This is a genomic window from Allobosea sp. P4_E12, from assembly GCF_056401655.1.
In genome coordinates, this window is sequence record NZ_JBFUIY010000012.1 from 166863 (window position 1) to 209261 (window position 42399).

At 63.9% G+C, this 42399-nt stretch carries 35 protein-coding genes and 1 tRNA gene; 20 read left to right on the forward strand and 16 right to left on the reverse strand.

Annotated elements, in window-relative coordinates:
• Positions 1-116 precede the first annotated feature (116 nt).
• Complete coding sequence (locus AC1DW9_RS17480) at positions 117-512, forward strand: HesB/IscA family protein (protein WP_441491781.1); 396 nt, start codon at positions 117-119, stop codon at positions 510-512.
• A gap of 17 nt (positions 513-529) precedes the next feature.
• Here AC1DW9_RS17480 and AC1DW9_RS17485 read toward each other — a convergent pair whose 3' ends face one another.
• The gene (locus AC1DW9_RS17485; protein ID WP_441491780.1) at positions 530-1588 is read right to left on the reverse strand and encodes a GGDEF domain-containing protein; all 1059 of its coding nucleotides are present in this window, start codon (positions 1586-1588) and stop codon (positions 530-532) included.
• Between the two features lie 186 nt (positions 1589-1774).
• Positions 1775-3247 carry a DEAD/DEAH box helicase gene (locus AC1DW9_RS17490; RefSeq protein WP_441491779.1) on the reverse strand — a complete coding sequence of 491 codons (1473 nt, stop codon included), beginning with the start codon at positions 3245-3247 and terminating at the stop codon, positions 1775-1777.
• Between the two features lie 162 nt (positions 3248-3409).
• Between AC1DW9_RS17490 and AC1DW9_RS17495 the strand changes: the two genes are divergently transcribed.
• Positions 3410-4105: an alpha/beta fold hydrolase gene (locus AC1DW9_RS17495; RefSeq protein ID WP_441505572.1), complete on the forward strand. Its 696-nt coding sequence runs from the start codon at positions 3410-3412 to the stop codon at positions 4103-4105.
• A gap of 3 nt (positions 4106-4108) precedes the next feature.
• Here the strand turns inward: AC1DW9_RS17495 and AC1DW9_RS17500 are convergent, their stop codons facing one another.
• From AC1DW9_RS17500 to parE, 3 genes are all read right to left on the reverse strand, one after another.
• Positions 4109-4372 (reverse strand): hypothetical protein, encoded by a 264-nt coding sequence (locus AC1DW9_RS17500; RefSeq protein WP_441491777.1) that lies wholly within the window; start codon positions 4370-4372, stop codon positions 4109-4111.
• Between the two features lie 74 nt (positions 4373-4446).
• Positions 4447-5373: a LysR family transcriptional regulator gene (locus AC1DW9_RS17505; protein ID WP_441491776.1), complete on the reverse strand. Its 927-nt coding sequence runs from the start codon at positions 5371-5373 to the stop codon at positions 4447-4449.
• A 204-nt stretch (positions 5374-5577) separates the two neighbouring features.
• Positions 5578-7671: a DNA topoisomerase IV subunit B gene (gene parE / locus AC1DW9_RS17510; RefSeq protein WP_476775394.1), complete on the reverse strand. Its 2094-nt coding sequence runs from the start codon at positions 7669-7671 to the stop codon at positions 5578-5580.
• A 335-nt stretch (positions 7672-8006) separates the two neighbouring features.
• Between parE and AC1DW9_RS17515 the strand changes: the two genes are divergently transcribed.
• Positions 8007-8207 (forward strand): hypothetical protein, encoded by a 201-nt coding sequence (locus tag AC1DW9_RS17515; protein ID WP_162768477.1) that lies wholly within the window; start codon positions 8007-8009, stop codon positions 8205-8207.
• Between the two features lie 55 nt (positions 8208-8262).
• Here AC1DW9_RS17515 and AC1DW9_RS17520 read toward each other — a convergent pair whose 3' ends face one another.
• Together AC1DW9_RS17520 and AC1DW9_RS17525 are read right to left on the reverse strand one after the other, a co-directional pair.
• The gene (locus AC1DW9_RS17520) at positions 8263-9411 is read right to left on the reverse strand and encodes a glycosyltransferase (RefSeq protein ID WP_476775393.1); all 1149 of its coding nucleotides are present in this window, start codon (positions 9409-9411) and stop codon (positions 8263-8265) included.
• Between the two features lie 69 nt (positions 9412-9480).
• On the reverse strand, positions 9481-10347 hold the full coding sequence (locus AC1DW9_RS17525) for an FkbM family methyltransferase (protein WP_441505575.1): 867 nt from the start codon (positions 10345-10347) through the stop codon (positions 9481-9483).
• A 192-nt stretch (positions 10348-10539) separates the two neighbouring features.
• Here AC1DW9_RS17525 and AC1DW9_RS17530 point away from each other — a divergent pair, with 192 nt between their 5' ends.
• Positions 10540-11907 carry a TIGR03808 family TAT-translocated repetitive protein gene (locus AC1DW9_RS17530; RefSeq protein ID WP_476855137.1) on the forward strand — a complete coding sequence of 456 codons (1368 nt, stop codon included), beginning with the start codon at positions 10540-10542 and terminating at the stop codon, positions 11905-11907.
• Positions 11908-12021: 114 nt separating this feature from the next.
• Here the strand turns inward: AC1DW9_RS17530 and glnA are convergent, their stop codons facing one another.
• Both glnA and AC1DW9_RS17540 read right to left on the reverse strand, forming a co-directional pair.
• A complete protein-coding gene (glnA, locus tag AC1DW9_RS17535) occupies positions 12022-13431 on the reverse strand; it encodes a type I glutamate--ammonia ligase (protein ID WP_476855138.1) in 1410 nt (469 codons plus the stop codon).
• A gap of 95 nt (positions 13432-13526) precedes the next feature.
• Entirely contained in the window at positions 13527-13865 is a 339-nt protein-coding gene (locus tag AC1DW9_RS17540) for a P-II family nitrogen regulator (RefSeq protein ID WP_113518708.1), read from the reverse strand.
• A 327-nt stretch (positions 13866-14192) separates the two neighbouring features.
• On the opposite strand from AC1DW9_RS17540, the gene AC1DW9_RS17545 reads away from it, so the two are divergent.
• On the forward strand, positions 14193-15737 hold the full coding sequence (locus AC1DW9_RS17545) for an NAD(P)H-hydrate dehydratase (protein WP_476775391.1): 1545 nt from the start codon (positions 14193-14195) through the stop codon (positions 15735-15737).
• Between the two features lie 63 nt (positions 15738-15800).
• Here AC1DW9_RS17545 and AC1DW9_RS17550 read toward each other — a convergent pair whose 3' ends face one another.
• The gene (locus AC1DW9_RS17550) at positions 15801-16358 is read right to left on the reverse strand and encodes a PRC-barrel domain-containing protein (protein WP_476775390.1); all 558 of its coding nucleotides are present in this window, start codon (positions 16356-16358) and stop codon (positions 15801-15803) included.
• Positions 16359-16614: 256 nt separating this feature from the next.
• Here AC1DW9_RS17550 and AC1DW9_RS17555 point away from each other — a divergent pair, with 256 nt between their 5' ends.
• Positions 16615-16836, forward strand: coding sequence for a hypothetical protein (locus AC1DW9_RS17555; protein ID WP_113517628.1), 222 nt, complete (start codon positions 16615-16617; stop codon positions 16834-16836).
• Here AC1DW9_RS17555 and AC1DW9_RS17560 read toward each other — a convergent pair.
• Positions 16833-18155: a GGDEF domain-containing protein gene (locus AC1DW9_RS17560; RefSeq protein WP_476775389.1), complete on the reverse strand. Its 1323-nt coding sequence runs from the start codon at positions 18153-18155 to the stop codon at positions 16833-16835. The two genes, AC1DW9_RS17555 and AC1DW9_RS17560, sit on opposite strands and share 4 nt — an antisense overlap.
• A gap of 26 nt (positions 18156-18181) precedes the next feature.
• On the opposite strand from AC1DW9_RS17560, the gene AC1DW9_RS17565 reads away from it, so the two are divergent.
• The 4 genes from AC1DW9_RS17565 (at position 18182) to AC1DW9_RS17580 (ending at position 21537) form a co-directional block, all read left to right on the forward strand.
• A complete protein-coding gene (locus AC1DW9_RS17565) occupies positions 18182-18871 on the forward strand; it encodes a pentapeptide repeat-containing protein (protein ID WP_476775388.1) in 690 nt (229 codons plus the stop codon).
• Between the two features lie 134 nt (positions 18872-19005).
• On the forward strand, positions 19006-19338 hold the full coding sequence (locus tag AC1DW9_RS17570) for an SMR family transporter (protein ID WP_476775387.1): 333 nt from the start codon (positions 19006-19008) through the stop codon (positions 19336-19338).
• Positions 19339-19541: 203 nt separating this feature from the next.
• Entirely contained in the window at positions 19542-20366 is an 825-nt protein-coding gene (locus AC1DW9_RS17575) for an LssY C-terminal domain-containing protein (protein WP_476775386.1), read from the forward strand.
• A 94-nt stretch (positions 20367-20460) separates the two neighbouring features.
• On the forward strand, positions 20461-21537 hold the full coding sequence (locus tag AC1DW9_RS17580; protein WP_476853703.1) for an AI-2E family transporter: 1077 nt from the start codon (positions 20461-20463) through the stop codon (positions 21535-21537).
• Positions 21538-21925: 388 nt separating this feature from the next.
• On the opposite strand, the gene AC1DW9_RS17585 is transcribed toward AC1DW9_RS17580, so the two are convergent.
• Together AC1DW9_RS17585 and AC1DW9_RS17590 are read right to left on the reverse strand one after the other, a co-directional pair.
• Entirely contained in the window at positions 21926-22144 is a 219-nt protein-coding gene (locus AC1DW9_RS17585; protein ID WP_441480139.1) for a hypothetical protein, read from the reverse strand.
• A gap of 186 nt (positions 22145-22330) precedes the next feature.
• Positions 22331-22420: transfer RNA gene (locus AC1DW9_RS17590), tRNA-Ser, on the reverse strand.
• A 622-nt stretch (positions 22421-23042) separates the two neighbouring features.
• On the opposite strand from AC1DW9_RS17590, the gene AC1DW9_RS17595 reads away from it, so the two are divergent.
• Genes AC1DW9_RS17595 through AC1DW9_RS17625 form a run of 7 tightly spaced genes read left to right on the forward strand, consistent with a single transcriptional unit; the run spans position 23043 to position 30290 of the window.
• On the forward strand, positions 23043-24095 hold the full coding sequence (locus AC1DW9_RS17595; RefSeq protein WP_476775384.1) for a septal ring lytic transglycosylase RlpA family protein: 1053 nt from the start codon (positions 23043-23045) through the stop codon (positions 24093-24095).
• 49 nt (positions 24096-24144) lie between these two features.
• Positions 24145-25356, forward strand: a complete 1212-nt coding sequence (locus AC1DW9_RS17600; RefSeq protein WP_476775383.1) for a D-alanyl-D-alanine carboxypeptidase family protein — start codon at positions 24145-24147, stop codon at positions 25354-25356.
• Positions 25357-25368: 12 nt separating this feature from the next.
• Complete coding sequence (gene tmk, locus AC1DW9_RS17605) at positions 25369-26019, forward strand: dTMP kinase (protein WP_441505585.1); 651 nt, start codon at positions 25369-25371, stop codon at positions 26017-26019.
• On the forward strand, positions 26019-27089 hold the full coding sequence (locus tag AC1DW9_RS17610) for a DNA polymerase III subunit delta' (protein ID WP_476768717.1): 1071 nt from the start codon (positions 26019-26021) through the stop codon (positions 27087-27089). Before tmk ends, AC1DW9_RS17610 begins: the two co-directional genes overlap by 1 nt.
• 23 nt (positions 27090-27112) lie before the next feature.
• Positions 27113-28672 (forward strand): methionine--tRNA ligase, encoded by a 1560-nt coding sequence (gene metG, locus AC1DW9_RS17615; protein WP_441505587.1) that lies wholly within the window; start codon positions 27113-27115, stop codon positions 28670-28672.
• A complete protein-coding gene (locus AC1DW9_RS17620) occupies positions 28672-29472 on the forward strand; it encodes a TatD family hydrolase (RefSeq protein ID WP_441505588.1) in 801 nt (266 codons plus the stop codon). The genes metG and AC1DW9_RS17620 overlap by 1 nt, the downstream gene beginning before the upstream one ends.
• A gap of 14 nt (positions 29473-29486) precedes the next feature.
• Positions 29487-30290: an MBL fold metallo-hydrolase gene (locus AC1DW9_RS17625; RefSeq protein WP_476775382.1), complete on the forward strand. Its 804-nt coding sequence runs from the start codon at positions 29487-29489 to the stop codon at positions 30288-30290.
• Between the two features lie 34 nt (positions 30291-30324).
• Here the strand turns inward: AC1DW9_RS17625 and AC1DW9_RS17630 are convergent, their stop codons facing one another.
• A complete protein-coding gene (locus AC1DW9_RS17630) occupies positions 30325-30960 on the reverse strand; it encodes an isochorismatase family protein (protein WP_441505590.1) in 636 nt (211 codons plus the stop codon).
• Positions 30961-31100: 140 nt separating this feature from the next.
• On the opposite strand from AC1DW9_RS17630, the gene AC1DW9_RS17635 reads away from it, so the two are divergent.
• Complete coding sequence (locus AC1DW9_RS17635; protein WP_441505591.1) at positions 31101-31745, forward strand: TetR/AcrR family transcriptional regulator; 645 nt, start codon at positions 31101-31103, stop codon at positions 31743-31745.
• Positions 31746-31773: 28 nt separating this feature from the next.
• Here AC1DW9_RS17635 and AC1DW9_RS17640 read toward each other — a convergent pair whose 3' ends face one another.
• Positions 31774-32421: a response regulator gene (locus AC1DW9_RS17640; RefSeq protein WP_441505592.1), complete on the reverse strand. Its 648-nt coding sequence runs from the start codon at positions 32419-32421 to the stop codon at positions 31774-31776.
• Positions 32414-33892, reverse strand: coding sequence for a sensor histidine kinase (locus tag AC1DW9_RS17645; protein ID WP_441505593.1), 1479 nt, complete (start codon positions 33890-33892; stop codon positions 32414-32416). The genes AC1DW9_RS17640 and AC1DW9_RS17645 overlap by 8 nt, the downstream gene beginning before the upstream one ends.
• Positions 33893-34294: 402 nt before the next feature.
• Here AC1DW9_RS17645 and AC1DW9_RS17650 point away from each other — a divergent pair, with 402 nt between their 5' ends.
• Complete coding sequence (locus AC1DW9_RS17650; protein ID WP_476855139.1) at positions 34295-41200, forward strand: peroxidase family protein; 6906 nt, start codon at positions 34295-34297, stop codon at positions 41198-41200.
• Positions 41201-41302: 102 nt separating this feature from the next.
• Positions 41303-42399, forward strand: a 1097-nt coding sequence (locus AC1DW9_RS17655; RefSeq protein ID WP_476855140.1) for an ABC transporter transmembrane domain-containing protein, incomplete at its 3' end; no start/stop codon positions are given.

The following is a 42399-nucleotide window of genomic DNA, read 5'->3' on the forward strand; positions in this document are numbered from 1 at the left end:
GCGCAATGAAATGGCGCCGTTGCGCCGCAACACCTCGACGTTGCGCTTACCGATCCTTATGTAGGACATGCAATCCTGTTTCATCGGGCCTTGAACCCGATCGAGGAGGGACGAGGATGTTTTCAATTCCGGGCCTGAAGGTGGTGTCGCTGACCGACGCCGCTGCGACGCGTATCCGCGAGATCATGGCGCAATCGGCGCTCGACAATCCGGACGCGCCGGCGCTCGGCCTTCGTGTCGGCGTCAAGAAGGGCGGCTGCGCGGGGATGGAGTACACCTTCGAGGTCGCCCGTGAGGCGCATAAGGGCGACGAGGTCGTCACCGAGAAGGATGCGACCGTGGTCGTCGATGGCAAGGCTGTGCTCTTTCTGCTCGGCACCGAGCTGGATTTCAGGAGCGACCGCTTCTCCTCGACCTTCGTCTTCAACAACCCGAACCAGGTTTCCGCCTGTGGCTGCGGCGAATCGGTCGAGATCAAGCCCCACGCCGAAACGGCGCTTACCGGCTCCTGATCCCCGGATAGCGCGAGTCAGGCCACGCGGCTTGTCGTGTCCAGCGCCTCTTCGGTGATCGTGCGGTTGCGGCCGTCACGCTTGGCCTGCATCAAGGCCTGATCGGCGCGATCGACCAGTGAACCGGCCGTGTCGCCTCGACGATAGACCGAGACTCCCAGCGAGATGGTGATCCGACCGAGGTTTTCGTTGGTCGAGCGCTTGATCAACTCGCGGGTGAGAAGCGCCTGGCGCACCGTCTCGGCACCGAATTTGCCGGCGACGATATCGGCTTCCGGCAGGATGATCGCAAATTCCTCGCCGCCGAAGCGCGAGATCACCGCCTTCTCCTTGAATTTGTCCTTCATGGTGCGGGCGACGAGGCGCAGCACCTGATCGCCGGTCAGATGGCCATGTGCGTCGTTGAAGGTCTTGAAGAAGTCGATATCGGCCATGACCAGCGCAAAGGGCTCGCGCTGCAGCGTCGCCTGGTCGATCGATTTCTGCAGCATCTCCTCGAAGTGGCGGCGATTGGCGAGGCCGGTCAGAGGATCGGTCAGCGCCTCGGCCCGCGTCGTTTCCAGCGCCTCGCGAAGATGGCGGATCTCGTTGGAGCTGTCCTTCAATTGCGACTCGAGCTGGGTCTTGCGCACCACCTCTTCGCGGGTCGACATGACCAGCGCTTCGACCCATTCGCGCAAGCGCTGCCGGTCGGTCATGGGCGGGACTTCGTCCGACATCGCGCTGAGGCGGCCGTGATAGCGCTCGCTCGAATCCAGCGCGCGATCGACCAGCGACATCAGGCTGTCGATCTCGCCGAGAACCTGCAGGCTGGTGCGTTCGGCCTGGCGCGCGAGCCGTTCGGTGCTGATGAAGCGGTCATAGAGGCTGTCGATATCGGCAGCGCCGACCTGACCCTCGCTACCGGTGATGATCGCGTTCATCACCATGCTGAGTGCGGGCATCTCGCCGCTCAGATGTGCGTACCAGACCTCGAAGGCGCGGGGATAGCCGGGAGAGCCATGTTGGCGCATGGCCGCAACGACACGGTCGGGCAGGTCGGACGTGTACTGGGAGGACTGCGTCTGTTCGCTCATCGTCATCGCCCGACCGGAGCCGATCCCGCTGGCCACACCGGCCATCTCGGGCTCGATTGTGAATCGAAGCGGGACATTCTGTCCGTCATGACGGCGGCAATCGCGCCCCGCAGGGTGGCTGCGGGAAGCCCTAGCCACTCACTAAGATTGGAGGAACGGTGTTAAGATACCGTTGATGCTGCGGTGTCAGCCGACCTTGACGGGCCTCAGCAGGAAGGCCGGGACGTGATCGCCCAGGCCCTTGACCTTGGGTTCGCGATCGTCCTCGTCCCGACGCCGATCATGTGGGCGCGAGTGCGCTGGCGCAGGCTGCTCGCTGGCATGGCGAATGCGGGTCTTGGTCGGCCGGTCCTCGCCACGGCGGCGGGTGTCCTGAGGGGCACGATCGGCGACTTCCACGACCGCTGCCTCTTCCGACGGTGCGGCTTCCTCGCGTGGGGTCCGCAGGGGACGCCCGCGACCGCCACGCGGCGAACGCTTGTCGTCGCGGCGGCTGCGACGCTCGTCGCGCGGTTCACCGGGAGGCAGGTCGTTGAGGCCGGGGCCTTCCCAGGCAATCGGCTGGCCGGTGAGCTTCTCGACGGCGGCGACAAGCTTGTCGTCGTGACGGGTGACGATCGTGAAGGCTGCGCCGAGGCGGCCGGCCCGGCCGGTGCGGCCGATGCGGTGGACATAGTCCTCGGCATGGGTCGGAACGTCGAAATTGAAGACGTGGCTGACGGCCGGGATGTCAAGCCCTCGGGCGGCGACGTCGCTCGCCACCAGGATCGGATTCTCGCCGGTACGGAAGGATTCCAGTGCGGCCATGCGGGCATACTGGTCCATGTCGCCATGCAGCGCGACGGCAGGGAAACCATGTTTCAGCAGGGACTTATGGAGCGTCGCGACATCGCGCTTGCGGTTACAGAAGACAATCGCGTTCTGCAGGTCCTTGGCGTCGCGGATCAGCTTGCGCAGCGTGTCGCGCTTCTCATAGTCCTGCGAATTGGAGGCGATCAGGCGCTGCGTGATGGTCGTGGCTGCCGTCGCGGGACGCGAAGCCTCGATGCGCACCGGATTATGCAGGAACTGCTCGCTGATCCGAGTGATTTCCGGCGGCATCGTCGCCGTGAAGAACAGGGTCTGCCTCGTGAAAGGCACAAGCTTGCAGACGCGCTCGATGTCGGGGATGAAGCCCATGTCGAGCATGCGATCCGCTTCGTCGATGACTAGCAATTCGACGCCGGTCAGCAGCAACTTGCCGCGCTCCACGTGATCGAGCAGGCGCCCAGGCGTCGCGATCAGTACGTCAACGCCGCGGGTGATCTTGGCGTCCTGATCGCCGAAGGAGACGCCGCCGATCAGCAGCGCGACCGAGAGCTTCTGGTTGACGCCGTAACGCGAGAAATTCTCCTCGACCTGCGCGGCAAGCTCGCGGGTCGGTTCCAGGATCAGCGTGCGGGGCATCCGCGCCCTGGCCCGGCCATTCTCCAGAATGGTGAGCATCGGCAAGGTGAAGGCGGCGGTCTTGCCCGTGCCCGTCTGCGCAATGCCGAGCACATCGCGGCGCGCGAGCACATGGGGAATGGCCTGAGCCTGGATGGGGGTAGGCGTGGAATAGCCTGCGGATGTGACCGCCGTCAGAACTTTATCGCTGAGGCCGAGTTCGGCAAAAGACATCGAGAGTTGCGCTTCTTCAGGGTCGGTGACACGTGGCGGGACGACCTATCAACCGCGACGGTGGCGCGACTTCTCTTTCCTGCGCGCCTTCGGACCCCTGTCCAATGCAGAAATAACGCGGGAAAGTCAACAAACTAGGCAAGAACGGAAGGTATGATTGCCATGAACGAGCCGCTTGTGCTGATTCCAGGGTTGAGCTGCACCGCGGCGCTCTATGGACCGCAATGGCCGGCGCTTGCCCCAGGGCGGCCGGTCCTCGTCGCCGATCATGCCCGCGACGATAGCCTGGCCGCCATCACAGCTCGGCTGCTGGAGGCGGCCCCGGAGCGGTTTGCGCTCTGCGGTCTGTCGATGGGTGGCTATATCGCCTTGGACATCATGCGCCGGGCGCCGGAGCGCGTGACGCGGCTGGCGCTGCTCGACACCAGCGCGAAGCCGGCGACGCCGGAAACCAACGCGCCGCGTGAGCAGATGATTGCTCTCGCCGAGAAAGGGGCCTTCGACAATGTCACGACTTTGCTCTGGCAAAAGCTCGTGGCGCCGGAACGCCTGACCGACGAGGTACTGCGCCTCGATGTGCGGAAAATGGCAGAAGATATTGGTGCAAAAGGGTTTGTTCGCCAGCAAAGAGCGATCATGGGGCGGCCGGACTCTCGGCCGGGCCTTGCTGCCATCTCGGTGCCGACAATGATTCTGGTTGGCGCGGAGGACCAGATCACGCCTGTCGCGGAAGCCCGGGAGATCGCCGATGGAATCGGGGGCAATGCGCGGCTGCGCACCATTCCCGATTGCGGCCATCTCTCGACACTGGAAGCGCCACAGGCGGTTACAGAAGCGCTGCTGAGCTGGCTGGGCTGACGCTCAGCGCGGAGCGGAGCAGGGGTCGAGCCTGGTTTCGTTTGCGCTCTTGCGGATCGATCCGGTGACGAGCGGATCGATCATCTGGCCCTTGGAGGCTGCGGATGCGACCTGGCTCAGGCGCTCTGTGTCGAGATGGTGCGCCGTCTGGGTGGAAACGAAATTGACGGCGATGACCGAAAGGAAGGCGATCGCCGCGCCAGCCTTGGCAACATCCGCGACCATGCTGCCGCGCTCGTTTTTCAAGAAGAGTTTGATGACCCGCATGGGGCGCTCCGCATCGTTGGGGCGCAATGCCGCCCCTTGATGAGCATTTTGCGCGCGCGCCAGTAAAAGCTTGGTTAGCGAATGCTTGCCGGGGTCGTCAGAATGCCATTCAAGCGTGTCCTGTTTGCTCGAAAGAGTGTCTGCAGCGCCCGCAGCACGGCCATCACGGCCGGACGCTGGCGGGGGACCTCGTGCGAGACGAGAAAGATCTCGTCGGCAGTTTCGTCCGGGGGCGGCGCGAGGCGGATCAGCGCGTCGTCGAAATCGGCCATGAAGCACGGCGCCATCGAAACGGCGCCCGCCGAGCGAATGCTCTCATAGCGCGCGGCTGAATCTCCGACGCGGGCCGCGATCGGGCGCCCATTGGCCCAGTTCAGGATGTGCTCCTCGATACGGGAGGAGACGTCACGGCTGACCGAAATGATGGGCGCCGTCAGAGGATCGACATCGCGGCGCGCATAGAGCGCCTGCACCAGTCGACCGATCTTCTGGCTGAAATAGCCGCTCTCCTGCGGGGGGCGGCGCATCCGGATTGCAATATCGGCATCCCCGCGAGCCAGGTCGAGCCGGTCTCGCGTGCTGATGATGCCGATCTCGACGCCGCCCGCCTGGGCCGAAATCGTCGTCGCATGCATGGTCAGGAACAGGCTGATCGAGGTCGTCGCCGTCACCCGGACAGGCGCATCATCGGCGGAGCGTGCCGCACGCGTCCGGTTGCTGAAGCGCTCCACCGCATTGGCGATGTCACTGGCATCGCCGGCGAGAGTTGCGCCGATCTCGGTGAGAACGAGCCGGTTCGCCATGCGCCTGAACAGCGGCAGGCCGAGCTCTGCCTCGAGACTCTTGAGGCGACGGGCTACCGTTGCCTCGCTCAGCCCGAGCGCGACCGCTGCCACGGCCAGCGTCCCACCGACCGCGACGGAGTGGAAGATCGCGATGTCGTCCCAGTTGGGTGAAACCAGCGCGTGGCGTCGAGGTGGAGAGGAAGCAGGCTGCCCCATGCGATCATCGGCCATGGCTGAGCATGGGGGCCTGTTCTGGCATCGGCATCATCATGCGGCGTGTTCGGGGGCGGGCGATTGCGGTTGGGCATGTCGGCAAGATGCCGTCGGGACACCTGGCTGACAGCCCGCCGACTTTGATGGTCTCACCGACAAAAATGCGAGGGTAGCGCGCGCCCGAATATCCTGGCCGCGCCCCCGGCCTCACAGGTCGATCAGTTCGCCGGCGAAGGCCGCGCGCTCCTGGATGAAGATGAAGCGGGCTTCCGGCTTGTTGCCCATCAGCCGCTCGACGGTATCGGAGGTCTCGTCCCGCGCCTCGTGCTCGACCATCACCTTGAGCAGGATGCGCTTGGCCGGGTCCATCGTGGTTTCCTTGAGCTGCGCCGGCATCATCTCGCCCAGACCCTTGAACCGGCTGATCTCCGGCTTCTTGCCCTTGAACACGGTCGCGATCAGCTCGTCCTTATGGGCGTCGTTGCGGGCATAGACGCTCTTGCCGCCATGCTGGAGCCGATAGAGCGGCGGCACGGCAAGGTAGAGATGTCCCTTCTCGATCAGGCGCGGCGTCTGGCGCCAGAAGAAGGTGACGAGCAGCGAAGCGATATGGGCGCCGTCGACATCGGCGTCCGTCATCACGATGACCTTCTCGTAGCGCAGGTCATCCTCGCGGAACTGGCTGCCGATGCCGCAGCCCAGTGCCAGGATCAGGTCGGCAAGCTGCTGGTTCTGGTTCAGCTTCTCGCGGGTCGCGTTGGCAACGTTGAGGATCTTGCCGCGCAGCGGCAGGATCGCCTGCGTCGCGCGGTTGCGCGCCTGTTTGGCTGACCCGCCGGCGGAATCGCCCTCGACGATGAACAGTTCGGAGCCTGCAGCGCCGGCGCTGCTGCAATCGGCTAGCTTTCCAGGCAGCCGAAGCTTGCGCGTCGCGGTCTTGCGCGAAACTTCCTTCTCGAGCCGGCGGCGCTGGCGTTCCTCGGCCCGGTCGACCGACCAGTCGAGCAGCTTCAGTGCCTGCTGCGGCGCGGCGGCGAGCCAGTGATCGAAAGCATCGCGCACTGCGTTCTCGACGATGCGCGCGGCCTCCAGAGTCGCAAGCTTGTCCTTGGTCTGGCCCTGGAACTCAGGCTCGCGGATGAAGACCGACAGCATCGCGGCACAGGTCGCCATGACGTCGTCGGAGGTCACTTGCGCCATGCGCTTCGACTGACCGATACGCTCGGCATGGTCACGCAGGCCGCGCAGCAGCGCGACGCGCAAGCCCTGCTCATGCGTGCCGCCTTCGGGCGTCGGAATGGTGTTGCAGTAGGACGAGCTGAAGCCGTCTTCGCCGGTCGCCAGCCACGCCACGGCCCATTCCAGCGAGCCGTGGCCGCCATCCCGTGTGATCTTGCCGGAGAAGATCGGCTCGGCGACCAGATCCTTGCCCTCGATCTCGCGGCCGAGATAGTCGCGCAGGCCTCCGGGAAAGCGGAAGACGGCCTCCGCGGCGACGTCACCCTCCGGCTTCAGCAGCGCCGGAGCGCAGCGCCAGCGGATCTCCACGCCACCGAAAAGATAGGCCTTCGAGCGTGCCATCCGGAACAGGCGGGCAGGGGAGAAATGGGCCCCCTCGCCAAAGATCTGCGCGTCGGGATGAAAACGCACCTTCGTGCCGCGCCGGTTGGCGACGCGTCCGACGGTTTCCAACGGCCCCTGCGGGGCCCCGCGCGAAAAGACCTGACGATAAAGCATCTGGCCGCGCGCGACTTCGACCTCGAGCCGGTCGGACAGGGCATTGACGACGGAAACGCCGACGCCATGCAGGCCGCCCGAGGTCTCATAGGCCTTGGAGTCGAATTTTCCGCCGGCATGCAGCGTTGTCATGATGACTTCGAGCGCCGACTTGTCCGGGAATTTCGGATGCGGATCGATCGGGATCCCGCGCCCGTTGTCGGTGACGGCCAGCGAACCGTCCTCGAAGAATTCGACGTCGATGAAGGTTGCGTGGCCGGCGACCGCCTCGTCCATCGCGTTGTCGATCACCTCGGCGAAGAGATGATGCAGCGCGCGTTCGTCGGTGCCGCCGATATACATGCCTGGCCGTCGGCGCACCGGCTCGAGCCCCTCGAGGACTTCGATGGCGGACGCGGTATAGCCGGCCTCGGACAAGGTGCCGTTGCGCGGGACGGAAGGTGAGGCCGATTGCTGCGAAGGCTTGCTCGGGGCGGCCGCATCACGCTTGACCGGCGATGGCTCGGGCGCCCGCTGCGGCTGCTCGCCGCTGCCCTCACCGAAAAGATCGCCATTCTCCGTCATTTCGTTCGCCGATCACCTGATTCGCAGCGCTGATAGAATAGCGCATCCGGGACGTCGCCAGGGCCGGCACTCAAGCCAGCCGCAACGATTGTTCCCCAGACATATAACGAACATCGCTCCGAACAAGCAGGAGAATCGTCGCTCCACCCCTTGCTGTGCACCGAACCCTCAGCCGAGCGAGCGTCGCAGCGGTGTCACGCGAGCATGCCATACGGTGTCGCGGCGGATGGTTCATGTCGCATTAACCCGGCGCGAACGAGAGTGGTGGGGTCGAGATTCGCCAGCTTGCGAATGGCTCTGCAGCTGTCGGAAACTTGGGAAATTGGGAGGCTGTCGTGGTCGCGCGTTCGTCGGTTCCAGGGATGAAGATGGCCGGGCTCGAGCGCACCGCGCGCCTTGCCGGTGAATCCTTTGGTTACGAGGATATGGCGCTGCTGACCGGCTCCCGCTCGATCGATGCCGGCCAGGGCCGCAAATTGTGGTGGCTCGCAGCCTCGGTTGCGCTGATCGGCGTCGTGGCGCTCGCCTTGCGCTGAGGCGGACGCCAACCGACAGGCTTAAACGCGGGCGGAGTGCAGCGTCGGTCGCCTGTCAGTCCCGACGATCGGCGATCAGCCGGTCGTAGAAGGCGAGATGCCTCCGCGCCGCCTCATCCCATGAGGCGGAAAGATTGACACCAATCGCGTCCGCCCTGTGAAGCTGGGCGGCGATGATGGCGTCGGCGAATTCTTCAGGCGCCGCATCGACCCGGCAAAGCACTGTCGCTGGACTATCGATCTTGGTCTTCAGGGAGGGCGACAGGTCGAACTCGTCCCGACGCTCGGCTTCGGTCGAGACCAGCGGGATCGCGAGCTGGCTGACGGCTTGGAAGCTGCCGCGGCGCGTGCTGATGCCGTCGGTGAAAGGCAGCAGGAAGACATCAGCCGCCGAAAGCGTTGCCATCAACTCGCCCTCGTCGTCGATGCGGCCGCGAAAGTCGAGCCAGTCGATGATGCCGAGCTCGCGCGCGAGGGCAAAGAAGGCCTCGCGATCCCTGGGCTTGTCCCAAAGGAAGTCACCACAGACTAGGAGCCGCGCCTTGATGCCACGCTCGTGCAGCGCCTTGACGACGCGCAGCAGCATGTCCGGGCGCTTGCTCGCATAGAGCACGCCGAAATAGCCGATGACGATGTCGGCTCGCATCGTGCCGCTGCCCAGTGCTTTCGTCCGCTCCTCGACGACACGTTCCGGATCGATCTGGGCCGGCATGATGTTCGGGCCGATAGGGATGACCGGGGCAGCGAGCTTCCTCCTTGGCCCGACCAGCGGGGTCTTGAGAAAGCTCTCGCGCTGCTGTTGCGAAACGAAGATGAAGCCGTCGGTCGCGAGGATGTCGGGGATGATCGAGAGGTAGCGCAGCCGGTTGAGCGAGGCCCACTCGTGCAAGGTCGCGACGGTATCCCCCTTGCGCGTCCAGAGCCGCGCCAGCATCAGCGCCGAACCTGGCAGGATCGCGTTCCCCCAGCCTTCGACAGGAAGCTGAAAATGTGCAATCCGGTCCTCGCGCAGAGCCCCGGCGATGGCACGGACGAAGGCTGCGGGCTGGTCGGGCTCTATCGTGTGAAGGGTGGCAAAACCGGGACGCTGCGCGTTGATGGCGTTGGCAAGTCGGCGCGCATAGTCCATCACCGCGCAGGTGACGGGTTTGGCCGAGCCGAAGATGATCACGGAGGGCGTGGGAGAGAGACGGGAGCCAGGCATACGCGTCCTGAATTCGAGCACTTGACCGGCGTTAACTTATCCTGGGCGGCGCGCTGCGTGGGCTGAACCTCAGATCAGTGAACCGAAGCTCGCCACAAGATTGCAGCGTCGTATCGGAACCTTGGCAACTTCCTCGAGCCAGCAGGAATAGCCGAATGTCAGTCGGCTCAGCTCCTGAGCAAGCTTGCCCCGGTGATCTCCAGTTTCGCGCAGAGAGTACAGGGTGTCGTAGCCAGCAGCCTTCAGTTCGGCCCATGCTCCCTCGCCCGCGGTGCTATCGTTGCTCTCGAATGCAACGATCGGGCGATGAGATGAGAAGGTTTGCCGTAGGCCCGCAAATACATCTGCCTCGAACCCCTCGACGTCGCATTTGACAAACCCGACCCGCTTCGCACCCGATGCAATTGCCGGCTCTCGTTGAGCTAGGAATGCGTCGCCCCGGCGGACTGGCAGCACAAGGTCTCCCTGCCCAGACGCGAAGCTGCCGCTCCCATCGTTTCCCTGCTCAAGCAAGGAAAACCTCAACTCGGCATCTGCTTGGCCGAGGCCGACTTCATGAACGCGAATGTTGCCCGTTTGCGAAAGCACGACGTTCGTCTTCAACAGCGAGGCGATAGGAGGATTGGGTTCGAACGATATCACTTCCTCGAACGAATCTGCGAAGTTTATGGAATGATTTCCTATATTCGCGCCGATATCCAGGAAGATGCATGAGCCGAGGTTCCTCTCTTTGAAGAGGGCTTTGAGGAACGCGATCTCGCGACGTTCATACACCCCATTTCCAATGATCGAGATGCCGAGATAGTCCGTTGGGATCACCGCAATCCGAGGATGGGGCGGAAGGTGTTTTCTGCTGCTCGGGACGAGCTTCTTGATCAGAAGGTCATGCGCGCGCTGAACGGCATATGTCAGACGCCCTTCCTTGATCGGCAGCATCGCCGCAATCTCCCCTAACGGCATGGATCGCGACGCATAGCCCCAATCCTCTACCGAACGCTTAATGGGCCCGTGCATCGCTGTCCCCGGCCGCACCTACGCTCGGACATCGTGAGTTATGCACGGTGCATTTGACGTGGATAGGAATACTGACCCATATCGTTCTCGTTATGTTCGATATGGAGATATTCGATGCCATCCTACGCCCTGTTCGACGACGCTGTGGTTGCCCGCACCGCCGCAGCGAGTTCCGGCTGGACTACATTCACCGACCTCCAATCCATATTCGACTACGCCCGCAATCAGGGGAGGCCTCTCTTCTTTCAGCCCGGTGTTTATGACTCGGGCACCGTCACGGTCCTGCCGACGAATGGCGGCGGCAAGCCGTTGCAGGTTCGCGCCATGCCCGGCTCGGTCGTCCTGCGTTTCACAGGAGCGAATACATTCCTTCGGATCGAAGGGCAGAACCAGGTTCGCTTCGAGGGGATTTTCTTCGACGGCCAGAACCGGGCCTTGACAGACTATGTCTCTCAGCGCCCGGCCTTCATCGCAATCGCCGGCAATGCCCAGGACGTCCTGTTCGATAACTGTCAGATCATGAACTCGCCTGGCATTGGAGCCTATATCGCGAGTTCGTCCGGCGCGGTCTTCCGGTCCTGCTATTTCGGCAACCATTCCGTCGGGATCTGGAGCGAGAACGCCCAGATCAAGGCGCTGAACAACACCATTACCGGCATGTTGAACAATGGTATCGCGGTCTGGCGTGACGCGATCACCGGCGACAGCTCGACGATTACGGGCAACTTCATAAACGGCGTCGATACGGTTGGCGGCGGGACTGGGCAAAACGGCAATGGCGTCAGCGTCTTCCGGGCCGTTGGCGTTTCGATCACCGATAACAAGATCTTCAGCGTCAAATTCTCCGCCATCCGCTGCAATGGCGGGGGGCTGCACAACGTCAGCAACAACAATATCTACAACACGCGCGAAGCGGCGATCTTCATCGAGGCGCCGGGTGCCGGAATTGATCTCACGGGTTGCATCGTTTCCAACAACAGCCTCGACACGGTCGGTAGCGGCATTCTCGTCGCCAACTCCGGCCAGTTCTCCGACGGCGTTTCACGCAGCGTCATCGTGGAAGGCAACCGCATCTCCAACGTCACCGACAATCCGATTCCCGATCCCGGCTACTATCCGCCTTCAACGATCGGAAACGGCATCGTCGTCGAGCAGGACTGCGTGGTTTCCGGCAACCTGATTGACGGAGCTGCGCGGGTAGGCATCCAGGCAGGCATCRATACGGCTGCACGCGCGCTGGTGGTTTCCGGGAATTTGGTGCGTAACGCGGCTATCGGTATTGGCGTCTCGAACGAAGCTGTGACGAACAGCGGACGGTCCGTCGTTGTCTCTGGAAACATCGTCAACGGTGCCAGCCTCGGTGGCATCGTGCCGACCGTCTTTACCGGCACCTCCATGAATCGCGTGGGAACGGCCGATTACGGCAATGATCTCGCAACGGCCGTCGGCAGCGTCACCTTCGGGCATAATCGCTACGTCTGAGGGCCCTGTCAGAAAAAAAGCCGGGGCGTTGCCGCCCCGGCGTTTCAGGTGGACCGCGATCTGCCGCGGTCGGGAGGATAGCGGCTGCGCCGGGACGTTCCCGGCGCAGAGCTCTCAGTAGGAGTAGTACATCGCGAACTCGACCGGGTGCGGCGTCATTTCGAAACGCGCCACATCCTGCATCTTGAGCTCGATATAGCTCTCAATGAAGTCGTCGTTGAAGACGCCGCCGGCCTTGAGGAAGGCGTTGTCCTTCTTCAGCGCCTCGAGCGCCTCGCGCAGTGAGCCGCAGACGGTCGGGATCTTCTTCAGCTCGCGCGGCGGCAGGTCGTAGAGATCCTTGTCCATCGCCGGGCCGGGATCGATCTTGTTCACGATGCCGTCGAGGCCGGCCATCAGCAGCGCGGCGAAGGCGAGATAGGGGTTCGCCATCGGATCGGGGAAGCGAACCTCGACGCGCTTGGCCTTCGGCGAAGTCGTCCACGGAATACGGCAGGAGGCCGAACGGTTACGGGCCGAATAGGCCAGCAGCACCGGAGCCTCATAGCCGGGAACGAGACGCTTGTAGGAGTTCGTCGACGGGTTGGTGAAGGCGTTCAGCGCCTTGGCGTGCTTGATGATGCCGCCGATATACCAGAGGCACTCCTGCGACAGGTCGGCATATTTGTTGCCGGCCATGATCGGCTTGCCAGCCTTCCAGATCGACTGGTGSACGTGCATGCCCGAGCCGTTGTCRCCGWAGATCGGCTTCGGCATGAAGGTCGCGGTCTTGCCGTAGCTCTGCGCCACGTTATGGATCGCGTACTTGTAGACCTGCATGGTGTCGGCCATGTGGGTCAGCGTGTCGAACTTCAGGCCGAGCTCATGCTGGGCGGAGGCGACCTCGTGGTGGTGCTTCTCGACCTTGGCGCCCATCGCCGCCATGGCTGCCAGCATCTCGCCGCGCATGTCCTGCGCCGAATCCTGCGGCGGGACGGGGAAGTAGCCACCCTTGGTGGCGATGCGGTGGCCGAGATTGCCGCCTTCGTAATCGGTCATGCCGTTGATCGGCAGCTCGACGTTATCGAGCTTGAATCCGGTGTTGTAGGGGTCGGCCGAGATCTTGACGTCGTCGAAGACGAAGAATTCGGCTTCCGGGCCGACATAGACCGTGTCGCCGATACCGGTCGACTTGAGATAGGCTTCGGCCTTCTTGGCGATGCCGCGCGGATCGCGGTTATAGGGCTCGCCGGTCGCGGGCTCGAGCACGTCGCAGGTGATCACCATCGTCGCTGCCGAGAAGAACGGGTCCATCACCGCCGTCGTCGGATCAGGCATCAGCAGCATGTCGGACTCGTTGATCGCCTTCCAGCCGGCAATCGACGAGCCGTCGAACATCGTGCCCTCGGCGAAGATGTCCTCATCGATCATGGTGATGTCGAAGGTGACGTGCTGCCACTTGCCGCGCGGGTCGGTGAAGCGGAAGTCGACATACTTGACGTCATTGTCCTTGATCGCCTTGAGGACGTCCTTGGCGCTCTTCATCTCAGCATTCCTCTTGAAAGCAGTTTCTCAACATTCATCGATCCGCGGGTATTCGCCCGGCGGACGCCGATTTCGCGGGTTCGGGAATGAAGCCCTCAGATCGCGTCCGCGCCGGTCTCTCCGGTGCGGATGCGGATCGCCCCCTCCACCGACGATACAAAAATCTTGCCATCGCCGATCCGGCCGGTCTGAGCGGCCTTCTTGATGGCTTCGATCGCGCTCTCGACCATCTCGTCGGCCAGCACGATCTCGATCTTTACCTTCGGCAGGAAGTCGACGACGTATTCGGCGCCGCGATAGAGCTCGGTATGGCCCTTCTGGCGGCCGAATCCCTTGGCTTCGAGCACGGTGATGCCCTGCAGCCCGACTTCCTGCAGTGCCTCCTTCACCTCATCCAGCTTGAAGGGCTTGATGATCGCTTCGATCTTCTTCATGCGCCGACCGGCCTCCCTTGCGCGTGGTTGGAAACGGATATTCGTCCGTTCCTCGATACCGCCTGCCGGTCCAATCGTCGATGCACTGAAAATCGGCCTTTCCCGATGGCTCGGAGGCCGGTTCAGCGTTCCGCCGTGGCAGACGAACACTCGCCGTATGTGCTCATAGCATCGGCGCGTGTGCCTCGCCATGAGGGAGCGTGGCAGGTATCGCCTCATGATGAGGCGATATTCCGCCCATAATTTATGCAGATGATCAATCGATAGCCAAACGAGATCCGCGCGCCCGATCTTGCTATGAGCGTCCGGCTTCCGGATGATCGCGCGATGAGCACAGCAGACGAGATCGCCCTTGCCCTGTTGACCCCAACCGAGATGGCGCGCGCCGACAGGGCTGCGATTGCGGCCGGAACGACGGGGCCCGTCCTGATTGAGCGAGCGGGCAGGGCGGTCGCCGATGCCGTCAGCCGGCGGGCCCTACCCGGACAGGCCATTCTGGTTCTCTGCGGTCCTGGCAACAATGGCGGGGACGGGTTCGTCGCAGCCCGTCTCCTTCGCGAGCGCGGTTTCGGGGTGACGCTTGCCCTGTCGGGTGACCGTGAAGCCTTGAAGGGCGATGCCCTTGCGATGGCGCAGGCCTGGACCGGTGAGGTCATGCCGATTTCCTCTGCCGCTCCCGAGCGGGCAGCCATCGTGGTCGACGCCCTTTTCGGTGCTGGCCTCGATCGGCCGCTGGCCGGCGACGTCGCCGCCGTGGTGCAACGTGTCAACGCCTCGGCAGCTGCGGTGATCGCCGTGGATGTCCCCAGCGGCCTTTCGGGGGAGACCGGACGCGCTGATGGAGCGGTCACAAGGGCCGATGAGACGGTCACGTTCTTTCGCCTCAAGCCGGGGCATCTGCTTTATCCCGGGCGTGGATTATGCGGCGTGGTGACGCTTGCCGATATCGGCATCACGGCGGAGGTGGCATTTGGCAAGGGCGCCCTGGAGGCGCGAACTTTTCGCAACGAACCGCCGCTATGGCGCGCCGAGTGGCCGCACCACGCGGTCGATACCCATAAATACAAGCGCGGCGCGGTGCTCGTTCTGGCGGGCGGGCTTGCAGGGGTTGGCGCGCCCAGACTCGGGGCGCGTGCCGCGCTGCGCATTGGCGCCGGCCTGGTGACGATTGCGTGCCGGCCCGAAGCCCTTGCCGCGCATGCCGCCCGCGGCCCGGATGCGCTGATTCAGCGGGCAGCTGCCTCGGCAGCCGATATAGAAACTCTGCTGGCCGAGAAACGGCTCGGCGCAGTCCTCGCCGGCCCGGCACTCGGGCTTGACGAAACGGCTCGGGAAGCCGTCCTTGCCGCGCAGCGCTCGCGTGTTCCAGCGGTATTCGATGCGGACGCGCTCACCCTGCTGGCAGCGGAAACCACGTCCGTCCCGATCGGCTCGAGGATCAGGCCGAGCGGCGCAGCTTGCGTACTTACGCCGCACGAAGGGGAATTCGAGCGCCTCTTTGCCTCGTCTGCGGACGTGATGGCTGCTCCGTCTAGGCTCGAACGGGCGCGCCGCGCTTCGGCGGCCACCGGTGCGGTCGTCGTCCTGAAGGGGCCGGACAGCGTCATTGCCGAGCCCGGTGGAAGGGCCGCGATCAACATGACCGGCAGCCCGGACTTGGCGACGGCTGGGTCCGGTGATGTCCTGGCCGGCCTCATCGCGGGGCTGTTGGCCCAGGGCATGCCAGCCTTCCAGGCCGCCTGCGCCGCCGTCTGGCTCCATGGCAAGGCCGCGGAACGGTTTGGTCGTGGCTTGATCGCGGATGATCTGCCGGAAGCTGTCCTGCCCGTTCTCTCCGAGCTGCCTGCTCGTCGAGATGGTAACGTCCATTAGCTGGCGAACAACTTTGGAGATCGCCGGCCCGCTGCTTTGCAGGCCGGGATGTCTGGTGGCCAATTAGCGGCTGGCATAGGTCACGGCCGGTGCCGCCGTGAGTTGTTCCTTCGTCATGCTGATGACGCCATGGTCCGGGTACATCATCGGACCACGCGGAACAGGCGCAGCCGCTGTCGGAGCCGTGGCCGGACCGCTCGTGCTGCCGCTTCCTCCTGCGGGGGCAGGGGCAGGGGCCGGAGCGGGAACCACCATCGGCTCTTCGCTCCACGTCACCTGTTCGAAGGGGATCGCAACATCCTTCGATCCGATGCCAAGAAAGCCGCCGACGCCGACGGTCACCATCTCGACCTTGCCTGCCTTGTCGAACAGGACTTCCGTCACATCACCGACCTTCTTCTTGTCGGAGCCGTAGATATCGACACCGATCAGCTTGGACGCACGCCACTTCCCCTGGCCTGCGAGGTTGTTCTCTGGCGGCTTGGGGCGCTCCACGGCGGGGGCCGGAGCCGAAGGAGCTGCCGAGGGGGCGTTCGATGAGGGCGCACTGGTCTGCGAGATCGCGGTCGTCGCAAACATGACAGCTCCGACGGCCGTCAGCGCGATTGAATGCTTGAACATCGCTTCCTCCATTCAGGAACCGCAATTGCGGCTTGAGCGGAAAACGTCGGAATCCGGATTTGGTTCGCCAAAACCCTCCCTTTCGACGCGGGACATTGCCATGCGCTTGACGCATGGGCATGCCTGAAGGAGGGCGTCGGGACGGGGCCTGCAGGGCTGTTGCGCCTTGCTGCGCCCCGCGATCCTGTCATGCTTCTATCGTCGGATTGCTGCCGCCGGGCGAGCAGTCCGTCGCGAGAGCGGACGGGAGTATGCCATGCCTGCAGCCGAGCCGAGGACGCCCCTGACCATCCATCTGAGTGCTGCCGAACTGACTGCGCTCGATCGCTATCTGCGGGAAATCCAGTCACGTCGATCGCGTGAAGAGGCTGTCGCCGAGATTGTGGCGCGCTGGGCGACGGGGCAGGGGCTGTTGCCTGATCCGAACGACAAGGACGGGCTTGAGCTGGACGAACTCAACGCCAGCAATGACGCCTAGGATCGCGCCGGCACTAAGGGCGTGGCCGTGCGCGTACGGTTCCGTCCGGCGTTCTTGGCTGCGTACAGAGCCTGATCCGCGCGGCCGATCGCATGTGCGAGCGTCTCGCCACGGCGAAGCTCGGCAATGCCGAAACTGCAGGTCACCGTCCGATCGGGCGGCAGCCTGGGAAACGAGATCCTGGCGATTTCGCCCCGCAGGCGTTCCGCGAAATGGAAGGCTTGTTCTGCGGTCGTATCTTTGAGCAGGATGACGAATTCTTCGCCTCCCACGCGACCGACGGCATCGTTGCTGCGAACGGCGCTCCGGATGGAGGCTGCAATCGCGATCAGCACGGCGTCCCCGGCCGCGTGGCCATAGGCGTCGTTGATGCTCTTGAAATGATCGATATCGCAGGCGACGACGCTGAGCACCAATGGATGACGCGCCGCGCCCAGAGATTGAAACCGGCCTTGCAGGCCGCGCCGGTTCAACGCCCCCGTGAGCGGATCGGTATCGCGCTCCTTGCGCAGCCGGGCCGTCACATCCAGCCCTATGACGAGGAGCAGCCCAAGGCCCATCCCGACCCCGAAGACCGAGGCACTGAATTGCACCCAGGTCCAGAATCCGGACTGCAGGAACCCCGAAGCGGATGTTGCCGCGGCCAATTCGCTCGTCAGCAGCGTACGCAGGAAGAAATGCAGGCCAAACACCAGAACCAGCCAGAAGATTATCCTGTCGGTCGCGCTTCCCCGAGCAAGCGACCGCATGATCCAGGCGGCTGAGACGATGATGCCGCCGAGGCCGAAGCTCACGATATGGATGCGCACGATGAGGTTGCGGTCAATGTAATAGAAATAGCCGAGCGCGCCCATCACTGCGGCAAACCAGATGGTGAGGAACCAGCGAGAAGGGCGCCGGCCGGAGCGCACCATCACGCCAGTCACGAAGCCCAGCGTGCCGGAAACATAGAGCATTCCGTACAGCATCGTGTTCAACCCGAAATCGGCTGGAGTCCGTGTTGTCTGGACGAGCATCCCAAGGCCAAAGGCCAGGAACGCATGCGCAAAATGGAGCAGATACCAGCTTCGGCGCTCGGCCAGCCAGACGGCGCAGAAGGTTGCTGCGAACAGAAACAGAATGGCCGTTGGTACGAGATTCACGATGATCTGACTGCAGAGGCTGTCCGGTTCGAGATGCTGCTGCTCTCTACTGCCCCTGGGTAAACAATTCGCCGTCGCCGGATGTTCTGTCTGGCTCGCGAGCATCACTATCGGGGAGGGCGGCGACCCCAGAAGCAAGGGAGTGCGACGGCCCACGAAGGTGCTGAAATTGATCATCCGCCGGCCAGTTGCTACGGGAGCGCATGCCTGATGATCCCTTTCAGACCGTCGCGGAGCGGACCCTGCAGCGAGCCGATGTGGCAGCTCTCTCTGAGCTGCGCATACCGCACCATGTGATCGCGTGCGATCTTGATGAGGCGGACCTGTCGGGGCTCGATCTGTCGGGTTGGCTCTTCGAACGGTGCAGCCTCAAGCGCGCGAAGCTGAGAGGTACGAAACTCGAGCGGGTGCGATGGCTCGGCTGTCGGGCGGCCTTCGCAGATTTCATGGGGGCCGATCTATCGGACGGCCGGGTTCAGTCGGGAGATTTCAACAACGCCGTTCTGCGCCGGACGACACTGGTCTCGGCGTCCTTCGCGGGCTGCAAATTGACTGGCGCGGATTTGTCCGAAGCAAGGGCATTGGACTGCCGGTTCGAGGAGGTCCTGCTCGTCAGCGCGAAGCTTCCGTCGTTCAGCTTCCGCAAGACCACGCTCAGGAAAATCGATTTTAGCCAGTCGGACCTGAGGAAATGCGATTTCCGGGATGCTGTCTTCGAGGATTGCAGTCTGATGGATGCGGCACTGACCGGCTCGCGCTTCGAGGGGGCTGATCTTCGTGGCGCTGATCTGGGCGGACTGAGGCTGGTTGACGCCACGCTCTTTCGCGGCGCCACGATCTCTCGCCAGCAGGCTGGCCAGCTGCTCGCGGAATTGGGCTTGAAGGTGCGCTAGGGGGGCAGCCTCCGTGGGGCATCTCGGGGAAGTGTCGCCCTAACGTTCCCGGGGACGCCAGCGCCTCGGGCTGCTGCGGGGCTCCCTTCGATCGGGAGCCTTGAGAGCGTCACACAAGGATGTTTAGGCGGGGTATGAACGCCTTTCTTACTCTTGCCGTTGCCATCGTCGCCGAGGTCATCGCCACCTCGGCTCTCAAAGCGTCGGAGGGGTTTTCAAAACTGGGACCCACGGCCGTCGTTGCGATCGGATATGGCGTCGCGTTCTACTTCCTGTCACTCACCTTGAGGAGCATGCCCGTCGGGATCGCCTATGCTGTCTGGTCGGGCGCAGGTATCGTCCTGATCTCGGCGGTGGGGTGGTTTGCGTTCGGCCAGAAGCTCGATCTCTGGGCGGTGGTCGGAATGGGCCTGATCGTGACGGGCGTCCTGGTCGTGAACATCCTCTCCTCCTCTGGCGGGCATTGAGCGCTTTTGCGGCCTGGCTAATTTGGCGCCCTGGCGCGCGGCCATAGCGCCAATACCAAGCATCCACTAGTATAGGGGCAACGGGATCACCGGTTTGCCGCCCGCAAACAGTGCCGTCACTTATGTGGTTGTGTTCGGATGCCAAAATCCCCACGACGAACAGCGATGGCGATTTCACCCAGCACCAGACGGGACCAAGAACGTTGAGACTGCTCGCGCGCCTCTTTCAGAGATTCCTCGTTCTCTGCCTGGGCGTCGTCAGCGTTTGGCTGATCGTCTTCGTCATTTTCGATACGGCAGACCACAGGCTGCCATGGATCCTGGCGGCAAGCCTGACCTACGGTCTGGCTGCCTATGTCATTTTGCCAAACGTGGTTCGAATGGGCCTGAAGGTTCTTCACCGCAGATTGATCCCCCGATACACGATCACCGGAGATGGTCTGCCCGGAGACCCTGTAAACCTCGTCCTCATCGGCACTCTTCAACAACTGCGCGATGCGTTTGCAGCAGCGGGCTGGTCGACGGCCGATCGCTTGGGGATAGCCAGCTCCTGGCGAATGATACGAGCGTTTCTGCTGAACTCGACCTATCCGACCGCTCCTTTCAGCACCCTCTATCTCTTTGGACGCAGGCAGGACATCGGCTTCCAGGAGCCCATCGACAACAGCCCGCGCAAGCGCCATCACATCCGCTTCTGGGCGCTGAGCCTCGCCCATTCCGAGGACGATATGACGGGAGCGAGCTTCTGGTTGAATACCGATAAGCCAGCGACCGACCGGCCTGTGTTATGGGTCGGCGCTGGTACCCGGGACACTGGGCTATCTCTGACCCGGCTGACGTTCCAGGTGACCCATGCGACCGATTCCGACACGAATGCGGAGCGCAACTACATAGTCGCCCAGTTGAAGGCAAAGCAGATGATCGGTGATGTCGTATTGCATCAATCCGGTACACGTTTGCAAACCGGAAAGGTCAACCACTACATTACCGATGGCGAGATCGCCTTCGCCAGCCTGATCGTGAACTGAACTGAACGGAGCGCTGCGCTCTCGCTGCTTTCTCCTGGGGCGGGCGCAACGAAGCCGGCAATCGAGTTCGAAACCGCATGTGCGCAGAACGTCGATGAGGATCGCGCAACCAGCCAAGTTCTGGATTGCGGTCTCAGTGGTCGCCTTGGTTGCGCTGGTGCTGTTGCGCCAAATCCTGCTGCCGTTTGTGGTCGGCGCTTTGCTTGCCTATCTGCTCGTCCCGGTGGTCGACAGAATGGAACGGTTCGGCATGAATCGTTCCCTTGCAGCTCTGACCGTCTTCTTGCCGCTGGTTGCGGGCTTCATTGCCTTTCTCCTGGTGATGCTCCCGGCCATCATTGGCGAGTTCCGATTTTTCGTTGAGGAATTCCCCCGCTACCTCACGCGGCTCCAGTCGCTCGTGAGCGATGCGAGCGGCCCCTGGCTGCACAATGTCATGGGCGGCGAACTCCACCTCGAGCAATCCCCCGCCGATCTCGCCAAGTCGATGGGTAGCAGCTGGCTCGACAGCTTCCTTCGCTCGTTATGGTCAAGTGGGCTGGCCCTGGTTTCCCTTCTCTCGCTGCTCGTGGTGACGCCGATCATCGCCATCTATCTCGCCATCGACTGGCACCGCATGATGGCGGCGGTCGATGGCTGGTTTACCCCGGCGTATCGCGACGATGCTCGGGCACTGGCGCGCGAAATCCACGATACGATCGCTGGCTTCGTGCGCGGCCAGGTGGTCATCTGCTTCGTTCTGGCCGTGCTTTATGCATCAGCCCTGAAAGTGGTCGGGCTCAACCATGCCATTGTGATCGGGCTCACCGCCGGTCTCATCAGTTTTGTTCCCTATTTCGGCGCGGCGACGGGGTTCTTCGTGGCGGCCTGCGTTGCCCTGGCCCAGTTCTGGCCGAATTGGGTGCCTGTCGCTGTCGTGGGCGGCATCTTCATCGTCGGAGAAATGCTTGCCGATTATGTGCTGTCACCGCGCCTCATCGGCCGTCGGGTCAACCTCAACCCGGTCTGGATGATGTTCGCGCTGTTCGCCTTTGGATGGCTGTTCGGCTTCATCGGCGTGCTGCTGGCGATACCACTTGCGGCATCGCTGGGTGTGATCCTGCGTTTCGCGTGGCGGCGGTCTCTGGCAAGCTCGGGGCATCAGGCCCCAGACAGGCCTGGCTCAGAATGACGAGAAGGCCGGGACAGGATCGATAAGCGGCGTGGCCTGTCGCCGAGGATGACGGCGAACCGGGCCTGTCCCATTTGGACCAATCGCGCGGCGCGATTTTCCGCGCCTTCTTCAAGCGTTCCTGTACGAAGAAGCGGAGCTTCAGTGCTGGGCGAAGGCCGCAGCCAAACACGATGCCGGGCGTTCGACGGCTTAGGCCCATGGCCAGCATCCGCAGCGACAGTCAATAATGCCGTCTGCAACCCGACATCTTGATCGCACTGCGACGGCGGACAGGAGACGCCGCTGCATGCGCACATGCAGCCGGAACGGATTTACGGTCAGGCCACAGATTTGGGCTGAAATCGAGCGCGCCGCCAACGTGGGATACATGACGGGGCAAGCCCGCTCACATCCATTGAACGATCATCCCAGGCCCTAGCTGGTGAATGTCGATCTCCGCATCGCTCAGGCGGCGCTGCAGCTTCAGTTTGAAGTTGGGCAACAAGGCAGAATGATTGGCCAATAGTGCGACGGCGGCCTCGCCTGATTCTGCTGCGACGAAGAAGACCTGGCGGGCGCTGTCGCCCTCCGACGTCACTTCGATCTGGAATGCCTTCAAATCCATGGACCCCACCCCTGCCTCGCTGACGAGGCGGTAGCACGCTCCTCAACTCGCAGCCACCGACCGACGCTCCGATCTTTGCATCGCTATGTATGGCTGGGGCGAATTGGGATGAAAATTAGAGCCGCAAGGGGGAGCGCATTTCGCTATTTCAATGCGTTACAGCAAGGAACGGCTGGCAAGCATAAGTGGCGGAAGGGGTGGGATTCGAACCCACGGTGGGCTTGCACCCACGGCGGTTTTCAAGACCGCTGCCTTAAACCACTCGGCCACCCTTCCGGTTGGCCTGTCATTGCCGGGTGCGAGGCGTTTTTGCAAGTGCGATGACGTCAGGCCGAGGCGAGTTCCCCTTTGCAGTGTCTGGATCAGCCCCCCGCGAGCATGTGAGTCGGGTTGAGGCCGGGCAGGCCGAGCGCCCGGCCGCCCCGAACTGGCGAGCTCTGTGCCGGATTTGCCGGAGGTCCGCTTCCAGGGCGTCTTGGCGGCCCTTTGGCCGCCGATAGGGCCATTCCCAGCGGAAAAACACCACCGAAAGTCGCCAAATGACAGCGTTGCATTGTGGCAACGCCTGTCCGAAAAATGGCGGCGGAATGGTCGCGGGTTGACACTTGCCGCATTTCGGACACCTTTGTGCCCGCTCAAGGGCATCCTAGATGCCGGATCGGGGCATTCGCGCTCGGCGAGTCGCCCGTTTAACGATCCCTTTACAGGATTGACCGAAAACTTCGGCTTCGCCGCAGGATGCGGCTTGGCCGGGCGATGGCTTTCGGCACAACGACGGACGACCATAATGATGCGAGGCGCAAGCTCTTCGGCTCCGGCATTGGCCCATGTGGTAACCGACTCGGACAGAGCTTCCGCTTCCTCTCCCCTTGCTCTTCGTGCCGCGCGACTTGGTTGCGTGGCGCTCGCAGGTCTCCTCCTTGCCAATTGCGCGAATGATCAGGTTGCGCGCCGCAAGTCGAAGGAGATTGGCGCATTCCCCTCATCGAAATACGGCCCCGCCAGCCCCCGGGTTGTCGCGGACGGCCAGCCCGTTCCGAAGGGCGGCGGCCGCGAACTCGTCGGCAAGTCCTATTCCGTCGCGGGCAAGCGCTATACGCCTTATGAGAAGCCGGTCGGCTACACCGCGGTTGGCACCGCGTCCTGGTATGGCGAGGCCTTCCATGGCCGCCGCACCGCCAATGGCGAGGTCTATGACCGCGAAGGCATCAGCGCCGCGCACCCGACCATGCCGCTGCCGGCGTATGCCCGCGTCACCAACCTCCTGAACAACCGCTCGATCATCGTCCGCGTCAATGATCGTGGCCCTTACCATGGCGGCCGCGTCATGGACGTGTCGCAGAAGACGGCCGACGCGCTGGCCTTCCGCCACCTCGGCACGGCTCGTATCAAGCTCGAATATCTCGGCCAGGCCTCGCTTGGCGGCTCCGACGACCGGCTTCTGCTTGCAACCCTGCGAACGGATGGTATGCCGGCTTCGATTCCCGGCACCAGCGCCCCGACCATGGTCGCGAGCAACGCCGCGGTTGCCACCAACCGCACGGCGAGCCCGGATCTCGAGGACCCGCGCGACGAGCAGGCTCGCCAGCCTGTCGTCGAGGCCCCGGCGGCTCCGCATCCGGTCGTGCAGGCCTATGCGCCGCAACCCGTCCGCACCATCGCGCCAGGCACTCCTGTCGCCGCAACGCTGGTTTCGACCTCGTCGAGTGCCGGCATCCCGGTCCGCGGCGCTCCGCTGCCGCCGAACCGTCCCTTCGACCTCGACACCATCGCCAATGCTGCGACCCCGGTTCTGCTCCGCCCGGCCGTCCTGCCGCCACGGCCGCCGGCATTGCGCACCGCCAGCCTGTTCGCCGCTCCCGAGCGCGCCCCGGCCGAGCGTTTCGCGCGGAATAACCCGCTGGCACGGGATCTGGTTCCGCAGACATTGCGGCCATTATCCCGCAATTGACGCGTATCGGGCTTGACCGGCTGAGCCCCGCTCTGCTTCAGATCGGGGCATGAACCCGCCCCGCTATCGCAATTCGATCGCTACGAGATTTGCGGCCGCCACACGCGCGGCGCTGGCGGCTCTCTTTGTCCTGGCGGCTTCGGCTCCCGCGCTGGCCCAGAGCTTCCAGTCGCTCGCTCCACACGCGATTCTGCTCGATTCGGCCACCGGCGCGGTGCTTTACGAGAAAGCCGCGGACGAGCTCATGGTCCCGGCGAGCCTTGCCAAGCTTGCGACTGTCCTGGTGGCATTCCAGGAAATCGCGCAGGGCCGGCTCACTCTCGACAGCGAGATCGGCATTTCCGAGAACGCCTGGCGCAAGGGCGGCGGCATTTCCGGCGGCTCGACCATGTTCGCGTTGGTCCATAGCCGCATCAACCTCTCCGATATCCTGCAGGGCATCATCGTCCAATCCGGCAATGACGCCTCGATTGCGCTCGCCGAGGCGATCGCCGGAGATGAGGCGAATTTCGCGCGGTTGATGACCGAGCGGGTGCGTGCGCTCGGCCTGACCAAGTCGGTCTTCCGCAATGCGACCGGCATGGGCGACCCCGAGCAGAAGGTCACTGCCCGCGAGTTGGCGCGGCTGGCGGATCACATCATCAAGACCTACCCGGAGCTCTACAAAATCTTCGGGCAACGCGAGTTTACCTGGAACAAGATCAGGCAGCAGAACCGCAATCCGCTGCTGACCATGGATATTGGCGCTGACGGCCTGAAGACCGGCAATATCGATGAAGCCGGGTTCGGCCTGGTCGGTTCGGCGGTGCAGAAGGGGCAACGGCTGATCGTCGTGGTGAACGGGCTGAAGTCGGGCCGCGACCGTGCGCAGGAAGCGCGCAAGCTGCTCGAATGGGGCTTTCGCTCGTTCGAACCCCGCCAGCTCTTCGCCGATGGCGAGATCGTCGGCGAGGCCAGCGTCTACGGTGGAGCCAAGGGGCGGGTCGGGCTCAAGGCCAAGGGCCCGGTGAGCCTGCTGCTGCCGCGCGGCAGCAGCGACCGGTTGAGCGCGCGCATCACCTATCGTGGGCCGCTGACCGTTCCCGTCCAGGAGGGCGCCGAGGTCGGGCGGCTCCTTGTCACACGCGGTGAAATAAAGACGCTGGACATTCCACTCTACGCGGCCGAGACGGTCGAGGCCGGCAGCCTGCAGAGCCGCGCGCTCGATGCGCTGATGGAGGCTGCCACTGGCTGGGTGCGCAAGGCGCTCGGCAGGACCTGAGCGGCACGTGTCATGACAAAGGGACGTTTCATCACGCTTGAGGGCGGAGAAGGGGCCGGCAAGTCGACGCTGGCGCGCGCGCTCGCCACGCAGCTCGAGGCCGCGGGCATCCGTTCGGAGTTGACGCGCGAACCCGGTGGTTCGCCCAAGGCGGAAGCCATTCGCGAAGCCATTCTGTCGGGCCGGGTGAAGCATCATGGGCCCTTCATCGAAGCGCTGATGTTCTCGGCCGCCAGAATCGACCATATCGACCAGCGCATCCGGCCGGCACTTGCGCGGGGCGACTGGGTGATTTGCGACCGTTTCATCGATTCGACGCGGGTCTACCAGGGCACGCTTGGGCGCATCGATCCCAAGCTGCTGGCGGAACTGGAACAGGTCACCATCGACGGCCTTACGCCGGATCTGACGCTGATCCTCGATCTCGACCCCAGGGTCGGCCTCGCTCGCGCCGCCCGTCGGCGGGCGCCCGGCGAGGGCAAGGACCGCTTCGAGGGCGAGGCGCTCGCCTTCCATCGCAGCTTGCGCGCGGCCTATCTTGCAATCGCCGAAGCCGAACCGGCGCGCTGCTCGGTGCTTGATGCGACGCTCGCTCCGGAGGATCTGGCCCAGGCCGCCTGGGCGGTCGTGCGCGAGCGCCTGCCGCTGAACCAGGACGCCTGATGCGCGAGAGCAGCAACGAACCGGACCGCCTTCCCGATGCGCCGCATCCGCGCGAGACGCTGGCGCTCGTCGGACATGCGCGCCAGGAGCGGAGTTTCCTGGATGCGCTGCGCTCAGAGCGCCTGCATCACGCCTGGCTTCTCGGCGGTCCCGAAGGCATCGGCAAGGCGAGCTTTGCCTATCGTGCGGCGCGCTTCCTGCTGGCTTCGGGCGATCCGCTGGCGCGCGCCGGCTCGGTGGAAAGCCTGGCGATGCCGGAAGAGGATCCGGCGACGCGGCGCGTGATGGCCCAGTCGCATCCCGACCTGCATCTGCTGCGGCGAACGGTGAAGCCGGACGGCAAGGGCGTGACCAGCAATATCCCAGTCGATTCCGTCCGCCGCGTCATCGACCGGTTCGGAACGAGCGCGGCCGAAGGCGGTTGGCGTGTCTGCATCGTCGACAGTGCCGAGGACATGGATCGCTCCAGTGCCAATGCGCTGCTGAAACTGCTCGAGGAGCCGCCGCCGCGCGCCCTTTTCCTCATCGTTGCCCATGCGCCCGGACGGGCGCTGCCGACCATCCGCTCGCGCTGTCGGCTGCTGACATTTGATGCGCTGGACGAAGGCGCGGTTGCCGAGGCCGGCCGGCTGGCGCTTGAGCGGATGGGATCGCCGTTCGACGCCTCCGCATTGATGCGCGCCGCAGCACTCGCGGACGGTTCCGTACGGCGTGCCCTGACCTATGTCTCCCCGGAGACGCTGGCGCTGGTCGAGGCCGTCAGGGCGCGTCTCGATGCCTTGCCGGGCGTCGATCTCACCGCGCTGCTCGCGCTGGCGGAAGATGTCGCGGGCCGCGCCGGCGAGAGTGATTTCGCGATCATGATCGACACCATTCAGAGCTGGCTCGCCGCGCATCTCCATGCGCATGCCCATGCCGGCGCGGCTCGCCTTGCACCGCTGGCGGAGGTATGGGAGAAGCTGGGTCGCGCGGCCCGCGAGGTGGAAACCTACAATCTCGACCGCCGGCCGCTCGTGATCTCTATGTTTCATGATCTGTCGGAGGCTGTTCGCCGGTCGCGCGCAGCTTGAAAGCGAACCGTCCGGACTGAACGATGGCCCAGGCCCCGAAATTCTATCTGACCACCGCCATTCACTACACGAATGGCCCGCCGCATATCGGGCACGCCTATGAGATGGTGGCCTCGGACGCGATTGCGCGTTTCAAGCGGCTGGACGGCTATGACGTCTTCGCCATGACCGGCACAGACGAGCACGGCCAGAAGGTGCAGCGCACCGCCGGGCAGAACGGGCTCGACGCGAAATCCTATGTCGATCAGGTGGCCCAGCGCTTCCAGGAGATGGAACAGACGCTCGGCTGTTCCTTTGACCGGTTCATCCGCACCACCGATCCGGATCACCTGCCGTCGACCCATGAGCTCTGGCGGCGCATGGAGCAGGCCGGCGACATCTACCTTGCCAAATATTCCGGCTGGTATTCCGTGCGTGACGAGGCCTTCTACGGCGAGGAGGAAACCACCCTCCTGCCGGACGGCACGCGGCTGGGCGGGCAGGGCACTCCGGTCGAATGGGTCGAGGAGGAGAGCTATTTCTTCCGCCTGAAATCCTTCCAGGAGCGGCTGCTGAAGCTCTACGAGGACGTGCCGGATTTCATCTCGCCGGCAACGCGCAAGAACGAGATCGTCAGCTTCGTGAAGGGCGGTCTCGAGGATCTTTCGATCAGCCGTACCACCTTCGACTGGGGCCTGCCGGTCCCAGGTGACCCAAAGCATGTGATGTATGTCTGGGTCGACGCGCTCAATAATTACGTCACCGGCTGCGGCTTCCCCGACGAGACCAATCCGCGCTGGCACTATTGGCCCGCCGATGTGCACATCATCGGCAAGGACATCGTGCGCTTTCATACGGTTTACTGGCCGGCTTTCCTGATGTCGGCCGGGCTGCCGCTGCCGAAGCGCGTCTTCGGCCATGGCTTCCTGCTCTCCAAGGGCGAGAAGATGTCGAAATCGCTCGGCAATGTCGTCGATCCATTCGGCCTCGCCGAGACCTATGGCGTCGACCAGCTGCGCTATTTCTTCCTGCGCGAGGTCTCTTTCGGCCAGGACGGCAACTACAGCCACGAGGCCATCATCGGGCGCATCAATGCCGATCTTGCCAATGATCTCGGCAATCTGGCCCAACGTTCGCTCTCGATGATCGCCAAGAACTGCGAAGGCAAGGTGCCGGTGCAAGGCGCATTGAACGAGGGCGACGAGGCCATGCTCGCTCTTGCCGATGGCGCGCTCGCCAAGGCACGGGCAGCGATGCAGGATTTTGCCCTGCACGTCGTGCTCGCGGAGATCTGGGCGCTGGTGGCGGAGGCAAACCGCTATTTCGCGGCCAATGAACCCTGGCGGCTGAGCAAATCGGATCCCGCCAGGCGCGACACCGTGCTCTATGTCACGGCGGAAGTGCTGCGCCAGGTCGCAATTCTGACGCAACCGGTGATTCCGAGCTCGGCCGGCAAGCTGCTCGACCTGCTTGCGGTCGGCGCGGAGGCCCGCAGCTTCGCGAGCCTGGGCGAAGCCGGGCGTCTCGCCAGCGGCACAGTTCTGCCTGCACCGAGCGCGATCTTCCCGCGCTATGTCGAGCCCGATGCCGGGCAGGTGGCCTGATGTTGATCGATACCCATTGCCATCTCGACTTTCCGGATTTCGCCGAGGATCTCGCGGCCTATGTCGCGCGGGCCGAGGCGGCAGGGGTCTCGCGGATGGTGACGATCTCGACACGGGTTTCGCGCTTCGGGACCTATGCCGGGATCGCCGAACGCTTCGCATCGGTGTGGTGCACCGTCGGCACGCATCCGCACGGCGCGCATGAAGAGCTCGACGTCACGGCCGACCAGCTTGCCAGGTTGGCGGAGCACCCGCGCTGTGTCGCAATTGGCGAGGCCGGGCTCGACTATCACTACGACAAGAGTCCGCGCGATGCGCAGGCGCAGGGGCTGCGCACGCACATTGCCGCAGCGCGCATGACCAGGCTTCCGCTCGTCATCCACGCTCGCCAGGCCGACGAGGACATGATCGCGATCCTGCGTGAAGAGACGGAGATGGGCGCTTTCCCGGCCATCCTGCACTGCTTCACGGCAGGTCCGGAACTGGCTCGGGTCGGCGTCGAGCTCGGACTCTACGTGTCCTTCTCCGGGATTCTGACCTTCAAGACCTCAGAGGATCTGCGCCAGATTGCGCGCGATATCCCGATTGATCGGCTTCTGGTCGAGACCGATGCGCCCTATCTCGCCCCGGTCCCGTTCAGGGGAAAGCGCAACGAACCGTCTTACGTCGTTGAAACGGCGAAGACTCTCGCCGACGTGAAAGGAGTCTCCTTCGACGAGATCTCGCGCGTCACGACGGAGAATGCGCGACGCTGCTATTGGAAGATGGATCACGCGGCGCCTGTGGCGCAGGTCGCCTGAGCAGCACGCCCAAGATGGCCCTGACGATCACGATCCTCGGCTGCGGTTCTTCTGGAGGCGTACCCCGGCCGGGCTCGGGCTGGGGGGCCTGCGATCCGAAGAACCCGAAGAACCGGCGTCGGCGCTGCTCGATCCTTGTCGAGCGCAATGGCGGCAACGGGACGACCAGGCTGATCGTCGATACCACGCCGGATCTGCGCGAGCAGTTGATCGATGCCGAGGTCAAGCATCTCGATGCGGTGCTCTTCACTCATGACCATGCCGACCACACCCATGGCATCGACGATATGCGGGCGCTGGTGCTGCATATGCGCAAGCGGATTCCGGTCTATGCGGATCCGGTAACGGCCGCGACCTTGCGGACGCGCTTCGGCTATATCTTCGAGACGCCGCCCGGCAGCCTCTATCCGCCGATCCTCGAGATGCAGTCGATGCTGGCCGGCGAACCGCTGACGATCGAGGGGGCAGGGGGCGGTATTTGCGCGCGCCCCATCGCGCTGGAGCACGGGCCGGGTTACGAGGCTCTCGGCTTCCGCTTTGCCGATCTCGGTTATGTACCTGATGTCAGCCTGATGCCGCCCGAGGCCAAGGCCACCCTGGCCGGCCTCGACGTGCTGATCCTCGACTGCTTGCGCGAGACGCCGCACCCGAGCCATTTCAGCCTGTCGCAGGCGCTGGAGGCAATTGCCGAACTGGCCCCCAGACGCGCGGTGCTGACCAATCTCCATATCGACCTGGACTATCAGAACCTGTCCAAGCGCTTGCCTGCGCGCATCGCTGTCGCCTTCGACGGCATGAGCCTGACGGTCGACGGCTGAGGCGAGAAGAGGGCACCCCGCCCCCGGTTCGGCCTCAGGCAGCGTTCTGGTGGTGCCATTCGTCCAGATAGGCCAGCACGGTCTTCAGGTCCGACACATCGACATAGCGGCGGCCGAGATCGCGCAGATTGTCCCTGTGTGGCTGCTCCTCGATATCCCCGACGCAGTCCTCAGGCACGATGGTGCGGTAGCGATAGCTGAAGGAATCGATCGAGGTCGCGCGAATGCAGCCGCTGGTGTTGCAGCCGGTGACGATCACGGTATCGACGCGTTCCTTGGTGAAATAATCGCTGACACCGGTATTGAAGAAGATCGACGGACCCTTCTTGCACACGGTCAGATCATAGGACGCATCATAGATGCGTGGATCATGGGCGACGCTCGGATGGTCGTGCAGGAAGGTCTCGCGCACGGCCGTGATCTTCCAATAGGGCATTTCCCGCTCGTTCATATAGGCGGTGTTGCAGTTGGCGACCGGCACATTGTAACGGCGCGCGACCTCGAGCAGAGTTGCGGTGTTCTCGAGGGCACGCATGACCAGCGGTGCACCGCCCAGCGGATACTGCGGATCGGTAAAGCCCTTCTGGAAATCGACCACGACAATGCCTGGCTTCCTGCCGAACCCGACCGGGATCTCGCCATAGCTGCGGTTCTGGTAATCGTCGCTCATCGCGGCTCTCCCTGCTTGCTGGCATGTTGTCGAGGTCATCCTTGATTGCACTAAAAAAACAAGCAAGATTGTTTTTCTAATACTGTATCGCCGAACGCCGGCGAGGCGAGGGCGGCCATGTCGAGCCCGAGGAGGAGAAGGTGAGCAAGGCAGAGCGGCAGCAGCAGATGCGCAGCATCATGACGCGCGAGCGGCTGATCCAGTCGACGCTCGATGAGATCTTCGAGGTCGGCTATCACGCCGCCACCACCCAGGAGATCGCCGCCCGGGCCAATGTCTCGCGGGGCGCCTTGCTGCATCATTTCCCAGCGCGGGCCGACATCGTCCTCGCCGCCATGGAGGAACTGCTCGAGGACGGCACTCGGCAGATCAGGGCCGTGGCCGACGAGGTCCAAAGCGGCAAGATCTCGCTCGAGGGGTTCGTCGAGTTCCTGTGGCAGCTCTTCTCGGGCCGGTTCTTCTATCTCTCGCTGGAGATGATCACCGAGGCACGCAACGATCCGGAGCTGTGCGAACGGATGATTCCGGTGGTGAAGCGCTTCCATCAGGTGCTCGACGGCATTTGGTCGGAGTTTTGCGACCCGCAGAAGCGCCCGCCGCAGCAAGCGCGCATCATCCTCAATCTGACGCTTTGCCTGGTTCGCGGCATGGGCGTCCAGACGGTTCTGCGTCCAGACCCGGGCTATTACCGCGAACTCATCGAGGCCTGGAAGGCATTGCTGCCGCAGCTCATCGACGGCCCGACCGGGGATCTCATCTTCGCGGGAGAAAACGGCTCGAGGTGACCAGCGAAGGATCAGCGCTGCGACGACGCTAATCCTGGAGGTGCTTTTGCGCGATCAGCGCGGCTTCGACCCGGCTCTTGAGGCCGAGCTTTGCGAGAATGTTCGAGACGTGAAACTTGGTGGTCTGGATTTGCACCCCCGTCGCCTCGGCGATCTCACGATTGCTGAAGCCGCGCCCGAGCAGGCGTAGCGTGCGGTTTTCCTTCGCTGAAAGCGCTGCGATCTTGGTGATGACGGGGTCGACCTCCTGCTGCCCTCGCATCGCGCTCAGCAGGCGCACGGCCATGTTGGGAGGGACATAGGATTCGCCCCCTGTGATCGCCCTGACGATCGCGATCAGATCCATGGCCGGGACGCCCTTCAAGGCATAGCCCGACGCGCCGGCGTCCAGCGCCTGCAGCACGACGTCTTCTTCCTCCGAGACCGTCAGCATGACCACTTTCACCTGCGGCCATGTCTGGTGAATCCGTCGCGCCGCGGCAATTCCGCCGCCAGGCATCGACACATCGAGCAAGGCGACCTGCGGGGAGAGCCTTCCTACTAGCTCGAAGGCTTCGTCGGCCGACGCACCTTCGCCGACCACCTCCAGGTCACCACTTCCCGAAAAGATCTGCACCAGACCCGCGCGGAAGATCGCGTGATCGTCCACGACAACGATGGATTTTCGTTCACGCAACGAGCAGCCCTCCACTGAGGTCCAGGGTCATCTTGAGCAGATTGCCTCCGTCACCGAGGCGGCGTTTCGTCAATGTTCCGCCAAGGCTCTCGACCCGTTCCTGCAGGCCGTAGAGCCCAATGCCCGCGCTGGGAAGGTCTTTCTCTGCAGACGAAGAGTCGCCTCCGCTGTCGGCCACCGAGACATTCAGGAGCGTTCCGTCCATCCAGCTCCGCACCTCCTGACCTGTTGCCCCGCCATGGCGATAGGCATTGTTGAGCCCTTCCTGGACGAAGCGGAAGACGCAGATCCTGACGGCATGCGACACCGGCTGAGGCAGCTCGGTGGTGGCGAGAGCTACGGATGTTCGCGTGCGCGCTTCGTGTGCCCGCACAGCCCGCTCGATAACCATATGGAGCGGCAGGTCGGCGATCTCGGGAAGGACAAGCCCCTTGGAGATGCTCCTGATCTCGCGCATCGCCTCGTCGAGCGCCGACTGCATAGTCAGCAGGGAGCGATCGCGCGGGGCCTTGCTTCTGGCGTTGCGCGCGTCCTCGATCTTCAGGATCGAGAAGCTGATCAACTGGGCGGGGCCATCATGGAGATCCGCGCCGATCCCGCGGATGAACTGTTCGTTCAGCTCCGCGACCCGCGCCGAGGCGCGCTGCAGCCGGTCGGACAACTGCCGGTTCTCGAGCAGCAGCTGTTCGGTCTCTTCGACGCGCCGCTCAAGGGCCTTCCTTTGTGTCTCGATGGTTCGGCTCCCGCGATGGACGATGCCGAACAGGGCGAGCATGATCGCCGCCGTAACCGCGGCAATGACCAGCCAGCTGCTCCGTCTGAGCGCTGCAAGCTCCTCCCGGAAGGGCTCGGCCTGCTCGTGGATTTCGGCAACGGCAATGATGCGGGAAGAGCCTTCCAGCCGGATCGGGCTGTAGATTTCGAGATAGCGGGTCCTGATGCCCCGAATCACATGCTCGCCTGCACGAGGGTCGGCATGGTCGGCCGTGACCTCGCCCGTCAGCGCCCGCAACAGGCCGTTGGGGCGGTCGAACTGATGGCCGATGATCTGGGGGGTGTTGGAGTAGGCCACGACCCCATCCGGCGTCCAGACCTCGAAATAGGGAAAGCGGCGCTTCACGGCCTCGTCGGCGAACAACTGGTCGAGCCGTGCGATCGCCCCCGCCGACAAGCTCTGGGAGGTGGCAAGCTCCTGAACGGCCGGAGCAACCAGACTCTGCATGAACAAAGCGGTCGAGGCTGCCTTGCTTCTGATCGCCTCACGAGAAACCAGCTCGGTGATCAGATAGCCGGCCACGAGCATGGCGATCTGCATGACGAGGCCACCGGCGATCAGGAACTGCACCGACAGCGTCGCGCGTCGTGGCGCGGCCTTCCCGGCGGGCAAGTGCTGCAACGGCACGCCCGTGATCACGTCACTGCTCTCGAAGTCCTGAACCGGCTTCAGCATATCGCCCGTCGACGTCTCCACGCAGAGATTAGCTCAAACTGATGACTGTGAGATCACCATCTGGCAGCGCGATCCATCAGTATTGCAAGCGAAACCGGCCAAGCGGCCCGGATCACTTCCGCAGTGAACGAAAACTGGTCGAAGGTCTAGTAAGCCAGCTCGCCCCCAGATGCGTCAGCGTCGGTTCAAAGGTCGTCGCGGTGCCACGCCCGTAAGTCGCCGAATATTGGCCGACCTTATCTTCTTCAAATCGACCCCATACCCAGCAATCCTTTTGCTTAACGAAGCGTAATCGGGCGGTTCGTCGGAAATGCCGCATGCAAGGGCGCTCACAGTCCTTCGTGCGGCTCAACGGCAGACGCTCGGTGCGGCAGAAGCAATTCTTGGGTCTTAACGCAGCACCGTGGGCGGAGCGAGGGTATCATGAAGCTCAATACGCACGACCTTGAGTTCATCCTGAAGCAGATCAAGATCGCCGAGGCCCATACGGCCGGGACGCCCTTGACCGAGTTGGTCGATAATCCGCTGGTGCCCTACGGGCTACGCACGGTCGACGGCACCTACAACAACATCATCCCGGGCAGGGAATGGGTCGGGTCGTCCGACCAGACCATGCCGCGCCTGCTCGATCCGGTCTTTCGCCCGGCAGAGAATGGGCCTGGCGGGGCACCGACGAGCTACCAGCAGACCTCCGGGAACGTCTACGACTCCCAGCCTCGTGTGATCTCGAACCTGATTTCAGATCAGACGATCGGCAATCCCGCCACGATCATTTCCGCGCTGACCAATCTTGGGCACGAGGACCCCTATCTGTTCCTGCAGGCGCATGCGGCTGTCTATGAAGCTGCCGTGTTGGCCTATGAGGAATGGGAGACGGCTGACCGCGGCCTCGCGCAGGCGAACGCCAATCTTGCACTTGCGCAACGCGCAATCGGACCAGCGCAGGGTCAGGTCGCTGTGGCACAGGCTGCTTTCGATCTGGCGGTTGCAGAGGGGGGCGATACCGGGCCGGCACTGGCTGCGCTCGCCACCGCGCAGGCAAGTCTCGCCACGGCCGTAGGCAATGCCACTGCTGCCGCGGCGGCCGTCGGCGTCGCAACCGCGACGCTAGCGGCCGAAGTGCAGCAGAAGCACGTCGCCTACGACGCAATGACGGACGCGCTCGGCGTCACGATGCAGGGCGACACCGTCCTTATCCCGAACGTCGCGCCCGATTTGGGCGACACCGCTCCGTTCAACGGGTTCTTCACGCTGTTCGGCCAGTTCTTCGATCATGGGCTTGATCTGGTCAGCAAGGGCGGGAACGGCACGGTCTATATCCCGCTCCAGCCCGACGATCCGCTCTACGTCGCCGGTAGCCCGACCAATTTCATGGTGCTGACGCGCGCGCAGAACCAGCCGGGCGCCGACGGTGTGGTGGGTACCGCCGATGACGTGCGTGAGCATAACAACGAGACGACGCCCTGGATCGATCTGAACCAGGTCTACACCTCGAATCCGTCCCACCAGGTCTTCCTGCGGGAATACGCCATGCTGGACGGCAAGCCCGTCGCGACCGGGCGCATGCTGGAGGGGGCGAATGGCGGCCCTCCGACCTGGGCCGACGTCAAGGAACAGGCTGCGTCCAAGCTCGGCATCCTGCTGACCGATGCGGACGTCCTGCGCGTTCCGGCGATCCTGACCGACCTCTATGGCGAGTTCATTCGGGGGGGCACCGGCTTCCCGCAGTTGGTCACCGGCACCGGCACGGGCTCCGTCGAGGGAAATCCGGGCGCGCTGGCTGTGGCCTCGGACGCCTTGTCGGCTGGCCGCGCCTTCCTGAACGACATTGCCCACACGGCGGTGCCGGGCGGGCTGGTCGATCATGACCGAAACCCGGCAACCGCGCCCGTTCTCGTGCTTGCCGACGATGATACCGTTGCCGGAAACCAGATCGCTCTCAACCAGTTCGGGATTGCGACAACCTATGACGACGAACTTCTCAATGCTCACTTCATCGTCGGCGATGGTCGCGGCAACGAGAATATCGGCCTGACCTCGGTCCACCATACTTTCCACCACGAGCACAATCAGCGCATCGACCAGATCAAGACGCAGTTGCTGACAGGCGAGGGGGCAGACGTCGCGTTCCTGAATGAGTGGCTGCTGACCGATGTCACGGTGATGCCGACATCGCAGGCCGAGATCGATGCGCTGGTCTGGGATGGCGAGCGTCTGTTTCAGGCCGGCCGGTTCTCGACGGAGATGGTCTATCAGCATCTCGTCTTCGAGGAGTTCGCGCGTGCCATCGCACCCGATGTCGATCCCTTCGTGTTCTCCAACACCACAGTGATCGATGCCGGGATCGTCGCCGAATTCGCCCATGTCGTCTATCGCTTCGGGCATTCGATGCTCACCGACACGATCGACATGTTCAAGCTCGATGCGAACGGCAATCCCGTCGCGTCGGACATTGCACTGTTCGACGCCTTCCTGAATCCGATTGCCTTCAATGCTGCCGGTACGACGGCCGAGGCTGCGGCTGCGGCGATCCTGACCGGGATGACCCGGCAGGTCGGAAACGAGATCGACGAGCACATTACCGATGCGCTGCGCAACAATCTCGTCGGCCTGCCGCTCGACCTCGGCGCACTCAACATAGCGCGGGCTCGCGATACCGGCATTCCCTCGCTCAATGAGGCCCGCCGCCAGTTCTACGAGGACACGCATGACAGCCGCGTGAAGCCTTACGAGAGCTGGTACGATTTCGCGCTTTCGATGAAGAATCCGGCCTCGCTGATCAACTTCATCGCAGCCTATGGCACGCATTCCTCCTTGCTCGGCAATCTGACGCTTGAACAAAAGCGGGATGCCGCAACCCTGCTGGTCATGGGCGGGGCCAATGCGCCGGCCGATCGCATCGCGTTCCTGAACGGGACGGGCGCCTGGGCGAATGCCGCCAATGGCGCGACCATCACAGGCCTCGACGCAGTCGATTTCTGGATCGGCGGGCTCGCCGAGAAGAAGATGGCCTTCGGCGCGATGCTGGGGTCGAGCTTCACCTATGTCTTCGAGTACCAGATGGAGCAATTGCAGGCCGGCGACCGGTTCTACTATCTGAGCCGGACCCAGGGCCTGAACCTGCTGAACGAGTTGGAGGCGGATTCCTTCGCGCAACTCCTGATGCGCAACACGGATGCAGGGGCCGAGGGAGCGCCGCATATCAACGGGGCAGCCTTCCAGACGGCCACCTACATCCTCGAGATGGACCCGACCAAGCAGATCACGGGCCTAGGCCTCAACGGCAAGGCGGACCCGACGCATACCAACCCGGTACTGCAGGCCATTAGCCCGATGGTCATCCGCGACAATCCCGCGACGCCTGGCGCCGACAACAATTATCTGCGCTATACCGGCGTCGATCACGTCGTCCTCGGCGGCTCTGCCGGAAACGACATCCTGATCGGCGGCGAGGGGGACGACACGCTCTGGGGTGGGGCGGGCGATGATCGCCTCGAGGGCGGCTATGGCGTCGATCACCTGCATGGTGGAGCCGGCAATGACATCATCACCGACAGCGGCACGGATATCGGCGCAGCCGACGTCATTCATGGCGACGCCGGCGATGACGTCATCACGCCCGGCAACGGTCTCGACCTGATTTTCGGCGGGGACGGCAGCGACTTCATTTATGGCGGCACCGAGGGCAAGACCGTCTCGGGTGGCCAGGGCAATGACTTCATCCGCGGCGGGACGGGAGGCAGCTTCCTGGCCGGCAACGAGGGGGACGACTGGATCGAGGGCGGGGACAGCTTCGACACCCTGGCCGGCGAAAACTCCGAGCTGTTCTTCAACTCGACGATCATCGGCCATGACGTGCTCAACGGCCGCGGCAACGACAATGATTACGACGCCGAGTCGGGCGACGATATCATGATCCAAGGCGAAGGCGTCGAACGCAATAACGGCATGGCCGGGTTCGACTGGGCGATCCACAAGGGCCACAACGAGGCCGCTGACTCCGACATGGGCATGACCATCTTCCAGAACCAGCAGGACAACATCCTGCGCGATCGGTTCGACCTGGTGGAGGGCCTGTCGGGCTGGAAATACAACGACAAGCTGACCGGGCGCGAAGTCGTCATGGGCGCCTTCGACGAAAACGGCAATGCGACGCAGGTCGACCCCGGTGCGCCTCTCGACTCCTATTCGAGCGCGCTGCTCGAGAAGAACCTCTCGCTGATCGCGGGACTGGAGCGGCTGGTCGCGCATCTCGACCGGACGACTGTGACGGTTGCCGGCAAGACCGAAACCATCGTCATGGACACCTCCGACGCCTCCGACATCCTGCTGGGCGGCGGCGGCAGCGATCTAATCGAAGGCAAGGCCGGCAACGATATCATCGACGGCGACTCCTGGCTGAACGTGCGGATCAGCATCCGCGATGACCAGGGCAATGAACTCGCAACGGTCGACACGCTGTCGGACACGATCACCAATGCGGACCCGTCGGTTGCGCATTGGAACGGGCGGACTCTTCCAGAACTGATGCTCTCCCGTGAGATCATACCAAATCAGCTCAACATCGTTCGCGAAATCCTCGACGGAAACCAGGCCGGCGATATCGACACTGCGGCTTACTGGGATGTCGCGGCCAATTACCTGATCAGCCGCAATGAGGATGGCAGTGTCACTGTCACGCATGTCACCCAGTCCGCAGCGGTGATCGATCCGACCACGGGGCGGGCGCGCCAGTCTGACGGATCCGACCGGCTGTTCAATATCGAGGCGCTGAAGTTCGCGGACCAGACCGTCAGCCTCAACCGGCTCGTGACCGGGGCGCTGACCATCACGGGCACCGAGAACGTGCTGACCGCGGACACCTCTGGCCTCAGCGATGCCGACGGCCTCGGCACCTTCAGCTATGCTTGGCAATCCTCGACGGATGGTGGCGTCACCTGGAACACGATCGCTGGCGCAGCATCTGCCAGTCTGACCGTCTCGGCCGCCCTCACGGGCCAGTTGATCCGGAGCGTCGTGAGCTATGTCGATGCTCGCGGTTTCGCGGAGTTCGCAATCTCCGATGTGACGGCGAAGGTCGGCAGCAACACCAATGGCGCGGTGGTCGAGGTCATCAACGGAACCGCCGACGCCAACCTGCTCAATGGTCGCGGCGGCAACGATACGATCAACGGGCTGGCCGGCAACGACATCATCAATGCCGGGGCCGGGGCCGACACGGTCGATGGCGGGGATGGCAACGACACGATCGATGGCGGTGCGGGCAATGACGTGCTCTCTGGCGGAGCCGGGAATGACACGATCATCGGTGGCGCCGGAAACGACACCCTGACTGGCGGCGCCGGCAACGACACGCTCGACGGCGGCGACGGCACGGCCGATGTTGCGGTCTATGCCGGCCCGATCACCGACTACGACATCGCGCTGGATGGGACCGGCCGGATCGTGGTGACAGGCGCGGCCGAAGGCACCGACACGATCAGCGGTGTCGAGCGCTTCTCGTTCGGCGGGACGACCTACACGCAGGTCGTTGCGGGCACGAACGGTGCCGACGGCGCGCTTCTCGGCGGAGCCGGGTCTCAGCTCATCTTCGGCTTTGCCGGCAATGACACGATCATCGGTGGCGCCGGAAACGATGCCATCCATGCGGGAGCGGGCGACGATATCATCGCCTGGGCCGTCGGCGATGGCCGCGACGTCGTCAATGGCGGAACCGAAGGTTCCGTCGGCGACACCTTCTCGATCACCGGAGCGGTCGGCGCCGAGACATTCCGCGTCTATACCCGCGCCGCCGCCGCCGGCGTTGGCGGGATCGGCTATACCGGAACGGCGGAGATCGTGATCACCCGAAGCGTCGGGGCCGGGGCGGCGACGATCATCGCCGAACTGACCGAGATCGAGGAGATCGTGATCAACGGCGCGCCCGCATCGCCTCCAGGCGGTCCGGTGAACACCACCATCGCCGGTGACACGATCCAGGTCTTTGGCGATTTCACCCAGACCAGCCTCAACCTGAACACCATCACGATCGATGGCACGAGCGGCAACGACACGATCGACATCTCGGCGCTGAGCTCTGCGCATCGCATCGTCTTCAGGTCAAACGGTGGCAATGACACGATCATTGGCTCGCTTCGGGCTCAGGACGTCATCGAGCTGCCGGATGGCGCGACGCTGGCAGACTACGAGGCGACCGATAATGGCGACGGCACGACGACCCTGTCGAATGGCAGCCACTCGATCACCTTCACCGGGGAGATGCCGGTCATCGATGATGGCGACGACGATGATGATGACGATGATGACGACGATGACGACGGCGCCGGCAATGGCGACGATGACGACGACGATGATTGCGGCTGTGACGACGACGATGATGATGACGGGGCTGGCACGGGTACACCGCCTCCCGGTTCGGGCACCAATCCTGGGACGCATGTCGGGACGGGGCTGAGCGATGTCCTGATCGGGGCAGCGGGGGCGGACAACCTGATCGGCCAGGGCGGCGACGATGTCCTGATCGGTGCGGGCGGCGACGACACGATCTCGGCGGGCGATGGCAACGACTTCGTCGATGCCGGGGAGGGCCGTGACGTGGTCTTCGGCGGGGCCGGCGACGACGTGCTGCTTGGCGGGGCTGGCAACGACCTGATCGATGGCGAGGCCGGCAACGACCGGATCTTCGGTGGCACGGGCGACGACCGGATCACGGCCGGGGCCGGCGACGACACTGTGGTGGCGGGTGCGGGCAACGATGTGATCGTGGCTGCGGTCGGTGACGGCAACGACGTCTATTTCGGCGATGACAGCGACGGCGGCACGGGCATCGACACGCTCGACATGTCGGCGATCACGGCGAACCTGACGGTCGATCTCGGCAACGGCCTGCTTGGACGCGGCAGCGCGGTCAGCACGCAAACCGGCAGCGACACGCTCTGGAGCATCGAGAACGTCGCGACCGGTTCGGGCAACGACACGATCACGGCCAGCGCGGCGGTGAACGTGATGGAAGGCGGGGCGGGCAACGACACCTTCCGCTTCGAGAGCAAGGAAGCGGCGGATGGCGACACTATCCTCGATTTCGAGCCTGGCGATAAGCTCGACCTCTCCGGCATCGACGCCAATGGCGCGCTCGCCGGCAACCAGAGCTTCACCTTGACCAACGGCCCGGCCTTCACCGCCACGGCCCAGCTGGTGGTCGCCTACGAGACCCGGGCCGACGGCGACTACACCGTGGTCAAGGGCAATGTCGACGGCGACGCCGATGCCGACTTCCAGATCAACCTGAAGGGCAGCCACACCCTGACCGGCAGCAACTTCAGCTTCTAGAAGCCGCGCCTTTTCGGCCGGCGGGCCCYGTGCCCGCCGGCCGGCACTCCCTTCCTGCACCGCCTTCCTGYCGACTGCTTCTCCTTTTGACGGTTTGCGATCATGGCACCTTCCAAGGCACAGACCTCCGCCCGCAAGCGCGATGCCGCCAGGCTGACGCTCGGCTTCCGCTCSGCCTTCCTCTTCCTGTTYGCGGTCTCGGGGCTGATCAATGTGCTGGCGYTGACCGGCTCATTCTACATGCTGCAGGTCTATGACCGGGCSCTGACCTCGGGCAGCGTCCAGACGCTGGCGGCGCTCTCGGCGCTGGCGATCGGGCTCTATTTGTTCCAGGGCGCCTTCGACGTGATCCGYTCGCAGGTGCTGGTCCGGGTCGGGGCCMGGCTCGACAAGGATATCGCGCCGCTGGCGCACCGGGTGGCGATCGACATGCCGCGCTTCGGCTTTTCGAGCACCGAGGCGCTGGAGCGCGGGCGCGATGTCGACACGGTGCGCGGCTTCCTCGGCAGCCAGGGGCCGGGCGCGCTGTTCGACCTGCCCTGGATCCCGCTCTATCTCGCCTTCGCCTATTTCCTGCACCCCTGGCTCGGCGCGCTGACGCTGGCGGGCGCSGTGGTGCTGACCCTGCTGACGGTGGCGAGCGAGATCCTGACCCGCCGGCTCAACGGCACGACGCGCCAGGCGGCGATCACCCGCGGCGCGATCGCCGATTCCAATGCCCGCAATGCCGAGGTGCTGAAGGCGATGGGCTTTGCCGACCGGGCGGTCGAGCGCTTCAACCTKGCCAACCGYGAGCAYCTGGCGCTGCAGACCAAGGCCAATGACCTCGGCGGCAGCCTGGGCGCGGTCTCGCGCGTGCTGCGCATGATCCTGCAATCGGCGATCCTCGGGATGGGCGCCTATCTGACGATCAAGGGCGAGCTCTCGGCCGGYGCGATCATCGCCTCCTCGGTCGCCTCGTCGCGGGCGCTGGCGCCGGTCGATCTCGCSATCGCCAACTGGAAGTCCTTCGTCGCGGCACGCGCCGCCTTCCAGCGCCTGCGCGAGACGGTGGTGGCGCTGAGCCAGGCKGTGGTGCCGATGCAGCTGCCGGCGCCGGTCGGCGCGCTCAAGGTCGACAAGATCACGGTYGCCGCCCCGGTCTCGGGCCAGGTCCTGCTCAGCGAGGTCGGCTTCGACCTGAAGGCCGGCACGGCGCT

Bases quoted from the DNA above. Each gene is read 5' to 3' on its own strand.
- AC1DW9_RS17480 (WP_441491781.1), top strand. From the start codon at position 117: ATGTTTTCAATTCCGGGCCTGAAGGTGGTGTCGCTGACCGACGCCGCT.
- AC1DW9_RS17485 (WP_441491780.1), bottom strand. From the start codon at position 1,588: ATGAGCGAACAGACGCAGTCCTCCCAGTACACGTCCGACCTGCCCGAC.
- AC1DW9_RS17490 (WP_441491779.1), bottom strand. From the start codon at position 3,247: ATGTCTTTTGCCGAACTCGGCCTCAGCGATAAAGTTCTGACGGCGGTC.
- AC1DW9_RS17495 (WP_441505572.1), top strand. From the start codon at position 3,410: ATGAACGAGCCGCTTGTGCTGATTCCAGGGTTGAGCTGCACCGCGGCG.
- AC1DW9_RS17500 (WP_441491777.1), bottom strand. From the start codon at position 4,372: ATGCGGGTCATCAAACTCTTCTTGAAAAACGAGCGCGGCAGCATGGTC.
- AC1DW9_RS17505 (WP_441491776.1), bottom strand. From the start codon at position 5,373: ATGGGGCAGCCTGCTTCCTCTCCACCTCGACGCCACGCGCTGGTTTCA.
- parE (WP_476775394.1), bottom strand. From the start codon at position 7,671: ATGACGGAGAATGGCGATCTTTTCGGTGAGGGCAGCGGCGAGCAGCCG.
- AC1DW9_RS17520 (WP_476775393.1), bottom strand. From the start codon at position 9,411: ATGCCTGGCTCCCGTCTCTCTCCCACGCCCTCCGTGATCATCTTCGGC.
- AC1DW9_RS17525 (WP_441505575.1), bottom strand. From the start codon at position 10,347: ATGCTGCCGATCAAGGAAGGGCGTCTGACATATGCCGTTCAGCGCGCG.
- AC1DW9_RS17540 (WP_113518708.1), bottom strand. From the start codon at position 13,865: ATGAAGAAGATCGAAGCGATCATCAAGCCCTTCAAGCTGGATGAGGTG.
- AC1DW9_RS17545 (WP_476775391.1), top strand. From the start codon at position 14,193: ATGAGCACAGCAGACGAGATCGCCCTTGCCCTGTTGACCCCAACCGAG.
- AC1DW9_RS17550 (WP_476775390.1), bottom strand. From the start codon at position 16,358: ATGTTCAAGCATTCAATCGCGCTGACGGCCGTCGGAGCTGTCATGTTT.
- AC1DW9_RS17555 (WP_113517628.1), top strand. From the start codon at position 16,615: ATGCCTGCAGCCGAGCCGAGGACGCCCCTGACCATCCATCTGAGTGCT.
- AC1DW9_RS17560 (WP_476775389.1), bottom strand. From the start codon at position 18,155: ATGATCAATTTCAGCACCTTCGTGGGCCGTCGCACTCCCTTGCTTCTG.
- AC1DW9_RS17565 (WP_476775388.1), top strand. From the start codon at position 18,182: ATGCCTGATGATCCCTTTCAGACCGTCGCGGAGCGGACCCTGCAGCGA.
- AC1DW9_RS17570 (WP_476775387.1), top strand. From the start codon at position 19,006: ATGAACGCCTTTCTTACTCTTGCCGTTGCCATCGTCGCCGAGGTCATC.
- AC1DW9_RS17580 (WP_476853703.1), top strand. From the start codon at position 20,461: ATGAGGATCGCGCAACCAGCCAAGTTCTGGATTGCGGTCTCAGTGGTC.
- AC1DW9_RS17585 (WP_441480139.1), bottom strand. From the start codon at position 22,144: ATGGATTTGAAGGCATTCCAGATCGAAGTGACGTCGGAGGGCGACAGC.
- AC1DW9_RS17600 (WP_476775383.1), top strand. From the start codon at position 24,145: ATGAACCCGCCCCGCTATCGCAATTCGATCGCTACGAGATTTGCGGCC.
- tmk (WP_441505585.1), top strand. From the start codon at position 25,369: ATGACAAAGGGACGTTTCATCACGCTTGAGGGCGGAGAAGGGGCCGGC.
- AC1DW9_RS17610 (WP_476768717.1), top strand. From the start codon at position 26,019: ATGCGCGAGAGCAGCAACGAACCGGACCGCCTTCCCGATGCGCCGCAT.
- metG (WP_441505587.1), top strand. From the start codon at position 27,113: ATGGCCCAGGCCCCGAAATTCTATCTGACCACCGCCATTCACTACACG.
- AC1DW9_RS17620 (WP_441505588.1), top strand. From the start codon at position 28,672: ATGTTGATCGATACCCATTGCCATCTCGACTTTCCGGATTTCGCCGAG.
- AC1DW9_RS17625 (WP_476775382.1), top strand. From the start codon at position 29,487: ATGGCCCTGACGATCACGATCCTCGGCTGCGGTTCTTCTGGAGGCGTA.
- AC1DW9_RS17630 (WP_441505590.1), bottom strand. From the start codon at position 30,960: ATGAGCGACGATTACCAGAACCGCAGCTATGGCGAGATCCCGGTCGGG.
- AC1DW9_RS17650 (WP_476855139.1), top strand. From the start codon at position 34,295: ATGAAGCTCAATACGCACGACCTTGAGTTCATCCTGAAGCAGATCAAG.